General features: G+C 59.1%; 54 protein-coding genes and 1 riboswitch (1 of these 55 running past the window's edge). Of the genes, 27 read left to right on the plus strand and 27 right to left on the minus strand.

Annotation, left to right across the window (positions count from 1 at the left end; translation table 11 throughout):
• The coding region (locus LK493_RS03845; protein ID WP_227790179.1) for a hypothetical protein at positions 1–263 on the plus strand (263 nt) is incomplete at its 5' end.
• 128 nt (positions 264–391) lie between these two features.
• Complete coding sequence (locus tag LK493_RS03850; protein WP_227790180.1) at positions 392–1,345, plus strand: tRNA dihydrouridine synthase; 954 nt, start codon at positions 392–394, stop codon at positions 1,343–1,345.
• Positions 1,346–1,487: 142 nt separating this feature from the next.
• Here the strand turns inward: LK493_RS03850 and LK493_RS03855 are convergent, their stop codons facing one another.
• The 3 genes from LK493_RS03855 to LK493_RS03865 all read right to left on the minus strand — a co-directional run bounded on the left by LK493_RS03855 (position 1,488) and on the right by LK493_RS03865 (position 3,714).
• Positions 1,488–1,754 carry a ribbon-helix-helix protein, CopG family gene (locus LK493_RS03855; RefSeq protein WP_195192539.1) on the minus strand — a complete coding sequence of 89 codons (267 nt, stop codon included), beginning with the start codon at positions 1,752–1,754 and terminating at the stop codon, positions 1,488–1,490.
• Between the two features lie 835 nt (positions 1,755–2,589).
• Positions 2,590–2,835 carry a glutaredoxin family protein gene (locus LK493_RS03860; protein WP_227790181.1) on the minus strand — a complete coding sequence of 82 codons (246 nt, stop codon included), beginning with the start codon at positions 2,833–2,835 and terminating at the stop codon, positions 2,590–2,592.
• A gap of 51 nt (positions 2,836–2,886) precedes the next feature.
• Positions 2,887–3,714, minus strand: coding sequence for a TipAS antibiotic-recognition domain-containing protein (locus LK493_RS03865; RefSeq protein WP_227790182.1), 828 nt, complete (start codon positions 3,712–3,714; stop codon positions 2,887–2,889).
• A gap of 141 nt (positions 3,715–3,855) precedes the next feature.
• Between LK493_RS03865 and tsaA the strand changes: the two genes are divergently transcribed.
• The 4 genes from tsaA (at position 3,856) to LK493_RS03885 (ending at position 9,124) form a co-directional block, all read left to right on the plus strand.
• A complete protein-coding gene (gene tsaA, locus LK493_RS03870) occupies positions 3,856–4,593 on the plus strand; it encodes a tRNA (N6-threonylcarbamoyladenosine(37)-N6)-methyltransferase TrmO (protein WP_227790183.1) in 738 nt (245 codons plus the stop codon).
• 112 nt (positions 4,594–4,705) lie between these two features.
• Positions 4,706–5,920, plus strand: a complete 1,215-nt coding sequence (locus LK493_RS03875; protein ID WP_227790184.1) for a MalY/PatB family protein — start codon at positions 4,706–4,708, stop codon at positions 5,918–5,920.
• Between the two features lie 144 nt (positions 5,921–6,064).
• Positions 6,065–6,934, plus strand: a complete 870-nt coding sequence (locus LK493_RS03880; RefSeq protein ID WP_227790185.1) for a substrate-binding periplasmic protein — start codon at positions 6,065–6,067, stop codon at positions 6,932–6,934.
• A gap of 3 nt (positions 6,935–6,937) precedes the next feature.
• Positions 6,938–9,124: a hybrid sensor histidine kinase/response regulator gene (locus tag LK493_RS03885; protein WP_227790186.1), complete on the plus strand. Its 2,187-nt coding sequence runs from the start codon at positions 6,938–6,940 to the stop codon at positions 9,122–9,124.
• A 69-nt stretch (positions 9,125–9,193) separates the two neighbouring features.
• Here LK493_RS03885 and LK493_RS03890 read toward each other — a convergent pair whose 3' ends face one another.
• Together LK493_RS03890 and LK493_RS03895 are read right to left on the minus strand one after the other, a co-directional pair.
• Positions 9,194–9,673 (minus strand): pyridoxamine 5'-phosphate oxidase family protein, encoded by a 480-nt coding sequence (locus LK493_RS03890; RefSeq protein ID WP_227790187.1) that lies wholly within the window; start codon positions 9,671–9,673, stop codon positions 9,194–9,196.
• A 42-nt stretch (positions 9,674–9,715) separates the two neighbouring features.
• Positions 9,716–12,520 carry an ATP-binding protein gene (locus LK493_RS03895; protein WP_227790188.1) on the minus strand — a complete coding sequence of 935 codons (2,805 nt, stop codon included), beginning with the start codon at positions 12,518–12,520 and terminating at the stop codon, positions 9,716–9,718.
• Positions 12,521–12,718: 198 nt separating this feature from the next.
• On the opposite strand from LK493_RS03895, the gene LK493_RS03900 reads away from it, so the two are divergent.
• From LK493_RS03900 to LK493_RS03915, 4 genes are all read left to right on the plus strand, one after another.
• Positions 12,719–13,144 carry a potassium channel family protein gene (locus tag LK493_RS03900; RefSeq protein ID WP_227790189.1) on the plus strand — a complete coding sequence of 142 codons (426 nt, stop codon included), beginning with the start codon at positions 12,719–12,721 and terminating at the stop codon, positions 13,142–13,144.
• A 36-nt stretch (positions 13,145–13,180) separates the two neighbouring features.
• Positions 13,181–13,714 carry an LOG family protein gene (locus LK493_RS03905; protein WP_227790190.1) on the plus strand — a complete coding sequence of 178 codons (534 nt, stop codon included), beginning with the start codon at positions 13,181–13,183 and terminating at the stop codon, positions 13,712–13,714.
• A gap of 125 nt (positions 13,715–13,839) precedes the next feature.
• Positions 13,840–15,129 carry a chloride channel protein gene (locus LK493_RS03910; RefSeq protein WP_227790191.1) on the plus strand — a complete coding sequence of 430 codons (1,290 nt, stop codon included), beginning with the start codon at positions 13,840–13,842 and terminating at the stop codon, positions 15,127–15,129.
• A gap of 35 nt (positions 15,130–15,164) precedes the next feature.
• Positions 15,165–15,956 carry an EFR1 family ferrodoxin gene (locus tag LK493_RS03915; RefSeq protein ID WP_227790192.1) on the plus strand — a complete coding sequence of 264 codons (792 nt, stop codon included), beginning with the start codon at positions 15,165–15,167 and terminating at the stop codon, positions 15,954–15,956.
• 15 nt (positions 15,957–15,971) lie between these two features.
• Here the strand turns inward: LK493_RS03915 and LK493_RS10280 are convergent, their stop codons facing one another.
• From LK493_RS10280 to LK493_RS03935, 4 genes are all read right to left on the minus strand, one after another.
• Complete coding sequence (locus LK493_RS10280) at positions 15,972–16,847, minus strand: EamA family transporter (protein ID WP_227790193.1); 876 nt, start codon at positions 16,845–16,847, stop codon at positions 15,972–15,974.
• Between the two features lie 449 nt (positions 16,848–17,296).
• The gene (locus tag LK493_RS03925) at positions 17,297–17,995 is read right to left on the minus strand and encodes an ABC-2 transporter permease (protein ID WP_227790194.1); all 699 of its coding nucleotides are present in this window, start codon (positions 17,993–17,995) and stop codon (positions 17,297–17,299) included.
• Positions 17,992–18,873 carry an ABC transporter ATP-binding protein gene (locus tag LK493_RS03930; protein ID WP_227790195.1) on the minus strand — a complete coding sequence of 294 codons (882 nt, stop codon included), beginning with the start codon at positions 18,871–18,873 and terminating at the stop codon, positions 17,992–17,994. Before LK493_RS03930 ends, LK493_RS03925 begins: the two co-directional genes overlap by 4 nt.
• 23 nt (positions 18,874–18,896) lie before the next feature.
• The gene (locus LK493_RS03935) at positions 18,897–19,277 is read right to left on the minus strand and encodes a GntR family transcriptional regulator (RefSeq protein ID WP_227790196.1); all 381 of its coding nucleotides are present in this window, start codon (positions 19,275–19,277) and stop codon (positions 18,897–18,899) included.
• Positions 19,278–19,492: 215 nt separating this feature from the next.
• Between LK493_RS03935 and LK493_RS03940 the strand changes: the two genes are divergently transcribed.
• The 3 genes from LK493_RS03940 to LK493_RS03950 all read left to right on the plus strand — a co-directional run bounded on the left by LK493_RS03940 (position 19,493) and on the right by LK493_RS03950 (position 22,675).
• The gene (locus LK493_RS03940) at positions 19,493–21,106 is read left to right on the plus strand and encodes a peptide chain release factor 3 (protein WP_055252215.1); all 1,614 of its coding nucleotides are present in this window, start codon (positions 19,493–19,495) and stop codon (positions 21,104–21,106) included.
• Between the two features lie 156 nt (positions 21,107–21,262).
• Entirely contained in the window at positions 21,263–21,985 is a 723-nt protein-coding gene (locus tag LK493_RS03945) for a VUT family protein (RefSeq protein ID WP_022093974.1), read from the plus strand.
• 9 nt (positions 21,986–21,994) lie between these two features.
• Positions 21,995–22,675 carry an SDR family NAD(P)-dependent oxidoreductase gene (locus LK493_RS03950; protein WP_227790197.1) on the plus strand — a complete coding sequence of 227 codons (681 nt, stop codon included), beginning with the start codon at positions 21,995–21,997 and terminating at the stop codon, positions 22,673–22,675.
• Between the two features lie 50 nt (positions 22,676–22,725).
• Here LK493_RS03950 and LK493_RS03955 read toward each other — a convergent pair whose 3' ends face one another.
• Both LK493_RS03955 and LK493_RS03960 read right to left on the minus strand, forming a co-directional pair.
• Positions 22,726–23,451: a uracil-DNA glycosylase gene (locus tag LK493_RS03955; RefSeq protein ID WP_227790198.1), complete on the minus strand. Its 726-nt coding sequence runs from the start codon at positions 23,449–23,451 to the stop codon at positions 22,726–22,728.
• Between the two features lie 88 nt (positions 23,452–23,539).
• Positions 23,540–24,442, minus strand: a complete 903-nt coding sequence (locus LK493_RS03960) for a DMT family transporter (RefSeq protein ID WP_227790199.1) — start codon at positions 24,440–24,442, stop codon at positions 23,540–23,542.
• Positions 24,443–24,600: 158 nt separating this feature from the next.
• Here LK493_RS03960 and LK493_RS03965 point away from each other — a divergent pair, with 158 nt between their 5' ends.
• Entirely contained in the window at positions 24,601–25,467 is an 867-nt protein-coding gene (locus LK493_RS03965; RefSeq protein ID WP_227790200.1) for a LysR family transcriptional regulator, read from the plus strand.
• A 27-nt stretch (positions 25,468–25,494) separates the two neighbouring features.
• On the opposite strand, the gene LK493_RS03970 is transcribed toward LK493_RS03965, so the two are convergent.
• Entirely contained in the window at positions 25,495–26,877 is a 1,383-nt protein-coding gene (locus LK493_RS03970) for an MATE family efflux transporter (protein ID WP_227790201.1), read from the minus strand.
• A gap of 178 nt (positions 26,878–27,055) precedes the next feature.
• Here LK493_RS03970 and LK493_RS03975 point away from each other — a divergent pair, with 178 nt between their 5' ends.
• Positions 27,056–27,871, plus strand: a complete 816-nt coding sequence (locus LK493_RS03975) for a putative RNA methyltransferase (protein WP_196025953.1) — start codon at positions 27,056–27,058, stop codon at positions 27,869–27,871.
• Between the two features lie 138 nt (positions 27,872–28,009).
• On the opposite strand, the gene LK493_RS03980 is transcribed toward LK493_RS03975, so the two are convergent.
• Entirely contained in the window at positions 28,010–28,414 is a 405-nt protein-coding gene (locus tag LK493_RS03980; protein ID WP_227790202.1) for a hypothetical protein, read from the minus strand.
• A gap of 439 nt (positions 28,415–28,853) precedes the next feature.
• On the opposite strand from LK493_RS03980, the gene LK493_RS03985 reads away from it, so the two are divergent.
• The gene (locus LK493_RS03985; RefSeq protein ID WP_227790203.1) at positions 28,854–29,558 is read left to right on the plus strand and encodes a class I SAM-dependent methyltransferase; all 705 of its coding nucleotides are present in this window, start codon (positions 28,854–28,856) and stop codon (positions 29,556–29,558) included.
• Positions 29,559–29,606: 48 nt separating this feature from the next.
• Here the strand turns inward: LK493_RS03985 and LK493_RS03990 are convergent, their stop codons facing one another.
• Complete coding sequence (locus LK493_RS03990) at positions 29,607–29,903, minus strand: hypothetical protein (RefSeq protein WP_055310006.1); 297 nt, start codon at positions 29,901–29,903, stop codon at positions 29,607–29,609.
• A gap of 77 nt (positions 29,904–29,980) precedes the next feature.
• On the opposite strand from LK493_RS03990, the gene LK493_RS03995 reads away from it, so the two are divergent.
• A complete protein-coding gene (locus LK493_RS03995; protein ID WP_227790204.1) occupies positions 29,981–30,469 on the plus strand; it encodes a GNAT family N-acetyltransferase in 489 nt (162 codons plus the stop codon).
• 120 nt (positions 30,470–30,589) lie between these two features.
• Here the strand turns inward: LK493_RS03995 and mscL are convergent, their stop codons facing one another.
• Positions 30,590–31,015, minus strand: a complete 426-nt coding sequence (gene mscL / locus LK493_RS04000; protein ID WP_227790205.1) for a large conductance mechanosensitive channel protein MscL — start codon at positions 31,013–31,015, stop codon at positions 30,590–30,592.
• 245 nt (positions 31,016–31,260) lie between these two features.
• On the opposite strand from mscL, the gene LK493_RS04005 reads away from it, so the two are divergent.
• From LK493_RS04005 to LK493_RS04015, 3 genes are all read left to right on the plus strand, one after another.
• Positions 31,261–33,264, plus strand: a complete 2,004-nt coding sequence (locus LK493_RS04005; protein ID WP_227790206.1) for a GTP-binding protein — start codon at positions 31,261–31,263, stop codon at positions 33,262–33,264.
• Positions 33,265–33,357: 93 nt separating this feature from the next.
• Positions 33,358–34,476 (plus strand): AAA family ATPase, encoded by a 1,119-nt coding sequence (locus tag LK493_RS04010; RefSeq protein ID WP_227790207.1) that lies wholly within the window; start codon positions 33,358–33,360, stop codon positions 34,474–34,476.
• Entirely contained in the window at positions 34,469–36,982 is a 2,514-nt protein-coding gene (locus LK493_RS04015) for an excinuclease ABC subunit UvrA (RefSeq protein ID WP_408583392.1), read from the plus strand. Before LK493_RS04010 ends, LK493_RS04015 begins: the two co-directional genes overlap by 8 nt.
• Positions 36,983–37,022: 40 nt before the next feature.
• Here the strand turns inward: LK493_RS04015 and LK493_RS04020 are convergent, their stop codons facing one another.
• From LK493_RS04020 to LK493_RS04050, 7 genes are all read right to left on the minus strand, one after another.
• On the minus strand, positions 37,023–38,123 hold the full coding sequence (locus LK493_RS04020; protein WP_227790209.1) for an AAA family ATPase: 1,101 nt from the start codon (positions 38,121–38,123) through the stop codon (positions 37,023–37,025).
• A 144-nt stretch (positions 38,124–38,267) separates the two neighbouring features.
• Positions 38,268–38,867 carry a tRNA (cytidine(34)-2'-O)-methyltransferase gene (locus LK493_RS04025; protein WP_227790210.1) on the minus strand — a complete coding sequence of 200 codons (600 nt, stop codon included), beginning with the start codon at positions 38,865–38,867 and terminating at the stop codon, positions 38,268–38,270.
• Positions 38,868–38,962: 95 nt separating this feature from the next.
• On the minus strand, positions 38,963–40,093 hold the full coding sequence (locus LK493_RS04030) for a GTP-binding protein (RefSeq protein ID WP_138341106.1): 1,131 nt from the start codon (positions 40,091–40,093) through the stop codon (positions 38,963–38,965).
• 86 nt (positions 40,094–40,179) lie between these two features.
• Complete coding sequence (locus LK493_RS04035; protein ID WP_227790211.1) at positions 40,180–40,521, minus strand: arsenate reductase family protein; 342 nt, start codon at positions 40,519–40,521, stop codon at positions 40,180–40,182.
• Between the two features lie 17 nt (positions 40,522–40,538).
• A complete protein-coding gene (locus tag LK493_RS04040) occupies positions 40,539–41,162 on the minus strand; it encodes a flavodoxin family protein (RefSeq protein WP_227790212.1) in 624 nt (207 codons plus the stop codon).
• Positions 41,163–41,273: 111 nt separating this feature from the next.
• Positions 41,274–42,803, minus strand: a complete 1,530-nt coding sequence (locus tag LK493_RS04045; RefSeq protein ID WP_227790213.1) for a diguanylate cyclase domain-containing protein — start codon at positions 42,801–42,803, stop codon at positions 41,274–41,276.
• Between the two features lie 127 nt (positions 42,804–42,930).
• Positions 42,931–45,648 carry a bifunctional diguanylate cyclase/phosphodiesterase gene (locus tag LK493_RS04050; protein WP_227790214.1) on the minus strand — a complete coding sequence of 906 codons (2,718 nt, stop codon included), beginning with the start codon at positions 45,646–45,648 and terminating at the stop codon, positions 42,931–42,933.
• Between the two features lie 323 nt (positions 45,649–45,971).
• Between LK493_RS04050 and LK493_RS04055 the strand changes: the two genes are divergently transcribed.
• Positions 45,972–46,841, plus strand: coding sequence for a patatin-like phospholipase family protein (locus tag LK493_RS04055; RefSeq protein WP_227790215.1), 870 nt, complete (start codon positions 45,972–45,974; stop codon positions 46,839–46,841).
• A 95-nt stretch (positions 46,842–46,936) separates the two neighbouring features.
• Here the strand turns inward: LK493_RS04055 and LK493_RS04060 are convergent, their stop codons facing one another.
• Genes LK493_RS04060 through thiM form a run of 3 tightly spaced genes read right to left on the minus strand, consistent with a single transcriptional unit; the run spans position 46,937 to position 48,813 of the window.
• The gene (locus tag LK493_RS04060) at positions 46,937–47,632 is read right to left on the minus strand and encodes a thiamine phosphate synthase (protein WP_227790216.1); all 696 of its coding nucleotides are present in this window, start codon (positions 47,630–47,632) and stop codon (positions 46,937–46,939) included.
• Positions 47,629–47,970 (minus strand): thiamine-binding protein, encoded by a 342-nt coding sequence (locus LK493_RS04065; RefSeq protein WP_227790217.1) that lies wholly within the window; start codon positions 47,968–47,970, stop codon positions 47,629–47,631. The genes LK493_RS04060 and LK493_RS04065 overlap by 4 nt, the downstream gene beginning before the upstream one ends.
• Positions 47,971–47,973: 3 nt before the next feature.
• Entirely contained in the window at positions 47,974–48,813 is an 840-nt protein-coding gene (thiM, locus tag LK493_RS04070) for a hydroxyethylthiazole kinase (RefSeq protein ID WP_227790218.1), read from the minus strand.
• Between the two features lie 51 nt (positions 48,814–48,864).
• Positions 48,865–48,975: riboswitch (TPP riboswitch) on the minus strand.
• Between the two features lie 163 nt (positions 48,976–49,138).
• Between thiM and LK493_RS04075 the strand changes: the two genes are divergently transcribed.
• From LK493_RS04075 to LK493_RS04090, 4 genes are all read left to right on the plus strand, one after another.
• Positions 49,139–50,047, plus strand: a complete 909-nt coding sequence (locus LK493_RS04075) for an HAD-IIB family hydrolase (RefSeq protein ID WP_227790219.1) — start codon at positions 49,139–49,141, stop codon at positions 50,045–50,047.
• Positions 50,048–50,057: 10 nt separating this feature from the next.
• Positions 50,058–50,954 carry a LysR family transcriptional regulator gene (locus tag LK493_RS04080; RefSeq protein WP_055286633.1) on the plus strand — a complete coding sequence of 299 codons (897 nt, stop codon included), beginning with the start codon at positions 50,058–50,060 and terminating at the stop codon, positions 50,952–50,954.
• 155 nt (positions 50,955–51,109) lie between these two features.
• On the plus strand, positions 51,110–52,243 hold the full coding sequence (locus LK493_RS04085) for a 5-methyltetrahydropteroyltriglutamate--homocysteine S-methyltransferase (protein WP_227790220.1): 1,134 nt from the start codon (positions 51,110–51,112) through the stop codon (positions 52,241–52,243).
• A 123-nt stretch (positions 52,244–52,366) separates the two neighbouring features.
• On the plus strand, positions 52,367–53,701 hold the full coding sequence (locus LK493_RS04090; protein ID WP_227790221.1) for a uracil-xanthine permease family protein: 1,335 nt from the start codon (positions 52,367–52,369) through the stop codon (positions 53,699–53,701).
• Between the two features lie 60 nt (positions 53,702–53,761).
• Here the strand turns inward: LK493_RS04090 and LK493_RS04095 are convergent, their stop codons facing one another.
• Positions 53,762–54,427: an alpha/beta hydrolase gene (locus LK493_RS04095; RefSeq protein ID WP_195443823.1), complete on the minus strand. Its 666-nt coding sequence runs from the start codon at positions 54,425–54,427 to the stop codon at positions 53,762–53,764.
• Positions 54,428–54,564: 137 nt separating this feature from the next.
• Positions 54,565–55,875, minus strand: a complete 1,311-nt coding sequence (locus LK493_RS04100; RefSeq protein WP_227790222.1) for an NCS2 family permease — start codon at positions 55,873–55,875, stop codon at positions 54,565–54,567.
• A 193-nt stretch (positions 55,876–56,068) separates the two neighbouring features.
• On the opposite strand from LK493_RS04100, the gene LK493_RS04105 reads away from it, so the two are divergent.
• Complete coding sequence (locus LK493_RS04105) at positions 56,069–56,488, plus strand: peptide deformylase (protein WP_035137017.1); 420 nt, start codon at positions 56,069–56,071, stop codon at positions 56,486–56,488.
• A gap of 244 nt (positions 56,489–56,732) precedes the next feature.
• Positions 56,733–56,921, plus strand: the beginning of a protein-coding gene (gene bsh, locus LK493_RS04110) for a choloylglycine hydrolase (protein ID WP_227790223.1). 777 nt of this gene lie beyond the right edge of the window; only the first 189 of its 966 coding nucleotides appear in the window; the start codon lies at positions 56,733–56,735; the stop codon falls past the right edge of the window.

A 56,921-nucleotide genomic window follows, 5' to 3' on the forward strand; every position in this document is an offset into this window, starting at 1 on the left:
GACAGGTCGGATTTGAGGACGGCCGAAGAGGCGTCAGCAGGTCAGTGGGTCATCGCCCCGGCTTTCAGCATCAGGGTAGCGCTGCGACGCGGAAATCGCGCGCCGTTGCCGCGCCCCGCAGTGCCCGCTTCCCCCGAGAACAATTATCAGTGCAGGATTTGAGTGATAAAACCGCAGGAATTGGCCTTCCCAAAGTGTCGATGCATCGAGGGTCCGATTTCACCCGTTCACTTCGCGGAAAAGCATTCACCTTCGTTGCGTAAGGCGACGGATGGAAGGGTGATTATCGTCAAGCAGCTACCTCTGCCTTGTGAATCATCTGAAGCACAAGGCATAATGCATGTGACAAGGGGGCAGTCCCTTTGCCGCATTGATCTGAGAGTAGATGTTGATGATTCTATCGTTGGCCCCTATGGAGGGGATTACCGGGCATGTGTTCCGTCGCGTGCATGCGGAGTGCTTCGGTGCGCTCGATTGCTATTACACGCCGTTCTTGCCGCCGCCGCGGGTGGGAAACCGCTTTGGCGGCAAGGCGTTTAAGGAGATCGATTCTGCCAACAACCAGGGGCTCAACGTGGTGCCCCAGCTCATGTCCAAGAACGCGGACGAGTTTGTATGGGCGGCACAGGTGCTCGCCGACATGGGCTACCGCGAGGTCAATCTCAACCTGGGTTGCCCCTCGGGGACGGTTGTCGCCAAGGGCAAGGGTTCGGGTTTCTTGCGCAATCTCGACGAGCTCGAGGTGTTCTTGAGTGATGTGTGCGAGCGGTCGCCGTTGCCGGTATCGGTAAAGACCAGGCTGGGGCTGGAGAGCGACGACGAATACGAGCGCGTGCTCGATCTGTATTGCCGCATGCCGCTGGCAGAGCTGATTGTGCACCCGCGCGTGCAAAAGGACCGCTATACGGGCTCGCCGCGCAAGGAGTTCTATGGCGAAACGCTAGAGCGTGCGCCGTTTCCGGTCGCCTATAACGGTGACATTTTTGATCTTGAGGATATGGATGCGCTGGTGGAGGCCTATCCCGGCACGCGCCATGTAATGCTGGGGCGCGGCCTCCTCGCGAACCCCGCGCTGGCTCGCATGGTCAAGGGCGGCCCTGCTGCCACGGCTGCTGAGCTGCAGCGCTTCCACGACACGCTGTTTGCGGCCTATGCAGAAGAGATTGGCGGTAACGCGGTCTTTCGTATGAAGGAGTGGTGGTTCTACGCCAAGTGCGCTTTCGCCGACCCCGCTACCGTTCACAAGCTCGTACGCAAGACTAAAAAGGTCGACGAATATCGCGCCGCCGTCGAGCGCGTCTTTCGCGAGCAGCCACTTGCACTCATAGCTCGCTTCCACGGCTAGTTGGTCGTTGGGGACGTTCTTTAACGACTAGTCATTTAAGAACGTCCCAATGACTAGCCACAAAAAGCTGTACGTCAGCATCCAAAGATGTCGAAAAATGTCGACTTTGGATGCTGACGTACATGTTTGGGTCGGCGGGGGACTAGGCAATCATTGCATCGAGCGTGATGAGCTCCCTGAGTCGCTCTGTGCGTGTTTGCCCATGGCGCTTTGCCTTCTCGTCAAACGCTTCAAGAACCGATTCACCCACACGTGCCGATAAAACAACGCTTGGCTCATCGGAGATCGACGGCCTTCCCAGCTTGATGGTGCGGCCCTTCGGCCACTCATCTTTTTCGTATGCCTCCGCGGCTTTCTCCAACTCTCCGGGAGCAAACCCCATCATCTTTTCGAGCTGCTTAGCGTCCATAGCGCCTCCTATCGATCGACATAATGTCGAGCGCCGGTTCTCGGATTCTCTTTTTGTATACAATTTTGTAGACAAAAATACAAGCAGTTTATCGGGCTAATTAGCTTGTTTTGACCCGCCTGTTCGATAGGAAATGAGCATTGACGGCTTCGCTACTCCTTTGCTTTTCAGCTTGGAATTTGGATGCTCATTGAACTTCCGGAGGGGAGCGCTTTATTAAGTTATCGAGATTCTGGGCAGGAACTCTCACTGGTCTTCGGTAATGGGACCAGCTTAATTCGCGACACAGTGTGTCGCGAATGGGAGTAGTCGTTAGGTGTCCTTCAATGGCTACTCATATAAGAACGTCCAAGTGCCGGATTTTGTCATTTAGTGTCGTTCTCAGCGACTATTCTGGAGGGTCGTGGTCAAAAAAGGGCAAATATGAGTACTGTTGCCATTATGGTTGCATTTATTTTGCTATAAATAGTAGCTCCTGATGAGATTTGTTCCCATTAGGAGCTACTTTTATTGAACATATGAGGAGAAATAACGTCGTCTGCGGACGAGTGGAACGTTGAATGGTTCCTGAAGTGATCAAAATCGCTGCTACTAAACAGGTAGCAGTACTCATATTTGCCTTTTTTTTGACCACAGCCCTCTCGGAAACCTTTCCAGAGGCGTCAAACAGCCATAATCCAAAGGTCGCCTCAAACAATTAGCCGGCTAAGAGCGTCCATGACTACCCAAAAGCTGTACACCAGCATCCAAAGATGTCGAAAAATGTCGACTTTGGATGCTGGTGTACATGTTTGGGCCGTATGGGCTGGGTCCCTGGACGGACAGAGTGTGCGCACTAGAGCAGATTCTCCTGCACCCATGCGATGATGTCGCTTGACTCGTAGAGCGGCTTGCCGTCGATGAACAAGCAGGGAACCTGGCGTTTTCCGCCGACGGCGATGAGTGTCTGCTCGGCTTCGGTATCGGTCGAGATATTGCGTTCGGGAATGGTCACGCTGCTATCGGCCAAAAAGCGCTTGACCTTTATGCAATACGGACAGCCGGTCATAACGTAGAGCACGAGCTCGTGATCAGTAGCCATGGGTCTCCAATCGGTTGAGGTTTCGATTGAAATACCCAAAGCCGCCGCGGTCTATGCACGCGCCAAAGACGACTCGATGACCTGGACCAGAAACGCCGTAGCTCCGGTGCCGCAGGGCTTGTCGTAGTAGTCGATAAAGCGCTGGTCGGCAAGATAGCCGTGGGCGAGGCCCAGGTACGCTTCGTTCTGGGGTTCGCGTCCCCAGTTGAGACCAATCCAACGACGATGCATCGCGACAAGCTTGCGAGCCTCGCTTCCATTCGCATCGCCATCGCCCATGGCAATCGAGAGTTGGCCCAGAATAGCGCGTTCAAGTTCCTTCATGTCGTTCCATGTCTCGGGGTCCATGTCCAGCAGTGCTTCGTTTGCTGCGTCGATCGCCTCGTCGCCGTAGCGCTTCCGGGCTTCGTCGCCGTAGCGCTCCTCGTTTTCCTGCACGGTGCGCCAGCGCTCCAGTTGCGGCAGGACGGCGCCCATGAGCGAGACGGCTTCGTCGAGCGACATGCCGGTGTTTTGCGCCAGCCGTGGGGCACAGTCCTCGATCATCGCCTCCATCGTGGTCTCGTAGGTGTACTTGCCGTGGTCGTAGCACCACTTGCAGTAATGGTCGGTCGCGGTGCCCGCAGCATCGGTGCCGCAGTCGTCGGGCGTGAGTATCATGCCGCAGCTCTGGCAATAGTGCTCAGGCATTTCGAGCAGGTGGGACAGCGGTTCTCCGGTTACGGCGGCGATGAGCTTCATCATGTCGATGCCCGGTGTGACCTCGCCACGCTCCCAACGGCTGACGGCTTGGCGTGTGACGAAGAGCTTGGCGGCGAGCTGCTCCTGGGTAAGGCGATGGGCGCGACGGACGGCGATGAGCTTTTCTGCAAAGGCCATAGCGGCTCCTTTCTGCTGGTTGATGGCTTAAGCATACGCGGCAGCAGGTGCCCTTCCAAGCAACCGTTGGTTGCACGACGGAGGACTGCGGCGAAGAATTGCGCGCAACGCCCCACACCTCCATGCCGTACAATGACCGGCATGGAACCTATTGCACACATACATACCGACCTGCCGCAGAAGTTCGGCATTCCGCGCAACAGCTTTTTGGCGCCTCATCTGCAGGGACGCATCGTTTTTGAGCCGGAATTTGCCTCCAATGCAGCGGTTGAGGGTCTGGACTCCTTCTCTCACCTATGGCTGCTGTGGCGTTTTGAAAACGGCACACCCGGCGGCACGGCTAAGGACATAGCCGCCGATGCCAAGACGCGGGACAGGTCCGGAACCAACGCAAAATGGTCGAAAACCGTGCGCCCGCCGCGTCTGGGCGGAGCCGAACGTGTGGGAGTGTTTGCCACGCGCAGTCCGTTTCGCCCTAATCCCATCGGGCTCACCTGCGTCAAGCTTGATCGCGTGGAGCTTACCGACGATGGCCCCATCATCCATGTGTTGGGGGCCGACCTGCGCGATGGCACGCCCATCTACGATATCAAGCCTTACATTCCATTTGCCGACTGTCACCCGGATGCGACGGGCGGCTGGATTGAGGATGCTCCGTGGCAAGAGATCGATGTTGAGTTCCCGCAAGCGCTGCAGGATATGGTCCCGCCCGCAAAGCTCCCCGGCTTGGTCGAGGTCCTTCGCCAAGATCCACGCCGCGCAGGCAGCAAGCACGAGCCAAACCGCGTTTATCACTTGGCTTACGCCGGGCTCGACATATCGTTTGCGGTCGATGAAACCCAGCTAACCGTAGTTGCCGTCAACGACGCGCAAGACTAACCAGCCATTCGTCCGTACCCGTCAAATTAAGCGCCAAACCCCGCGCCAAAACCGCCCACGCTGGTGGACAATAACGCCTACCAAAACAATCAACTTTGCACGGGAGTTCAGCATGAAATACGACTTTAGCTCGCTTATCGACCGCCACGGCATGGACTCCATCGCCGTTGACTCCTGGGGCGAGATCCCCGGCATGGCTCCGAACGCACCCGACGAGGGCTTCGACCGCATTCCCATGTGGGTGGCCGACATGAATTTTGCCACGGTGCCCACGGTTCAGGAGTACATCATCAAGCGCGCTCAGCACCCCATGTTTGGCTACTTCAATCCGCGTCCCGAGTACTTCGATCGCATCATCGAATGGCAGAGGCGCCGCAATGGTGTTGAGGGCTTGGCACCGGAGCATATCGGCTACGAAAACGGCGTGCTGGGCGGTGTCGTGTCGACGTTGCGCGCGTATGTCCAGCCGGGCGATGCGGTGCTGGTCCATAGCCCCACCTACATCGGCTTTACCAAATCCATCGAAGCCGTGGGCTATCGTATTGTCCACAGCCCGCTTAAGCTCGACGATCAAGGCGTGTGGCGTATGGACTTTGAGGACATGGAGCACAAGCTCGCCCAAAACCACATCCATGCCGCGGTGTTCTGCTCGCCGCACAATCCCTGCGGCCGCGTATGGGAGCGCGACGAGATCGAGCACGCCATGGACATCTATCGCCAGCACGATTGCGTGGTGATCTCGGACGAGATTTGGTCCGATATCATCCTGCCGGGGCACAAGCATATCCCGACGCAGTCGGTGAGCGAGGATGCCCGCATGCGTACGGTTGCCCTCTACGCGCCCAGCAAGACGTTTAACCTGGCGGGTCTGGTCGGCAGCTATCACATCATCTACAACGAGACGCTGCGCGACCGCGTGTGCGCCGTGTCCGACAAGACTCACTACAACGAGATGAACGTCCTCTCCATGCATGCGCTTATCGGTGCCTACCAGCCGCAAGGCTACGAGTGGGTTGACGAGCTCAACCAGGTGCTTGCCGGCAATATCGAGTACTTCTGCAATTACGTGGACGAGCATTTTGAGGGCGTGTCTTATTCGCGTCCGCAGGGCACGTACATGGTGTTTCTGGACTGCACTGAGTGGTGTCGCGAGCATGGCCGCGATATTCAGTGGTTGCTCGACGAGGGCGCGCGCGTGGGCGTGGGGTATCAGGACGGCCGCCCGTTCCACGGACCCTGCCACATTCGCGTGAATCTGGCGCTGCCGCTTTCGCGCGTAAGGGAAGCGTGCGACCGCTTGGACCGCTACGTTTTTAATGCACGGTAAGCGAGCACTGCATGCGGGGCCTTCTGTCAAGTCGGCTAGAAGGTCCCACATGGTAAAGCGTCTGTAACAATTGGGCACTCGTGTGGTTTTGTTTGCTATTATCTTTAACCATTTCAGTCTGTAAACAGGATCGTCTGGAGCTTGATGAAAAGACCCCGTCGCTCGGTTGCCATTTCGTTGTTTGCTGCGCTTGCAGTGGCGAGTGCCTTTGTCATAGCGATAGCTGGCTGTTCCGGGTCGAATGACGGAGCCTCGACGTCTGCATTAGAAGGTCTGGACGCCTCGCAAGTCAAAGACGACGACCTTAAGACGCTCAACGTCGGAAGCGACCTCTATCCACCGTTTGTGTATACCGACGAGTACGGCGATATCGTTGGCCTGGATGTCGAGATATTGACCGAGGCTTTGGCTCGCATTGGTTACAAGCCAAAATACCAGCTGATTGACTGGGAAAAGAAGAAGGAGCTGCTGGCGAGCGGCGAACTCGATTGTGTCATGGGCAGCTTTAGTATGACGGGTCGCGAAAACGAATATCGTTGGGCCGGCCCGTACCTTGCGAGCCGCCAGGTGGTCGCGGTCGATCCCCAGAGCGATATCTACACGCTTGCCGATCTTGAGGATAAGATCGTGGCGGTTCAGTCCACCACCAAGCCCGAGGACATTTTGCTCAATCGCATAAATGAAAACGTTCCGCAGATCAAGGAACTCTACAGCTTTTCGGACGGTTCATACCTGAACCCGGCGCTCGTCGAGGGCCTGGTCGACGCTATCGCCGCGCATGAGTCCTCGTTCCTCACCTACGAAAAAGACTATGGTGTGACATATCGCATTTTGGATGAGCCGCTGCTAGAGGTCGGTTTGGGCACCGCTTTCGATATCAACGATACGCGTGGCATCGACGTCAAGCTCACTCATGCCTACCAAGAAATGCTTGCCGATGGCACCATGGAACGCCTGGTGTCAAAGTACTTCGATGATCCTTCGCCATTTTTGAATATGGAGGGCCTGTCATGATCGATGCGCCCGACCACGCTGCTCAGGAGCGGGGCAATCGTTCGGCAGGGGGCACGGCTCCTTGTCGCTCTGCTGGGGATAGCGCTCTCGGTTGTTGCCGGCATGATGAGCTACGGTTACACGACGGCCCAAGCCGAGCAGCGCTTTGCCGACGTTGTCGATTACGTGGCGACGCAGAGCCTTTCCTACGATGCATTTAACAGCGCCTATACGACCAAAAACCTGATTCGCGTTATGGAGATTGCCGGAGAGGCGGCTCGTGATATGGAGCGCGACGGTTCGGTGGATAACGCCATGCTGGAGCAATATGCCGATCAGTTCAACGTGAGCGCGCTGATCGTGACGGACGCATCGGGCAATTTGGTGTCCGAGTCCTCGACGGGCGATGTGGACTACGGGTCGCTCGCTACGTATCTCAAAGAATCACCCGTGCTTGAGGTGGCAACTCATCCGCTTAAGTCCTATACCGCCCGCATCACGCTTGCGGATGATTCGGTCGCAGACATTGGCTGCGTGACTCGGCAGGATGGCGAGGGCATCGTTATCGCGGTAAGGCATCAGAGCGCGAAGGCGGTTGTAAGCAATACACTCAAACTGCAGAGCTTGCTTGATGGCTATGAAACCATCGATAGCGGCAATATCGTGATCGAAAGCGACGGCAAGGTCGTTGTGACCAATGCCGTTGAACCCACCGTATTGGGCGTGTTCGATCTGCCTGTGACGGATGTCTTCATTGTCGACGGTATTAAGGATCGATGCCTGGCTGGTAAGGTCAGATTGGTTAACGCCGACGGCGAGTGGTATTTGGGCACATTTGGAAAAGCGCACAAATTCTATGTGTACACCTATGCCTCGGCGCAGCGCTACTTTGAGGTCGCCGCGGCTGTTGCCGCCGGCGTGCTGGTGCTCTACGGCGGTGTTATAGCCGTTGTTGTGACGGTGCGTCGCCGCGCTGATCGCCGACGTTTGACGGACTTGCTGCAGCAGGAGCGCGGCTATGGCGACAAACTGGCAAAGGCAGCGCGTGAGGCCTCGTCTGCCAACTCGGCAAAGACGGAGTTTCTGCGTCGCATGAGCCACGATCTGCGCACGCCCATCAACGGCATTCGCGGCATGGTCGAGGTTGGCGATGCCAATGCGGACGATCTGCAAAAGCAGACTGAGTGCCGCTCAAAGATCTGGACGGCATCGGGACTGCTGCTCGACCTTGCCAACGAGGCGCTCGATATGAGTCGCCTGGAGAGCGGGCAGGTCGACCTGAACCTCGTACCCATAAATTTGGTGGCCCTCAACTGTGAAGTGCGCGATATTCTGGAGCGCCAGGCCGAGGAGCGTCTGGTGACAATTATCTCCGACCAGCAGACGCTTAATCATCCCTATGCGCGGGTGAGCGTGACGCACCTCAAGCGTTTGTTGCTCAATATTGCCGGCAATGCCGTCAAGTACAACCGCCAGGGCGGCTATGTCCGCCTGGTGTGCCGCGAGGTGGAGCCTGTAGATGGCGTCCCCGTCTATGAATACACGATCGCCGACAACGGTATTGGTATGAGCGAGGAGTTCCAACAGCACCTCTACGAGCCGTTTTGTCGCGAGGAGCAACAGGTGGAAGGCGCTTCATCGGGAACTGGCCTGGGCGCGCCTATCGCAAAACAGTTGGTCGAGCTTATGGGCGGAACCATGAACTTTACGAGTGTCTTGGGGCAGGGGACGACGTTTACCATCCGCCTACCGTTCGAGAAGTGCGACCGCTCCGAGATTCTTCAGGCAGTTCGCGTAGGTGCGGGCGATGGCGATGCGCTCCAGGGCCTGCGCGTTTTGCTCGTAGAGGATAACGATCTGAATGCCGAGATCGCGCAGTTTACGCTCAGCCGTGCCGGTGCCATCGTGACGCATGCTAAGGATGGCGAGTCTGCCGTCGAGATGTTTGCCGCGAGCGCGCCGTACGAGTACGACGCGGTGTTGATGGACATCATGATGCCCGGTATCGATGGCCTTGAGGCCACGCGTCAGATTCGAGCACTCGATCGCGAGGATGCCGCGACCACGCCGATTATCGCCGTGAGCGCCAACGCCTTTGCCGACGACCGTAGGCTTTCGCGTGAGGCGGGCATGAACGCGCACCTGAGCAAACCTGTGAGCTCGCAAGAGCTCGTCGAGGCGCTAGCGCACATCGCCGCCGATGCTTCATAAGCATATGGCCCGGTTCCAAGGTGGGTTGGAACTGGGCCATATTGTTATTGATGAGGCCTGCTGAGGGGCTTACTTTTCTTGAATCTGCTTGCCGCAAAGATGCTCAATCGAAATCTCGTAGAGCTGGACGCCCTTGATGTCTTTGGCGATTTCCTCTTCGACTTCTTCGGCAGAAGGGTAGTACTTAAGGGCGAGCTGGCGGACTTTGTCCTCGATAAACGCGGGGGTGTCATTCGCCAGGCGACAACGGCCAAAGACGACGGTGCTCATAACGTAGGGAGCCCAGTCACCGTCCTGGTACCACTCGTTGCCGTATACGGTAAAGCAGACCTTGTCATCGCGCTTGAGTGCGTCGACCTTGTGGCCAGCTTTGGCGCCATGGAAATAAATCTTGTCGTGCTCGGTGTCAAAGAAGTAGTTGACGGGAATGGCGTACGGGTAGCCATCGTCGCCGTTGACGGCAAAGACGCCGCGCTTGCAGGTAGCGAGCAGTTCGCGCGCTTCCTTGTCGGTGATGGCGCGTTTCTTTCGACGTAAGGGCCTAAACATCGTTGGCTTCCTTTCTGGTCGTGCGTGGTGGTTGAGCACAAACTATAGCGAAACGGATCCGTTTTTCTTGATGCGGGCGAGTATGTTTTTGAGCTTGTTAAAGTCGAGCGGTTTGGACAGATGGGCGTTCATGCCGGCATCGTGTGCCGCCTTGGCGTCCTCGGCAAAGGCATTGGCGGTGAGCGCGATGATGGGGATATCGGCTGCATCGACCTTCTCGCTCAGACGAATCGCGCGGGTTGCCTCATAGCCGTCCATGTCCGGCATCATAATGTCCATCAGGATCGCATCGAAGCTGCCGGCGGGATGCGACAGGTACAGATCGACGACCTCGTTGCCGTTGGCGGCGCGGGTGACCACGACGCCCTCGGATTCTAGCAGCGTCTGGGCAATCTCGGCATTCAATTCGTTGTCTTCGGCGAGCAGCACGTTCATGTCGGTGAGCGAGCAGTCGGGCGCACTCTCAACCGTATTCGCCCGCGCCTGGGGATTCTCGTCGATATCGAGCGGAATCTCCACGTAGAACGAGGTGCCCACATGGAGCTCACTGGTGACTTCGATGGTGCCGCCCATCAGTTCAATAAGCGACTTGACGATTGGCATGCCCATGCCGGTTCCTTGGAACTTGCTGCGCGCATCGTCACCTTCTTGGGCAAACGGCTCATAGATATGCTTTAAAAACTCGGGAGTCATGCCAATGCCGGTATCCGAAACGCTAAAGCAAAAGAGCGCGCGCCCGTCATCGAGTGGCCTGGTCTTTGAACTAAAGGTGACGGAGCCGCCGTGCTTGTTGTACTTAATGCTGTTGTCTAACAGGTTGATCATGATCTGTCGGATATGGGTGGGACTGCCGATCATGTATGGCCCCGTGGCGTACGGCAGACTATTGTCCTGCATGGTGATGCCGTTACTGGACGCGCGGAGCTTGCACAGAACCAGCGTATTGTCACAGAGTTCTTTGAGGTTAAAAGGCGCATGCTCCAGTGTTAGCTTGCGGTCTTCGATTTTGCCCATCTCGAGGATGTCGTTGATCAGCGAGAGCAGGTGATTGGCGGCAACGCGCGCCTTGGCACGGCTCTCGCGGGCGACCTTGATATCGCCTTCCTTCAATTCCTCAATCTCGATAAGGCCCAGGATACCGTTGAGCGGCGTACGGATGTCGTGGCTCATGCGCGTGAGGAATGCCGTCTTAGCGGCGTTGGCAGCGTCGGCTTTTTTGCGCTCGGTTCGAGCGCGCACGAGCGCCCAGATGAGCAGGACGATGCCGACCGACAACATACCGATGAGGGTAGCGGCAATGGCGGTGCGGTTGCGAAAAAGGAATTGAAGCGTGTCTGATTCCTGGGTCGTGTACGACGTGGAGGAGTAATTGCTTGCGGAGAGCGATTCTCCGGCATTGATGATGCCCTTGTTGATGATTCCCAGCAGCTCGGGCTTTCCGTGCGAAATCCAGCACGAGAGCTCACAGGTGTCAGGGAGCTCGACCGTCTCGTAGTCCTTGAGATCATGACGGTCGCCGATGGTTTTTATGCGTGAGCTGGGAGCGACGATGCAGTGCGCCATTCCCTTCCTGAGGGCGTCGAACGCTTCATCGTCGGATTGGTATTCGGTCACGGTCGCTGTGGGGAACAGACTTTCAAGTGCATTTTTGTTGACAAACGATGATTTGGTACAGGCGATGTTCTGAAGGTCTTTGTTCAGGTCGCTGCCGGTGTGGATGGCGGTGAGGGATATGGTCCCCAACGATACCGACTGCACAACGCCTGATTGCTCGGCAAACCAGTAATCTCGGTATACCGGCAGCGCAACGTCTATGCTTCCCTTTGACAGGGCCTTTGACATCATCTTGTAGCTATCAAAGGCGACGGTTTTGACCGTAATGCCAAATTTATCGTGCAACGTCGTCGCAAGCGATGCGAGCGAGCCTTCCATTTCGCCGTTTTCGTCTTCGTTGCAGTAGGGGAGTCTGCCCGTAATGTAGCCGAGCGCGATGGTGTTGTCATTTGTTTTGAGCCAGGAACGTTCGGGGCCGTTGAGCGATGATGAACCGCTGTTTTGGGCCGAGTAGTTAGATTTGACTTCGTCGATATAGCGTGGGTTGACGCGGGCGATTGCCGACATGGCGGCATTGATGTCGTCCATCAGGTCGGGGCGGCTTTTGGGGACGGCAAAATAGTAGTCGCTCGAACCAATGTAGAACATGGGGGAGGCGCTGGGCGACGAGGTCGTGTCGTTCATGATGATGGCATCGACCTCGTTGTTTGCGAACGCGTCAAAGAGGGCACCGCCAGTGTTGATTTCTTTATAGGTGCAGGTAATGCCTTCGTTGGCGAGCCACTGTTGGCCAACGAAGGTTTGCATAACGCCGGGGTTGCAGCCGATGGTAAGGCCTTGGAGCGCTTGGGGGTCACCCTTGGCCAGATCGTCGCGATCGGGCTTGGCGTAGATGAAGTAGCGCTCGGTGCCCTCGGGGTTCGAGGAAAAGAGCAGCTTTTGGGCACGTTCCTCGGAGTAGGAGATGTTGGGCATGAGGTCGATCTCGCCCGCCTCGAGCATGTCCAAAAGCTCGGTGAAGGTGCCGGAGACGTATTCGTACCGCCAGCCGGGCGTGTAGTACGACAGGGTCTGGAGGTACTCGTAACCCCATCCAGAGAGACGCTCGCCGGGGGTGCCGTCCTGGAAGCCCTCGTTGTTGACGAGCCAGCCGACGCGGACCGTCTTGACTGGCTGACTAGAGTCATCGGCAAAAGCCTGAACAGGCGCGATTGAACTCAGCACGGCAAGCGCGGCAAGCACAATGGTCAGGGCGCGACATATAACTGAACGAAGGGCAGTGGCAGCTCTCACATGCAATCCTAACGAATCGAGACATTACCGCATAAGGATACCAGCTCAGCCTGCCCAGTTGGCAGCTGTACCGCTAAACGCTCCCGCCCGGCAGCTGGGGACAGTCCCTTTCTGCCGGCGCAAAAGGAACGTCCCTAGCTGCCGGTTGTGGGACAATACCGGGCGAACGTGATTGGGCGTCTGGGAAAAGGGGTCGCGATGAACAAGTTGAGGACGCTTGCCGATGTGCTGCGACAGGCTGGCTTTGCGCGCATCACGGGTCTGTTTTTTATCTTTTACCTGCTGTGCTCGACGGCTGTCTGGCTGTCCGAGCCCACGACCCTCACGTTTGGCGATGGCCTGTGGTTTAGCTTTGAGACGGTCTCGACCATCGGCTTTGGCGACATTCCGGCCGAAACGCCGGTTGCCCGCGCCATTACCGTCGTCTTGAGCGTTATTAGCATCTTCTACATCGCCATGCTCACGGGCGTGGCGGTGAACTACTGCAATACGCTCATCAAGATGCGTCAAAAGGACACCATGGCGCGCTTTATGGATGATCTGGAGCATTTGGAAGAGCTCGATCGCGACGAGCTTGCCGATCTTTCGCGTCGCGTGCGCGAGTATCGTCGACGCCAGCGCTAGAACGGGCGCCGTGCGTCACGATGAGGGGGACTGAATATGAATATCACCGTGTATCTGGGTGCCAGTGTCGGTAACGACCCAGCATTTCTGTCTGCGGTACAGGAGCTGGGCAACTGGATTGGCGCCAACGGACACGCGTTGGTATACGGCGGGTCCAAATCGGGCCTGATGGGTGCGCTCGCCGATAGCGTACTCGAGGCAGGCGGACATGTGACGGGTGTGGAGCCGAGCTTTTTTATCGAGGCCGAGTTTCAACATGACGGTATCGACGACCTCATCGTGACGAGTGATATGGCCGAGCGCAAAGCCAAGATGATTGAGCTCGGCGATGCGTTCATCGCCTTTCCCGGTGGGACGGGCACGCTCGAGGAGATTGCCGAGGTCATGTCCGCGGTGTCGTTGGGGCACCTGAGTGCTCCGTGCATCCTGTATAACCTGGACGGTTACTACAACGACCTCAAGGCGCTGCTCGGGCACATGATTGATAAAGGGCTTTCGAGCCCGAGGCGCCAGCACGGCATCTACTTTGCCGACGATTTGCGCGAGATTGTCTCGATTATCAACGGATGAGTCTTAAGCCTGTCCCGCTATGGCTCCCAATGGTGCCGTTTGCGGCGCAGACGGTTGGCTCGTTCGGGCAACGCTCGCTCTACAATAAAACATAACTATGTCGACTTTGACCGCGGGAGGACCCGATGGATAACCTTGCCAAACCCACAAACCGCGCGCTGTTTTTAGTTAGCGTTGCTGTGACCGGTGCGTTCGCAGGTGCCGCGGTCTGGCTGTTCTTTTTTGCGATGGAGCACGGTATCGACTATCTGTGGACCGAGATTCCGCACGCGCTGGGCGTCGCTTCGCCCGAGCTTGCCAGCGGCCCGTTTGGCTTTTTGCCGTACCCGTTTTTTGTCTGCTTGCTGGGCGGTCTGTTAATTGGTCTGTACGAGAAGATGACAGGCACCAAGACCGATGACCTCAACCAGGTGATGGCTAAGGTTAAGCAAGACGGGCGCTACCCGTACGACAACCTGGGCAAGCTTTCGCTCGCGGCATTGCTGCCGCTGCTGTTTGGCGGAAGTATTGGACCGGAGGCCGGCCTGACCGGCGTTATCGCGGGTCTGTGCAGCTGGGTTGGCGACCGCATGCGCCGCTTTGGCGCCGAATTTAGGGAGCTTACGCTGCTGGGTACCCAGGCCGCGTTGACGGCGCTCTTTACCGCGCCCGTCTTTGGCTTTGTGGCACCGCTTGCCGGTAGCGCCGACGGCGACGAGGGCTCTGCGTCCGACGAGATCACCATCAGGCTGCCCAAGGCACAAAAGACCGTGGTTTACGGCATCGCGATTGCCGGCGGCCTGGGCACCTACCTGCTGCTCGGCCAGCTCATGGGCGGCGGCATGGGCATGCCCAGGTTCGAGGCTGCCGTGGTGGGCAACTTGGAGCTTACCTGGCTCGTCCCTCTGTCGTTGATCGGAACAATCTGCGGCTGGCTGTACTTTGTCTCTGAGCACACGAGCGAAGCGCTTGCCCATGCAATAGGGGAGCGTCCTGTCGTCAAGGCCATGCTAGCCGGTCTGGCGCTCGCCATCTGCGGCACGGTCCTGCCCTACACCATGTTTGCCGGCGAGACTCAGGCCGACGTGCTCATGGAAACCTACCTGACCATTCCCGCTGGCGTGCTTATCGCGACCGGTCTTGTTAAGGCCATGCTGACGCCCGCCCTCATCAACCTTGGTTGGCGCGGCGGCCACTTCTTCCCGGTTATCTTCTCGGGCGTAAGCCTGGGCTATGGCCTTGCCATCCTCGCCGGCGCCGATCCGGTCTTTTGCGTCGCCGTCTGCACGGCATCGACGATGGGCGCCGTTATGCGTCAGCCCGTCATGGTCGTGGGCCTGCTGCTCATGTGCTTCCCGCTCAAGGGTATCGTCTGCATGATCATCGCCGCCGTTATCGCCGCCGGCATTCCGCTGCCCAAGCCGCTGCGCAAGTAGCGCGGTTTTTCACGAGTCAATTCCAGGGGTACGAGATGATCCTGTACTTTAGCGCGACAGGGAACAGCGAGCATGTGGCGCGTCGCATTGCAGCGGCGACAAGCGACAAAGTTATGTCGATTGAGCGCTTTGATGCCGAGATCCTTCACCTTGCTGTGATGGAAGGCCCCTGTCGGCTGGGGTTTGTCGCCCCGGTATACGCCTGGGGCTTGCCGACGCCAATGATCGAGTTTTTGAAGACTGTCGACCTATCGGTTGCTGCCGGCACAATGGGCGGCGAGCGCCCCTATACGTTCTATGTCTCGACATATGGTTCGACGACCGGGCAATCGGCCAAGTTCGCCCGCGATCTGCTACACGAGCGTGGGCTCGAGTTAGATGCGGCGATGAGCGTCAAGATGCCCGATACCTGGACGCCTGTTTTCGACCTGTCTGACCCTCAAAAGGTTGAGGGCATCAATAGAGCTGCCGAGGCGCAGATTGATGCCGTGATCGAGGCGGTGCGGGCACGCCGCACGGGCAACATGATGCGCCATCGCGTGCCTCTGTTTGCATCGTGCGCGTATCACGCAATTGGGCTGCCGCGCATGCAACAGACGAGCAAGTTTGCCGTCGATGCCGATCGCTGCATCGGCTGCGGCCTGTGTGCCAAGCGCTGCCCCATGGCGGCGATTGAGATGCGCGACGGCCTTCCCGTCTGGACAAAGCCGGAGTGCGCAGCCTGCCTTCGTTGCCTGCACTGTTGTCCCAAATTTGCCATCTCGCACGGTAAGCGCACGGCATCCCACGGTCAGTACAGGCATCCCAAGCCAGGTGTGAGGATGTAGCGGCTGCTGGCCGCGCTACTTCCAAACTGCGAGCGCGGCGGTGCCCAGTACGATGAGGGCGAGACCGATGACGCTGCGTCGTGAGAGTTTTTCGTTGAATGTCAGGCGCGCAAATAGTACTGATACGACAATCGATAGTTTGTCGATCTGCACCACGACGCTCACCTGGCCTGTGGCGATGGCGTAGTAATAGAGCAGCCACGATGCTCCGGTCGCGATGCCCGATGTTGCGAGAAATACGAGTTCGCGCCGGTCAGCGTGCGCGACCTGATCCAGTTTTCCCTTGGCTGCCACGATCGCCCATGCCATAACCAGTACCACGCAGGTGCGGATTGCCGTGGCCAGGTTTGACTCGACGCCTTCGATGCCAACCTTGGCAAGGATGGACGTGAGCGCCGCGAACACGGCGGCGCCGAGGGCGTAAGCGAGCCAGGTCCGGTCTTGCTGCTGCTCGGGTCCGGCAGACTGCTTCTTCTCGATCATTAAAAACGTGCCGAGGGTGATGACAGCGGTTCCCACGAGCTTAACCGCAAGGTTGCTCGTCTCGCCAAAAAGCACGATGGCGATCAGCGCGGCGAGTACGGTGCTCATCTTGTCGACCGGTACGACCTTATTGACGTCTCCGATGCCCAGCGCCTTAAAGTAACAGATCCACGAAGCGCCGGTAGCGAGTCCCGAGAGGACGAGAAAGAGCCAAGATCTGGGTTCGATGCTGCCGATGGTTCCAATGGATCCAGAAATGCCCGCCATTGCCCAGGCGAAAACGAGCACCACGCAGGTGCGAATGGCCGTCGCGACATCGGAGTCGGTCTGCTTGATGCCGCATTTGGCCAGGACAGATGTGACGCCGGCAAAGAAAGCCGACACAAATGCTGCTGCGACCCACGACACGGGTGAAATGCCTCCCCAAAGAACGACCGCGCCAGATTTACGGCGCTCGTCCGATGATACCGCCCCGCCATGAAGCTTTGGTATCGCTGTGGTGAGACAGGGGCCATAGTTCGAGAGGGCATTTGGTTAAGGCTCGAATCGAAGGTGAATGGTTTTCCGCGAAGTGAACGAGTAAATCTGGACCCCTGGAACATACACACTTTTTCGAACAAAACTGCAGGATTCTTAGACAAAAACCGCAGGAATTGAGTCCTTAAAAATGTCGATGCTACAGGGCACTGTTTTTACTCGTTCACTTCTCGGAAAAGTATTCACCTTCGATATGCTGACGGTGTCTTTTTGGTTGCCAAGAACTAGACGGCCTGCTGTGAAGGGCGGTGGTGACGCTATGCCGCCTCGTTACATTGAAAAAATAAGCGGGGTACCACCTAAGCTTTTTTAGCCGTCGATTACAGATCGCGTGCTCGATAAACCTTGGTGCTGACAGCGCAGCTGATTACACATAGTGCGAGCGCCAGTACTGCAGTTCCTGCACACAGACAGTCAAGGACGGCGGGATCGGGATTCGCCCCGGCAATCGACATGAGCCAGTTGCTGATGGGGTTGGAGGAGCTCAACGTGGCAATGGCAAGGCACCAGAGCAGGGCAAACAGGCCAACGGATAGGCGCAGCGCCTCCATATGTCCAAAACGAAAGAATAACGGCTGTGCCAAAAACACCATCATGAGGGAGATGAGCATCGAGGCTGCCGAGGCTATTGCGATCTCAAAGACGGTCTGTCCCGTCGAGGTCACGTCCGCGCTGTTGAAGAACGGAAGGGCGATGATGTTCAAAAGCACGGCGGCGCAGGCCATGATGGCCGAGAAGACAACGATGCACAGGTAGCGTACGCAAATTATGTCTTTGCGCGTGAGAGGCAGCGTTGCCCGATAACGCTCCCATCCGTTTTGATTGTCGAAGCCGGCCAGCGAGCTCATGACCATGATGGGCGACATGGCGCTGACCGCGCAGGCGCCGGCGCTCATACCGGAATCGCCGTCCGATGCGTTGGCAAGGGTTAGCACGACGAAGATGAACAGGCCGACGCCCGCAATGCTCGGGATGAGCGTGCGAGCGATGGCGAGCTCGGACATAAAGGCGCGTTTCATTTTGAAGCCCCTTTCAGCGTGAGGCGAAGATAGTCGTCAATGGTTGCCCGATCGCAGGGAATCTCGGGAAAGGCCTCGAGCGTTTCGCGACGGTTGGGCACGAGCACGTCCACGCTATAGGCGTGGCGGGCGGCATGGGCACCTTCGACGCAAGCCATAAGCTCGGCGGCCTGCGCTTGGGTGCAGTGGGCGATGCCGGCGCGGTCGGTAATGTCCTCGCGCGGCAGGTCAAACACAATCGAGCCGTTATCGATGCAGATGACGCGGTCGGCGGCGCGATCGAGGTCGGACGTAATGTGGCTCGAGAGCAGCACGCTGTGCTGACCGTCGGCGACAAAAGCAAGCAGCTCATCGAGCAGTTCCTCGCGCGCCATGGGATCGAGGCCCGCGGTGGCTTCGTCCAAAAGGAGTAGCTTGGCATTATGGCTGAGTGCACAGGCAAGCTGCAGTTTCATGCCCATGCCGCGGGAGAGGTCCTTGACCTTTGTCTTGGGATCGAGGCCAAATCGGTCGATGAATCCGGCGAACGTTTTGCAGTCCCACGTGGGGTACGCCGGGCCTACGAGTGCCTCGATCTGGCCCACCTTGAGCGTTGAAGGGAAGGGGCACGTGTCCAGCACGAGGCCGACACGGGCACGTAGACAACGCTGTGTCTCATCGGGCGCGTCGGCGCCACAGCGCTGCCCAAACAGGCGCACCTCGCCGGCATCGAGCTTTATAAGCCCGAGCGCGGCTCGAATCGTCGTTGTTTTGCCAGCACCGTTGGCACCAACAAAGCCGACGATCTGGCCAGGCTCCACGGCAAGCGTGACGTCGCGCAGTGAAAAGCGGTCGCTTACAGTGCGTGAGATGCCTTTGAGTTCAAGCAAGTTTTGCATGGTATAGCCTTTCTTGCAGATGGCTACTGCATGGTTTCGGGGGCTACCAGGTCGAGCATCTCGTGCAGCTTGTCGCGCGTGACACCCAGGGTTTCGGCTTGGCTCGCCGCTTTCGTAAGCAGCTCTTCGATATGGCAGAGCTGGTTTTCGCGCAAGAGCTCCTGGTTGCCGTCGGCAACAAAGCAGCCCTTGCCCTGCACGGTACAGATAAACCCGAGCTGCTCCAGATCGGCGTAGGCGCGCTTGGTGGTGATGACGCTCACGCCTAGGTCGCTCGCGAGTGCGCGGATGCTGGGGAGTTTGGCTCCCGCAGTAAGTGCGCCCGATAAGATCTGAGCTTTGACCTGCGAGGTTATCTGCTCGTAGATGGGCTTATCGCTCGAATTGGATAGGATGATGTCCACAGCGGCTCCTTAGCTGTTGGGCTACACGTGTATATAACCGGTAAGCACAGTATATATACACTATGCACAGTTACGCAAGAGGTAAATACCGATTGGCCCGGCTACCCAGGCCCCAACTGATGAATTTGTCCTGATAGGCGCCCTAGAGCGGGATTTCGCGGCTACAATAATACGGTTACAACGACGTAATGCACTCAATGCAAGAAAGGATCCGCATGGCAAGCCTGTCGGATGAAATCTCGTCGCGCCGCACATTCGCGATCATCAGCCACCCGGACGCCGGTAAGACCACACTTACCGAGAAGCTGCTGCTCTATACCGGCAGCATCCAGACTGCCGGCTCGGTCAAGGGCAAGAGCTCGGCCAAGCATGCCGTCTCGGACTGGATGGACATCGAGAAGGAGCGCGGTATTTCCGTTACCTCCTCGGTGCTGCAGTTCACCTACAACGGCGCCTGCGTCAACATCCTCGATACCCCCGGCCACCAGGACTTCTCGGAGGATACCTACCGTACCCTTATGGCCGCCGATGCTGCGGTCATGGTCATCGACGGCGCTAAGGGCGTCGAGGCCCAGACCAAGAAGCTCTTTAAGGTCTGCACGCTGCGCCACATTCCCATCTTCACCTTTGTGAACAAGCTCGACCACGAGGCTCGCGATCCGTTTGAGCTCATGGAAGAGATCGAGAATGTTCTGGGCATCAATACGTATCCCATGAACTGGCCGATCGGCAGCGGCCGCAACTTCCGCGGCGTGTTCGACCGTCAGACTCGTCGCGTCATTGCCTTTGAGGGCGACGGCCACGCCAACGCCACCAAGAAGGTCGCCGAGGTCGAGGCCGAGCTGGGCGACCCTGCCATGGATGAGCTCATCGGCGAGGAGAACCATAAGAACCTGATGGACGACATCGAGCTGCTCGATGGCGCCGGCGACGAGCTCGACTTGGATGCCGTGGCCTGCGGCAAGCTGAGCCCGGCGTTCTTTGGCTCGGCGCTCACCAACTTTGGCGTGGAGCCCTTCCTCAAGGAGTTCCTGCGCCTGGCCCCGACGCCGCGTGCCTATACCGATACGCTCACCAGCGAGCCGGTCGATCCCTGCCGCGACGACTTTAGCGGCTTTGTGTTTAAGATCCAGGCCAACATGGACAAGAACCACCGTGATCGCATCGCCTTTGTGCGCATTTGCTCGGGCAAGTTCGAGCGCGGCATGGATGCCTTCCACGTGCAGGGCAACCGCAAACTCAAGCTTGCCACGGGCACGTCGATGATGGCCGACGATCGCGCCATCGTGGACGAGGCGTACGCAGGCGATATCGTGGGCCTGTTCGATCCGGGTATCTTTAGCATCGGCGACACTGTGTGCTCTGGCAAGCGCCACGTGCAGTATCCGCAGATCCCGACGTTTGCCCCCGAGATGTTCGCTCGCATTACGCAGGTCGACACGCTCAAGCGCAAGCAGTTCGTCAAGGGCATGGAGGAGCTTGCCCAGGAGGGTGCCATCCAGATCTTCCGCGAACTGGGTGCCGGCATGGAGAGCGTCATTGTGGGCGTGGTCGGCGTGCTGCAGTTTGAGGTGCTCGAGCGCCGCCTCAAGGCCGAGTACCGTGTTGAGGTTCGTCGCCAGCCACTGCCCTATACGGACATCCGCTGGATCCAAAACGACCCCGACACCATCGATATCCCGGGCCTTTCGCTCACGCGCGACACACTGCGCGTCGAGGACATGCGCGGCGGTAAGCTGCTGCTGTTCACGAGCCCGTGGAACGTGGATTGGGCAACTGACCACAACCCCGACCTTATCCTGTCGGAGTTTGGCAACGTGGCCTTTTAACGCATCGGCGCGGTGGCCCTGCGGGGCTGCCGCGCCGTTTGTTTGCCTTATGCCGCGCGAGCGGCTATCATACCCCCCGTCGTCTCAAGACCGGGGCGTCCGAGCAGTTCGGGTCCGATATCCTACTCGTTAAACCTAAAACCAAAGGAGTACATAATGATCAAGAAGGTCATGGAGGACTACAAGGTCCTGCTGCGGAGCATTCCCGCGGCAACGGTTTCGCTGTTTTTCGTGAGCGTTATCATGATGAACCTGCTGGCCAACAAAGAGCTTATCAGCCTGCCGTATCTGGCACTCGACTGCGGCTTTGTGGTGAGCTGGGTTTCGTTTTTGTGCCAGGACATGATCTGCAAGCGCTTTGGCGCCAAGGCATCCATCAAAATCTCTATCCTCGCGCTGCTGGTCAACCTGGCCGTGAGCCTGTGCTTTTGGGCATGCTCGCTCACGCCCGGTATGTGGGGCGCCTACTACGACACCGGCATGATCGAGGTCAACACCGCCCTTAACGCCACCATCGGCGGCACCTGGTACGTGGTGCTGGGCTCTTCGCTGGCAATGCTCGTTTCTGCCGTGGTTAACTCCACGCTCAACCAGTCGCTCGGCCGCATGCTCAAAAAGAATAACTTTGCGAGCTTCGCCTTCCGCTCCTATGTGTCCACGGGTGTTGGCCAGTTTATCGACAACTTGGTCTTTGCCATTGTGGTGAGCCACACGTTCTTTGGTTGGACCTGGGTGCAGGTCCTTATGTGCTCGCTGACCGGCGCTGTTGCCGAGCTGCTGTGCGAGGTTTTCCTGAGCCCCGTGGGCTACAAGGTCGTGCGCGGCTGGGAGCGCGAGAATGTGGGCTCCGAGTACCTCGAGCGCCACGCAACCGCCTAAGGAGCAAGTATGCGGGTTTTGATCACGGGTGCTTCGGGCGGCATTGGAGCCGCATGCGTGCAGCGCTTTTTGGACGAGGGCCACGAGGTCGTGGGCTTTGATTTGCTACCGGCGGCGATCAAACACGAGCGCTACCGCCATCTGATCGTTGATGTTCGCAAGCCGGACGCGTTTCCAGACGATCTTGAACCCCAGGTGATCGTGAACGTTGCCGGTACGCAGGATTCGGCTGACGACATCGCCGCCAACCTGTATGGCATCATCAACGTGACCGAGCGCTACGCCTTTGCGGGGGAGGGGCTTGCCGCCAAGCCGGCGCCGGCTATCAAATCCGTGGTCAATGTGGGGTCGGCGAGCGGGCATACGGGATCGGAGTTTCCTGCCTATGCTGCCAGCAAGGGCGGCGTTATCGCCTACACCAAGAACCTTGCAAACCGCCTGGCACCGCAGGCCATTGCCAACAGTGTGGACCCGGGCGGCGTTATCACGCCGCTCAACCGTTGCGTGATGGAAGACGAACACCTGTGGAACCAGATTATGGAGCTCACGCCGCTTAAGCGCTGGGCCACCGCCCAAGAGATCGCCGAGTGGATCTACTTTGTGGGCGTGACCAACCGGTTTATGACCGGACAGAGTCTGTTGATCGATGGCGGCGAGGCCGGTCGCACACAATTTATTTGGCCCGAATAGGAAACGCGCCCGATGGAAAGCCGTCGGGCGCGTTTTTGATGTATCGATTTTTAGCCGATGCAAGTCCAGTTGACGGGGGTCGAGCCGTGCTGTTCGAGTAGCCGATTGGCGGCAGAGAAGGGGCGCGACCCCATAAAAGCGGGGAGTTCTGCCGTGGCACGGTTGGCCGAAAGCGGCGAGGGGTGCGTAGAGGCCAGGCAGAACTTGCCGGTTGCCTTGCCCGCGCCGGTAGCGGCGAGCTTGCCTTCGACCATCTGCTGGGCAAAGCGGCCCCATGCCAAAAAGACTACCGGCTGGGGCAGCTGACAGCAGCGTTCGATAACGTAGTCGGTGAGCGTGCTCCAGCCCAGTTTGGCGTGCGAGTTGGCGGCATGCTCGCGCACGGTGAGCGTGGTGTTGAGGAGCAGGACGCCCTGCTGTGCCCATGGGGTTAGGTCTCCCGTGGCGGGAATGGGGCAACCCAGATCGGCTTTGAGTTCCTTGAAAATGTTGCGCAGGCTCGGCGGCAACTTGGTTTGCGTCGCGGGGACCGAGAACGACAGTCCCATTGCCTGGTTGGGTCCGTGATAGGGGTCTTGACCCAAGATGACAACCTTGACCTGGTCGGCCGGCGTGTAGGCGAGGGCATTGAGAATGTCGTCTTGTGCCGGGTAGATGGTCTGCTCGGCACGCAAAAGGGCGATGCGCTCGAGCAGCTGGTTCGTAGTGTCACGTACCGGCTGCGGCGCATCGCCCAACCAAGTTGCTATGTTGCGATCGCGAGTTGCGGTGTCCATGGGGCTCCTTTATGCCAGATGCTCTGTTGGCATCTATTGTAAAGGCGCACCGGTTGCCTTTATGCCGCGGCTGTATGAAGAGTGGGGTCTACGAAACGTGCTCGGGCGCTCCTGCCATGCGAGCCTGTCCATGTGCGCGGAGGCGCGGAAGCTCGACGGTTGCCGCCATGACGCCGGTGAGGATGAGGGCGGCGCCAAAGAAGGCGATGGGGCTCAGGACCTCGCCAACCAAGAAGAACGAGAAGACGGCAGAGCAGACCGGCTCGAGCGAGAAGGCGAAGCCGGTGGTCTCGGCGGGCACGTGGGGCTGCACGAGCGTCTGGGTGATAAAGCCATAGGCAGAGCAGATGAGTGCGAGCGCGACGACGACCACGATCTCGCTGGGCGTACTGGGAAGCATGAAGCCGCCAAAGGCGCATGCGGCAATGCCCGAGAACAGGCCGCCAAAGCCCAGCTGCCAAACGCCCAGAGCCAGCGGGTCGACATCTTCGACAAAGCGCTTGGCTACGATAATGTGGCTGGCATAGATAAAGGCGGAGAGCAGCATGATGAGCGCGCCCGGGTTCAGGCTGGTGAAGTCGGCGCCCGAGAGCAGCAGCATGCCGCAGGTGACGATAGCCGTGCCGACGAGCACCTTGCGCTCGGGGGCGCGACGCAGCAGGGCGGCGTTGGCAAACGGCACGATCACGACCGTCAGGCTCTGCAAAAAGCCGGCAGTGGAGGCAGAGGTGAGGCTGGAGCCCAGGCACATGCAGGTGAGCTCGGTTGCCATAATGGCGCCGATGATAGCGGCGCGAACCATAAGGTCGCGGTTGATACGGAAAGCGCGCTTGTGGAAGAGCAGCAGGCAGGCCACAAAGGCGATGATGCAGCGCAGCGCAACGATGCTCGTGGCGTTCATGCTGTCCATGCCGATCTTCATGAGGGGGTACGAAAAGCCCCATGCGACGGGAACGGAAAATGAGAGCGCGATTGCTTTTTTGCGATCCATGGGGCTCCTTTTGTTACAGAACGGTTTCGTAAAAAGGATTCTGCTCTCAGATGTGGATGTAGTAAAGCGAATGTATCTTCAGTATGATTAAGAAATGCTAATGTTGGCAGAAAAAGCCCTGGCAAAACGTTTTACGTCTGCATTGATGGGGAGGCACAATGGCATCGCGGTATCAGATTGTTTGTATGGTGGTCGATCGCGGCAGTCTTAAGGGCGCGGCCGATGAGCTGGGCTATACGCAAAGTGCGGTGAGCCAGGCCGTCAAGGCGCTCGAGCGCGAGTTAGGCACCACGCTTATCGAGCGCGGCAAGCAGGGCGTTTCGCTTACGCGCGACGGCAAGCAGTATCTGCCGTACCTGCGCCAGATCGTGACCGCCGAGGCCGAGCTCGAGGGCAAGCGCCAGGAGCTGCTGGGGCTTTCGTCGACCGATATTCGTATTGCGACGTTTACCAACGTGAGTCGAACCGTGTTGCCGCGTGTGATCCGCGACTTTGGGGCGCTGCACCCGGGCGTACGCTTTACCCTCAAGCAGGGTGATTACACGCGCAACGCCCAGTGGGTGCACGATGGCGTGGTTGATTTTTGTTTTACGGCACGCGGTTTTACCGCAGGGCTCGAGAAGCGCGTGGTCTATCACGACGAGTTGGTGGCGCTGTTGCCTGTCGGGCATCCGCTGATGGCAAAGGAAAAGGTGACGCTCGCCGATTTGGCGTCCGAGCCGTTTGTGCTGCTGGATGAGGGCGAGCAGAGCCTGGTGCTCGATGCATTTGCGGCGCATGGCCTGTCGCCGCACGTGACGAGTGAGGTCACCGACGACTACACCATCATGGCGATGGTGGAGGAGGGCCTAGGCGTGAGCATGCTCTACCGTCGTACTGTGGAGGGCATGCGAGCCGAAATTCGTGTGCGGCCCATCGTGCATGCTCCCTCGCGCGACGTGGTGGCCGCCTGGCGCAGCTGGGACACCATGCCTATCGCCACGAGGCGGTTTATCGACTATATGAGCTCGCATATTGTCAATTAATGACTGGCGTGACGTTGAGTGCGGTGTTTAGCGGGCTGTCGCTCTGGCTTGGGTGGCGCGATAGGTGCGTGCCGGGTGGCAAAGTAGCACCGCCACGACCATAAAGAACGCCGTGGTGCCCAGGCTGATGGGGTAGACCATCATAATGTTCACAAAGGTGCGGAAGTGCGGGAACACGCAGAACACCCAATAGAAGCGGATGCCGCAGACGCAGATCATGGTGATGAGGGCGGGCGTGAGTGAAATACCAAAGCCGCGCAGGTAGCCTGACATGTTTTCGTAGAACATGCTAAAGGCGTACGCCGGGAAGATCGAACACACGCGGATATAGCCGATCGAGACGATGTTGGGATCGCTGTTGAACAGCGATAGGATTTCGCGCCCGAGGCCGACAATAACGATAATCGTGGTGAGGGCAACGATACCGCCTTCGACCAGGCAGACCTTGAGCGTCTTGGTGCAGCGGTCGATCTGGCGGGCACCGTGGTTTTGTCCCACAAAGGTGGTGCAGGCCTGGCTAAAGCTGTTGAGCAGGTTGTAGCACACGTACTCCAGGCTCATGGCGGCGCTCGATGCCGCCATGACCTCGGTGCCCAGGCTGTTGATGGCAGACTGGATGATGATGTTGGCGACGGCAAAGACGGCGCTTTGGATGCCGGCGGGCAGGCCGATCTTGACGATGCGCTTGAGGGCGACGGGGTCGATAGCCAGGTCGCGTAGGGTGACGCGGACGACGGAGTCGGTCTTGAGCAGGCGGATAAAGAGTGTAGCGGCACTGACGGTGTAGGCGATGGCGGTGGCGATGGCGACGCCCGCGACGCCCCAGTGGAGTACGGGGACAAAGATGAGATCCAGGCCAATGTTGAGGACGGTGGACACGGCAAGCGCCTGCAGCGGCATGCGAGTGATGCCGACGGAGCGGAAGATCGCGGCCTCAAAGTTGTAGAGCAAGATCGAGGGCATGCTAAGCAAAAAGACGCGCAGGTAGAGCGAAGCGAGCGGCATGGTTTCGGCGGGAACGTTGAGCGCGGCGAGCATGGGCTCGGCAAAGATCTCGCCCAGTGCGATGACGACAAAGCCCACGAGCGCCATTAAAATCGAGGTATGGACGGCGCGTTTGACCATGTTTTGGTCGTTGCGGCCGATAGCGTTGGCGATGACCACGTTGGAGCCAAGCGACATGCCAATAAACAGGTTGAGCATAAGACTGGTAAGCGGAACATTGGAGCCGACCGCCGCCATGGCGAGGGTTCCCTGGTCGCCCGAGAAGTTGCCGATGATGACCGTGGCGATGAGGTTCGACAGCTGCTCCAAGATGCTCGTGGCGGCCACGGGGAAGGCGAACAGGGGAATATTTCGCCACAGCGAGCCGGTGGTCATGTCAATGTGCTTAGATACGGTATCAGCCATGCGCTCTCAATCTCTAACATGCTATATCGTGCTTATTTGCGCAGACGATGATACTCCTAATTGGCTAGTCGTTGGGGACGTTCTTAAACGACTAGTCATTCAAGAACGTCCCCAATGACTAGGTGGGGAAGGCGTGCGACAATGGTGTGCGTTGTGTTGTTCGCGCTAAGGAGTTGCCATGTTGTTGTGTCCCGTTTGCCATGAGCCGTTGGTGGACAATGAACGCGGTGCTGCATGCGCGAGCGGACACCGGTTTGACCGTGCGCGCGAGGGCTATCTATATCTGCTGCGCTCGTCCAAGAGCGGCGACTCCATGGGCGATCCCAAGTCGCAGGCACGCAGCCGTCGTGACTTTCTGAACCGCGGATACTACGCACCGTTGCGCGATGCGATGGTCGAGCTGGTGCGCAAGCAGGTGTCTGGGCGTGCTGCGTCTACGAGCGGCCCCATGACGCTGCTCGATATTTGCTGCGGCGAGGGCTATTACACGAGTGCCATGGGCGCGGTGCCGGGCGTGGGCGCTTACGGGTTCGACTTGGGCAAAGAGATGGTGCGCCTGGCCGCCAAGCGCGGCGATGCGACCTATTTCGTGGCCAACATGAAGGACATCCCCGTGGCGGACGGCGCCTTCGATATGGTGACCGAGCTCTTCGCTCCCTTTAACGAGCGTGAGTTTGCCCGCGTGCTGGCGCCAGAGGGCTCACTCTATACCGTGGTGCCGGGTGCCCGTCATTTGTTTGGGCTCAAGGAGGTGCTCTACGACACGCCATATCTTAATGACGAGAAGCTGCCGCAGACCACCGAGCTCGAGTTGGTCGGAACGCAGCGGGTGTCTGCGAATATTACGCTTCAGACCCAGGCGGACATCGAGGCGGTGTTCCAGATGACGCCGTACTACTACCGCACGCGCCCCGCCGACAAAGAGCGCCTGGCAAACCTCGATACCCTTCAGACTGACATCGACTTCATCATCGCCGAGTACCGCCACAGCTAACAACCTGCCAAAAAGGGACAGGTTTATTTTGGTAGGTTTTATCTGGGCAAACGTAAAGGGCCGACCGCGTTGCTACGCGATCGGCCCTTTTTATTGGCGTATATACCAGAGTCGCTGAGCGATTGACACGGATGCGGCTTAGCTCAAACGGTCCATGCCCTCTTTCTTGACGCGGTTGGCGAGTACAAAGTAGATAATGCTGACAATCAAGCCGGTAAAATCGGGGATGCTTGAGCCAGTCCCACCCAAGAGGGGCAGGGAGAGGAGCAGACTGATGACCGAACATGCTAGGCAGACGATGGACCAGATCCAGACAACGCCAGCCTTGGCGGGATTATTTGCCGCGCGGATACCAAAGACAGCGGTCACAATTTCGACGACGCCCAATACGATGACGACGACGCAAGAGACGATCATGGCACCCGTGATATCGCCTGCCGCGCTGCCCGCAAAGAGCGCTGTAGCACCCATGCCTGCACTTAGAATGCCGACGACAAAGAAGAAGAACGATAGGATTTTGAGTAATTTGCAGGCGTTGCTCATGGCTGGTCCTTTCGATACGAGCACGCCAACTTGGCGCACCCAATGTACTGCACATATGGTGAAGCACATTGTAGTTCAACGCAGCGATGCATGCGCCTGAAAGCGCTTTGAGCCCGCGCGACCCAACCCAACCTTTCAAAAAGGAAAGCTGGACGTAAGCCAAATCGATGGCAGCGTATGCGCGGCGCTGCGATGATGGGTCCATGGTAAGAGCTGGTCTCAAGGAGGAGCCATGATGTACGGAGCAGGGCAAGTGCATGAGCCGCGGTCGTTGGGAAGGCGCATGGGTGATTCTGTGATCGCTGCCGTGTGCACGGGATTGATGGCGGTGCTTTGCATTGGGATGCTGTGGGCCATGTCGCATGTGGGACAATAGCGGACGGTTGGGTGCCGACATAAACGGCGCTCGCGTATTCGTTTTGCTTGTTAAGGAGTACCCATGGGCGTCGTCGATCCCTTTTCTGTTGCTCGGTCCGCGGGGCTTGAGCTAATCGGGAAGTCCGAGGGCCTCACGCTCACCGACGGCACGATGGAGCTGCGTGCCGATTTCACCCGCATGCATCCGCGGCTCAAGCAGGGCCGTCTGCGGCAAGAGCTGCTGGTAAAGGCTGCGCGCGCAAAAGGCGTCGAGTGCCCATGGGCGATTGATGCCACGGCAGGCTTTGGCGAGGATTCGCTGCTGTTGGCGGCCGCGGGCTTTACCGTCGATCTGTATGAGCAGGATTGCGTGATCGCGGCACTCCTCAAGGATGCTTTGGATCGCGCGGCAGATGATCCGGCGCTTGCGACAGCCGTGGCGCGCATGCGCTTACATGCGGGCGAGGACAGTATTACCGGCCTTCGCCATACAGCTGAGCTGATCGGGCAGGGCGAGCTCGCGGCTCCCGACGTGGTGTATCTGGACCCCATGTTTCCCGAGCGCACCAAGAGCGCGGCGGTTAAAAAGAAGTTCCAACTTTTGCATCATCTGGAACAGCCGTGCGCCGATGAGGAGACGCTGGTCGAAGCTGCGCTTGCGGTGCATCCGCGCAAGGTGGTTATCAAGCGACCGGTGAAGGGGCCGCTGCTTGCCGGCGTTAAGCCGAGCTATCAACTTGCGGGCAAGGCAGTTCGTTACGATGTTTTAGTGCCGCCGCGCCCGTAACTTGCGTGCGATTACCGGCGCTTCGCTAGCGCCGTGCCGATGCGGTGCCTATTTCCAAGGGTGCGATGTCAGGTGCCAGCCGCCGCAGTATTCGCATTTGTAGCAGGCCAAACCACGCCGCCCGCGGTTTTCGCAGTCGGCCATAACTGCCTCGGCCTCGGCGCGCGTGTCGTAACGGTTTTTGCGCTCGCACGACTTGTAGCGCCAAGCCTCATCGCGCTCGGCGTCCAAGGCGTCGCGACGCTCGTCCTCGCGCGCAAACAGGTCGCTCATATCGCCGCCGGTGGCAGCGCCCAAAAACTCGCTTTTGGCCTTTGACCAGGCGGCTCGCTTTTTGCTTCCCATCTGCTTCGCGCCCTTCTCAAAACGTTGGTATCATTGCTCAGTCAAAGTGATACCAATAAACGTGAGGTCGCCGCGTGATGATCAGAAAAACCCTCGATACCGACATTCCCGCTGTCATGGCTATCTATGACGCGGCCCGCGCCTTTATGCGCGCGCATGGCAACGCCACGCAGTGGCCCGAGGGCACGCCTTCTGCCGAGCAGCTGGCTGCCGATATCGCCGCCGGTGACAGCTATGTGTGCGAAGTCGACGGTCGCGTGGTGGCGACGTTTGCCTTTTTACCGGGCCCGGACGAGTGCTATGACGTAATTGAGGACGGTCAATGGCGTAGCGACACTCCGTACGCCGTGCTGCACCGTGTGGCATCCGACGGCACCGTGCACGGTATCGCGGCTGCGATGTTCGCCTTTGCCAAAGAGCGTGCCGATCACCTGCGCATCGACACGCATCAGGACAACCTGCCCATGCAGGGAGCCATCGCCAAGGCCGGGTTTAAGCGCGCCGGTATCGTATATGTGTCGGACGGTACGCCGCGCGTCGCGTTCGATTGGCTGCGCGAGGCGTAAAAGCCGGGCCTCACGGCAACAATTCACTCGAACGACAAATGGCCCCAAACGGGGCCAAATTTAGTTAATTGCGGCGCCTGGGGTGCTTGCCGTGTGGTTGATAGTGCTGTGTCTACGCGACTATTCCCTGGGCAGCTCACTTCCGCAGTGACAACACTTGGTCGCGCCTTCGTGCACCTCTTCCAGACAATACGGGCAGACGGGCGCCGGTGCGGCTTCCTCGGTGGTGGCACCGGCGAGCCTGTCGCCAATCTCCTGTGCCTTGTTGAAGGCCTTGACGATGGCAAAGACGATCGCCGCCACAATCAAAAAGTTGATGCATGCACCGATAAAGGCGCCAAAGTCGATATTGGTGCCCGGCACCACCAACCCCGAGATCTCGGTGGCGCTACCGCCGGCAATCACGGAGATAAGCGGGTTGATGATGTTGTCGGTAAGCGAGGTCACGATGGCAGTGAATGCGCCGCCGATAATCACGCCGACGGCCATGTCTATCACGTTGCCGCGATTAATGAATTCCTTGAACTCGTTGAGCAATGCCTTCATGGTGGCTCCTCGCTGTTGTGAGGCTCGCGTTGTTACTGTCCCAGATGAACCAGGGCAGACAAAAAGGGGAGGTGCCGGCTTTCGCAAGGCGCGAACCTACGAAAATCGCCGCGCGGCAACGCAGGGCGATGAGCTCGGTCGGGGGATAGGGCCCGCTTCGCCCGCCGGCCCGTAAATTGTATCATCCAGTGTGGAACGAGGGTGCCCGTTGCCGCGTGCGATGGGCTTGCAATAAGAGGAGAGCCATGTCGAAGCAAGCGGTCGTTGGAATCTTGGCACATGTCGATGCCGGCAAGACCACGCTGGCCGAGGCCATGTTGTTCAACGCGGGCCGCATTCGCAAGCGCGGACGCGCGGACAATGGCGATTCGCACCTGGACACTGACGCGATTGAGCGCGAGCGCGGTATCACGATCTTCTCGTCGCAGGCCGTGCTCGATCACGGCGATACCCATGTCATGCTCGTGGATGCGCCGGGGCATGTCGATTTTTCAGCCGAGGCGGAGCGCACGCTGCGCGCACTCGACTACGCGATTTTGGTTGTGGGTGCCAACGATGGCGTGCAGGGACACACCGAAACCCTGTGGCGCCTGCTTGCGCGCTATGACATTCCGACGTTCATCTATATCAACAAAATCGATTTGGAGAATCCCGGCCGCGATGTTTTGCTGGCACAGCTTGGGCAGCGTCTTTCCGAGGGCTGCCTGGATGCTAACGAACTGCTGGCGGGCGGCGCCGTTCAGGAGGACGCTGCTGCGTTGGACGAGGCGGCGCTCGAGGAGTTTTTTGAAGCGGGCGAGCTTTCTGTCGCAACGCTGTCGCGCATGGTTGCCGAGCGCAAGCTCTTTCCCTGCTTTGCCGGCTCGGCGCTCAGGGACCAGGGCGTGGACGAACTGCTGGATGGCATATGTGCGCTGATGCGCGAACAGGCGTGGCTCCCGGAGTTTGCCGCGCGCGTCTATCGTGTCAGCCGCGGGGATCGCGGCGAGCGTTTGGCTTGGGTTAAAGTGACCGGCGGCACGCTGCACGCAAAACAGATGATTGGCGGACGTTCCGGTGCCGAGGCATGGGAGCAAAAGATCGATCAGGTGCGCATCTATAACGGCGAGAAATACGAGCTTGCACAGAAAGTTGCCGCTGGCGGCATCTGCGCCGTGACGGGTCTTGCACACGTTCGCCCAGGGGACGCCCTGGGCGCGGAGCCCGCGGGCGATGCGCCCGTCATTGCGCCTGTCCTCACCTATACGGTGCTTCCGGGCGAACACGATGTCCATGCGGTGTTCAAAGCACTGACTGAGTTGGCGGACGAAGATCCCATGCTCGGCGTAAGCTGGAATACGCATCTCGAGCAGATTCACCTGCAGCTGATGGGCGCCGTGCAACTCGAGGTCGTGCAGCGGGTGTTGGCCGATCGCTTCGGTCTTTCGATTGATTTTGAGTCTGGCGGCATTCTCTATAAGGAGACTATTTCGCAGCCGGTCGAGGGCGTGGGCCACTTTGAGCCACTGCGCCACTATGCCGAGGTACATCTGCGCCTGGAGCCATTGCCGGCGGGTTCGGGCGTGCAGTTTGGCACCGTTACCTCGACCGACGAGCTCGATCTTAACTGGCAGCGTCTGGCGCTCACCAACGCCATGGAGCGCGATCACCTGGGCGTGCTGACCGGCTCTCCCATCACCGATGTGCGCATTACGCTCACGGGCGGCCGTGCGCATGCCAAACACACCGAGGGCGGCGATTTTCGCCAGGCTACGTACCGCGCGATTCGCCAGGGTTTGATGCAGGCGCGTGAGGCCGGCGCGGCGGTGCTGTTGGAGCCGTGGTACCGCTTTGAGCTCGAGGTGCCGGGGGAGTGCGTGGGCCGGGCGCTCTCGGATGCCACACGCATGGGTGCCGAGTACGAGCCGCCGACGATGGCGGGAGACCGGGCGAAGATTGTGGGTCGCGTGCCGGCATCCGAGGTACAGGATTATGCGCTGGAGGTGGCCGCCTACACGAGCGGTCGCGGGCATCTGTACCTGGAGTTCGCCGGCTATGCGCCTTGTCATGATGCCGAGCGCGTGATCGAGGCAGCCGCCTACGAGCCCGAGGCCGATCTGCCCAACACGCCCGACTCGGTCTTTTGCTCTCACGGCGCCGGTTACACGGTCAAATGGTACGACGTGCCCGCCGCGGCGCACGTTAAGATCGATCCCGCCACCTTCCGCCCCTGGCGAGCAGCAGACGCCGAGTTTTTCGGCCACATGTGACAAAGGGACAGCTCCTTTGTCACATGCTATTGGTATAACTCGGTATAAGTTGGTATAACTATTACCAGGGTTTGCCAATCCGAGGAGGCCGACATGAATCCAAATCCCTTTAAGCCAACGGCAGGCAAGCGGCCTCCGATACTCATTGGTCGCGAACCGGTCATCGAAGATTTTCAGGAAGGGCTCGATAATGGCGCCGGAGCGCCGGGCAGGCTCATGCTCATTACGGGGAACCGCGGCTGCGGCAAGACAGTTCTCCTGCGGGAGCTGCAACGTCTAGCCAATGAGCGCGGATGGGCGGTTGTCTCCGATTCCGCTTCGCTTGGCTTATGCGACCGCTTGGCCGATGCGCTTCGCTCGAATAAACCCGTTGTGACGTCAATGGAGTTTGCTCCGTCGTTTGGCCGGATGTCGGTCGAGGCGGCGCGAGCAAAGGGCGAGACGTTGCGCGGGCTGGTCAACGAGCGCCTCAAGAGGCTCGGTCCAGGCCAGGGCATACTGTTTGCGATTGACGAGGCTCAATCTGCGTCTATCGAGGAACTGGCGGCTCTTGCCGTTCTCTATCAGCAGGTGCTCGGAGATCAAGATGCCACGGGCCTGCCCGATAGCGACCAGCGCGGTCTTGCGCTGGTGTTCGCTGGATTGCCCAGTATGGTTGATGACTTGCTCGAAGAGCCGAGCGTGACGTTTTTGCGCCGTGCCCAGCAGCGTACGCTGGGGGCGATTTCTTTGCCCAAGGTGCGCGATTCATATATCCAGACGGTCAAAGACGCTGGTCTTTACGTTGACGCGGAGACGGCGGACCTTGCGGCACGCAAGAGCATGGGGCATCCCTATATGGTTCAGCTGGTGGGCTATTACATGTGGCGCTCTGCTGTCCGACGCAACTCGCAGGTCATTGAAAGGTGCGATGTCGAGGATGGCCATGCGGATGCCGTCTCCGAGTTCTACGAAGCGGTCGATGCGCCCCTGTATTATGGATTGCGCAGCCCGCAACGCCTCTTTATCGAGGCCATGGCGGTTGACGAGGGTAAACCGACGCGTATGGCGGATATCATTGAGCGCTGCGACCGTACTCAGAGTTGGGCGAGCAAATATCGCGCAAGCCTGATTCGCGAGCGCGTCATCGAGGCTGCCGGATACGGTCTCGTCCGGTTTACCGTGCCCATGCTGGGCGAGTACATTCGCGATCGAGTTTTATGGCATGAGTAGGGTGATAAAGGTGACGGAACAGAAGATGAGCCCGCAGGCTATCGAGGTGCGTGGCGCGCGTGTCCATAACCTTAAGGACATCGATATTGATATCCCGCTGGGAAAGCTCGTGGGTATTGCCGGCGTGTCGGGTTCGGGCAAGAGTTCGCTGGCACTGGGGGTTCTTTATGCCGAGGGCTCGCGTCGCTACTTGGAAGCACTTAGCACCTATACTCGACGTCGCCTGACGCAGGCCGAACACGCCCAGGTGGACAAGGTGCTGCACGTGCCGGCGGCGCTCGCGCTGCACCAGCGTCCGAGCGTGCCGGGCGTGCGCTCCACCTTTGGCACCATGACCGAGCTCAACAACAGCCTGCGTCTGCTCTTTAGCCGTTGCGCCCATCACGTGTGCCCGCATTGCGGGGCGCGTGTGGAGCCAAGCCTCAACGTAGCGGCTGGCCTGTCGCTCACGTGTCCGACGTGCGGCCGCGAGTTCTACGCTCCGAGCGCCGAGGACCTTGCCTTTAACAGTGGCGGTGCATGCCCCACCTGTGGCGGCACCGGTGTCATGCGCGAGGTGGACGAGGCGAGCCTGGTGCCCGACGAGTCAAAGACTATCAACGAGGGTGCGGTCCTTCCCTGGGGCACGCTCATGTGGGATCTGATGAAGCAGGTGGCAGGCGAGATGGGCGTGCGTACCGACGTGCCGTTTAACCAGCTCACGCCTCAAGAGCGCGACATCGTGTTTCATGGTCCGGCGGTTAAAAAGCACATTCTCTACGTTCCCAAAAACGGCGAGGGCGCCACGCCGCTCGACTTTACCTATTACAACGCCGTCTATACCGTTGAGAATGCGCTCGCCAAGGTTAAGGACGATAAGGGCCTCAAACGCGTTGCACGCTTTTTGCGCGAGGGGCCATGCCGCGACTGTGGCGGCACGCGTCTCTCCGAGGCTGCGCGCCAGCCCCAGGTGCGCGGTATCAATTTGGCGCAGGCGGCGGCCATGACGCTGGGCGAGGCGATTGAGTGGGTGCGCGGGGTGCCTGCATCCTTGCCGCCCGAGATGCGGCCCATGGCAACGGATATCTGCGATTCATTTTTGGGTGCGGCCCGCCGCCTGGTCGATTTGGGTCTCGATTATCTTTCGCTCGATCGCGCCGGTGCCACGCTCTCCACGGGCGAACGCCAGCGCGTGCAACTCGCCCGCGTGGTGCGCAACCGATCGACGGGCGTGCTCTATGTGCTGGACGAGCCCTCGATTGGCTTGCATCCTGCCAATGTCGACGGCCTGGTAGGCGTGATGCGCGATCTGGTAGGTGACGGCAACACCGTGGTTGTTGTCGACCACGATACGCGCGTACTGACGGAAGCCGACTATCTGGTCGAGATGGGCCCCGTTGCCGGAGCAGGCGGCGGCAGTGTAATCGCCGCTGGTACGGTAGACGAGGTCGAGCAATCGCAGGGCAGCCGCATCGCACCGTTTTTGCGCGCAGACCCCAAGCGCTTGCGTCCACAGGTGGCTGACGACGAAATGTTCGACCAGGGCCACATCCGCATGGCAACCGATACCATCCATACCGTCAAGCCGCTCGAAGTCGATATTCCGCGCGGCCGCTTGGTCGCGGTGACGGGCGTTTCGGGTTCGGGCAAGACGACGTTGGTGCTCGAGACACTCATTCCGGCACTCAAGGCGCAGGCAGCTGGCGAGCGCCTGCCAAGCCATGTGCGCTGGGTCGACGCCGAGAGCATCGCACGCGCCAACCTGATTGACGCCACGCCCATCGGTGCCAACGTGCGCTCGACGGTAGCGACCTATGCCGACATCCATGATGAGCTGCGCCGCGCCTTCGCCCGTACGCCCGAGGCCAAGGCAGCCGGCTACAAGGCGGGTGCCTTTAGCTACAACACTGGTGCCTTGCGCTGCCCTACGTGCGATGGCACGGGCTCGATATCGCTCGACGTGCAGTTTTTGCCCGATGTCGAGATCGTCTGCCCGGCATGTCGCGGTTCGCGTTATGCGGACGCGGCTTCGCGTATCCATCGCGAGGGCAAGGACGGGAGCCTGCTTACGTTGCCGCAGCTCATGGACATGAGTGTGGACGAGGCCATCGACGCCACGGTGGGGCTCAAGAAGGTTCAGGCGCGCTTGCAGACCTTACATGACCTGGGCTTGGGCTATCTCACACTTGGCGAGCCCACACCGGCGCTCTCGGGCGGCGAGGCGCAGCGTCTTAAGCTCGCGAGCGAGATGGGCCGCGTGCAGGATGATGCCGTATTCGTATTTGATGAGCCCACGATTGGCCTGCATCCGCTCGATGTTCAGGTGCTGTTGAACGTGTTTGACGGTCTCGTTGCCAAGGGCGCCACGGTTATCGTGATCGAACACGATCTCGACCTTATCCGTAACGCCGATTACGTGATCGACATGGGCCCGGGCGGTGGCGACGCGGGCGGGCAAATCGTCTGCGCCGGCACGCCGAGCGACATCGCGGCCTGTTCCAAGAGCATTACCGGTCGCTACCTATAGACAATGAGGCAAAGGGACAGCCCCTTTGCCTCATTGATGCCTATTTCACGCATTGAGCGGCGAGATAGTCGCGGAAGAATGGCAATTCAAAAGCGACGATTCCGCGCCCGCGTTCTCCAATGATGCCGGCATCTATCATGCGGCGTCGGTAGCGGGAGACCTGCTGCGGCGAACGCTTAAGGCGCTCGACAAGGTCAGCGGTGGTGGACTCTTCTTCGTCATCGAGCATGGCGATGAGGAATCGCTTGTCCTCTGCAGTGAGTTCCCGATAGGTTGCCGCGAGGATTCGGTCGTCCATCTCGTCGCGCGCGATTTTGATTCCCAGGTCAAAGTCGCGTGACGAGATTTCCTTCGAATCGCTTGTGAGATCCCAGGCACGGTAGCCTACGAGTTGCAATAGGAAGGGAAAACCAGAGATCGAGCGAACGGCTCTATCGATTCCCTCAGCATCTGCCAGGCGATCGTTTTCCTGGATTGTGCGAATCAAGGCCTCGCGTACGTCATAGTCGGCAATGCGACCCAGATGATATTGTTGGGCGCGGCGAAGGAACGAGACCGTCTTGTGGTTCAGCAGCGTCGATACGTTGTTGGGAAGTCCCGCCATGAGTAGGGCGACGCGTTTCCCATCGGTCACAAAGTGCTGATACGTCGCTGCGAGCTGAATCATCTCGTCGAGTGTCGGGTCCACCTCGTCAACCGTGACGAGCAGACCGGTGCCCGCCTCGTTGAGCTGGTCAATGATGTCGCTCATGCGATAACGCCAGGTTGAGGCATCGTGAACGCGATCGACCTCGATGCTGCCGAGCGGTGCAATTCCGAGACCGGTGACTTCGAAGCGGTTGGACGAGTCGATGAGATGGGCTGCGGCGCGTTTCGCCCCGAACTCGATTTCCTCAAGCATTCCCGGGAGCGCGGTCGTCTTTACGGCTATCCAGCCGTGGGATTCCGCCCTAGTCGCGAGCGACGACATGAGAGCGGTTTTACCGGTTCCACGCGCGCCTGAGAAGATCGAGGTCAATTCTGGGCGCCTGCGCTGGCTCAAGAAGGCACGGTCCAAATCCCGAATAATCTGTTGTCTGCCAGCGAGATGGGCAGGAACCTCGCCAAAGCTAGGGGTAAACGGGTTTTCGAGGTATTCCACGTAGCTCTCCTTTCACAGCGCCGTTTAACTTCATTTTACTTTAGTTAATTCTGATTAAAAATGATGGTTCGTTATTTCGAGCATCAATCAGGCGCGTGCGCCATCGGCGTGGCGCTTGAATGTGACAAAGGGACTGTCCCTTTGTCACATTCCCGGAAAGCCTGTTTGGCGCAGGGCTTCGTAGAGGACGATGGCGGCGCTGTTGGAAAGGTTGAGTGCGCTGATGCGGTAGTCGTCCGGGTTGACGAAGTTGCCGCAGATATCCTGTTGAAGGATGGCCTCGTGGCTGTCCTCGGTATGCCCGAGCGACTCCTCGTGGGCTTCCCAAGCCTCGGCGTTATCGAGTGAGTCGCAATCGCGCAGCATCGGGATGCGCTCGCAGCGCTCGGGCGCCGCGGCGAGCAGCTCCTCGGGAATGCCCGAGCTCTCGCTGCCAAAGACCAAGTAGTCGCCATCGCGGTAGGTGCTTTGCGCATAGGTGCGGCGTGCCTTTTTGGTTAGCAGATGCAGGCGCTCGTCGGCAGGGGAGAGGTCGTTGCGCGCAAGGAAATCCTCCCAGCCGGCATAGGACGTCACGTCCAAGTTTTGCCAGTAGCCCAGGCCGGCGCGACGTACCGTCTTGTCGTCGAGCGAAAACCCCAGCGGCTCCACCAGATGCAAATGGGCGCCGGTGACCACGCAGGTACGGCCGATATTGCCCGTATTGGCCGGAATCTCGGGCGCATACAGCACAATGTTGAACATGAATCTCCTTGGCTCAGAACGAAAAACCACCACGAAGGGCACCTTCGTGGTGGTTTGGCGGCTACGTAGGCGGAAAAATGCCCGCTTGGATAAACCTAGGCGCGGTGCCAGTCGGTCAGGCAAGCATCGAGGGAGGCGATGAGCGCATCCTTGTCCATGTGACGGCCGATGATGCACAGGCTCGTCATGCGGTCGCCCGTCTCGTCGTCCCAAATCTGCATGATCTCGGGGTTCTCGTCGATGATCTTCTGCTTCTCGCCCTCGGGCGCCGAGTCAACGAACAGGCCGTTCTCCATCAGGCGCATCTGGTGGCCGGCCTGCTCAAACATGTAGCACATGTCCGGATCGCCGGTCTGCCACAGCGGACCCTTGACGCGGATGACCTCGTCGGGCCACTCCTGCTCAACAAAATTGGTGAACTTCTGCAGGTCAAACGGCTTGCGGCGCGAGTACACAAAGGTCTCGATGTCGTACTCGAGCACCTCGGGGTCGTCGTGCTCCTCGGGATGCTCCATGGCCTCGATCCAGGCGGCGGAGTTGTAGGCGCGCATAAAGTCGAAGCGGTCGGTGTCGAGCAGCTCCTCCATGGGGACCTCGCCGTTTTGGGCCTCGACAATCACGGCGTCCTTCTGCAGGCTGCGCACGATGGCCTTGAGCTCGGCGATCTGCTCGGGCGTCACGGTATCGGTCTTGTTGAGGATCAGCGTGGAGCAGAATTCGATCTGCTGGATGAGCAGGCTTTCGATGTCGTCCTCGTCGATATCCTCGGCCAGCAGGTCGCGACCGCCGTTGAACTCGTCGTACATGCGGGCGCAGTCGACCACGGCCACGATGTTGTCGAGCGCGAGCTTGGGCTCGCCGCCCACCTTGGCCTCGTCGCAGAAGCTCGAGATGGTGTAGGCGATGGGGATAGGCTCGCAAATGCCCGATGCCTCGATGATGATGTAGTCGAAGTTGCCCGAATCGGCGATGCCCTGCAGCTGGTTGGCCAGGTCGTCCGAAAGCGTGCAGCAGATGCAGCCGTTGGTGAGCGGGATGAGGTCGTCGGTCTCGGAAAGGCCGCCGTCGGCGATAAGGCTGGCGTCGACATTGATCTCGCCGATATCGTTGACGATCACGGCGGCGCGGATGCCGCCGTCGTTAGCGAGGATGTGGTTGAGCAGCGTGGTCTTGCCGGCACCGAGGTATCCGGTAAGCATGATGATCTTCACGGGTTTGTTGGGCATGTGCCCTCCTTTGTTAGACATGGCTTACAGTTGAATCTTATGCCAAACGCCTGCTCTTATACCCACGCGCCGGCAAATAACACAAGCTACTCCCAGGATCCCCATACATCGGGGCAATAACCGACGGTGGCCTTTTTGCCGTTGCGCACGATGGGTTCGGCGAGAACCTGCTGGTTCTCGAGCAGCTTGTCAAAGCGCTGGCTGGGGGTGAGGTGCTGGATGAGTGCGAGCGTCTCCTCGTCCTTGGCTTTGGGGTTGAGCAGCTTGTCGATGCCGCCGACCGCCTGCATCACGCTCGTGAGCTCGCCCTTGCTCATCTCCTTTTCCTTAAGGTCGATAAACTGCACCTTAATGCGGCGCTCTTTAAAATAACGCTGTGCCTTCTTGGTGTCGAAGGACTTCTTGGTGCCAAAAATCTGCACGTTCATGTATTTGTTCCGCCGCTCTATCGAATGAAGTTGGTCGTTGCGCGATCTGCCTCGGGTGCGTTGATGCCGGCGGCCTGTCCGGCCTCGATGCAACGTAGGAGCCAGGCCATGTTTTTGCCGATGTTTCGCATGGTGGCAAGGCCCTCGGCGTCCCCATCGGCGTCGCCGGGCACACGGCCAAACACGTTGTTCCAGTAGGTGGAAGCAACCACGGGCATTTGCTTAATGGTGAAGTACTTGTTGAGCACATCGAAGGTGGTCGAGGTGCCGCCGCGACGGGCGACGGCGACCGCGGCGCCGGGTTTGTGCTCAAAGGCATGCCCGCCGGCATAGAAGGCGCGATCGAGGGCCGAAAGGATGCGTCCGCTGGGGTGCGCATAGTAGACGGGTGAGCCAAAGACAAAACCATCTGCCTGCTCGGCGGCAGCGATGAGCTCGTTCACCACGTCGTCGTCAAAGGTACAGCGACCGCCGAGCTTGCCGCACTGGCCGCAACCGATGCAATCGCGAATGGGCTTGGCGCCCAGCTGAAACACCTCGGTATCAACGCCTTCTGCATTAAGTTGCTCGGCGACCTCGGCGAGTGCGCGGGCGGTGTTGCCGTTTGCCTTGGGACTGCCATTGACCAAAAGAACCTTCATCACAAACTCCCTCTGCTGTCGGTGACTTCTGCGGAGGATTATCGCACGAGAGGGTAGATGGCATGGGGCGCGATGCGAAACGGCTTGTGTTTCACATCGCGCCCCATGACGCTAGTCCAGCTTGGTGCCTGGTACTTGCGGTGCCTCTTTAAGCAACGCTTTGAGCTCGTTCAAAATGGAAACGGGCTGTCGATCGACAGCGTCCAGATGAAGCGTGGCCACGCGAATGGGCGGCTGATATTCAAGCGAGCCGATGAGCACGGGAGAACCCAGGAATCGTTCGATTTCGTTTGCGAGCTCGTCGATTGCCTCGGGGCCGAGCTCATCGAAAAGCGCCACGAACATTGGTCCCGTCGAGCGGAACAGGCGACCCTTGCCGCGCGAACAATCCATGAGGCAGGCGGCGCTTTCGGCGAGCACGCGGTCGCCTGCATCGAATCCAAAGCGGGCATTGACTTCGGCGATATCGTCGACCTTAATGACAATAAAGCCTGCCTCGCGCGCCACGCGGCGCATTTCGCCAATGGCGTTGACCAGGGCGTGAATATCGCCCAGACCGGTTACGGAATCGGTCGTATCTGCCAGGCTTCGGTTGATGATAATGCCCACGTACATGTTAGGCTCGGTGTCGGTGCCGTCCAAGCGGTAGCCCGTGCAGTCGCAAAGCACGTATTTTCCGGTGGCATCCATTACGCGATACTGCATGTAGTGGAAGTGCCACGTGCCGTTTATCACCATGTCGAGCTCGGCGCGTACGTTGTCGCGGTCCTCGGGATGAACGCGGGCAAGCCACATATCGACCGAGTTAAAAGGGTGCTGGGAGGGCAGGTCAAAATCGCGCACGGCGTTGACCGACCATTGCGATTCTCCAGTATCGAGATTGAGGATAAACGGATAGCGCGTCTCGGAGCTCATGGAGATCGCTTGGAACACCCGGTCGTTGCAGGGAAGCTGGTCGACGATCGGGCGTTGCGGCGCGTCATTGTCTTTCGGCTGCTGTACGCGATGCATAAGCTTATAGCGATACATCTTGCGATCGGCATCCATCGTCATCTGGCGACGCGTGTCGCCGGCACGTGGATCGACGCGCGAGCAGCCAAAGCTAAAGCTGGCGATCATGGGCGCCTTGCCATCTGAGCTCGCCTCGATCAGCCCGGCACGTACCTGCTCCAAGCGCTGCTCGAGTTCAGTCTCGTTTGCGGAGAGCGAGATAAGCACAAACTCGTCTCCACCGATACGGAACAGCATCTCATCGTGCTCCATGGTTTCGGAGAGCGTGCGGCAGATGCTCAGAATATAGCGATTGCCTTCGGCGTGGCCAAACCTATCATTGCAATGCTTGAGATGGTCGATGTCAATATAGGCGCAGGTGAAAGGGTCGCCTTTGCGCCAGAGCTGCTCGACGTGACGGTCGAGTCCGCCGCGGTTGCCCAAGTTGGTGAGCGGGTCGATATAGGCGTTGCTCTCAAGCAGCCGGCGCTCTTGTTGCAGGATGGCATGCGTCTTTTGCAGTTGCTCGCCAACGGCGCGTAGCTCAGCAGGCAGCGCGGCAACATCGAGTTCGGCGGTCGAGATGCCATTCGCAAGTCGTTGGAGATAGGCAATAATCAATTGCTCACCCAGGCGATATGACTCGTTCATGATGGATAACCTCCTTGGGCGGAACAATGGTTTGTATCATATCCCCAATTCGGTTTGAATTGGGGATATAAGTTAGCTAATGGAGGCAAATTCCCCCTTCGGCGGTGGCGTTTTGCGCGCGAGCGTATCAGTTGTTATTGCCACCATCGAGCAATGCCTCAAAATCCTTCGCCGGCATGGGGCGGTAGTAGAGGAAGCCCTGAGCGTAGCGGGCGCCCATTTGTCGTAGCATGTTCGCCTGCTCATTTGTCTCGACGCCTTCGACCTCGACGGGTAGATGGAGCGACTGCGCCATTTCGAGCATCGATGAAATGATTTGCGTGCTGCGGCCTTGATCGCGGTCGGTGGGTACAAAGGTGCGGTCGAGCTTGATGACGTCGACGTTGACGTTCTTGAGCATCGCGAGCGTGGACTGGCCGGTGCCAAAATCGTCCATGTAGGTCGAGAAGCCGCGGGTGTGCAGGTCGGCTGTCAGCTTGTCCACGGCCTCGGGGTCTCCCGTATAAGCCGTCTCGGTGATCTCAATGCGCATGAGCTCGGGCGGTAGCTTGTATTGGGCGGCAAGCGCCCCCATATGTTCGGCAACGTCGCAGGCAAGGATATCCACGCGCGACACATTAAGCGAGACCGGAACCACACGAAGCCCTCGATCGATGCGCTCGCGCAGCCACGAGGCGACACCCTGCCAAATGTACTTGTCGAGCGTCACCACAAAGCCGCTTTCCTCGAGTGCGGGGATAAACGTTGCGGGCGAAATGAGAGAGCCGTCCTTGTCAATCCAGCGGGTGAGTGCTTCGGCGCCAATAATCTCACCGGTTTCCATATCGACCTGGGGCTGCAAGTGGTAGGTAATACGACCATCTGAGAGCGCGTACTGGAATTCGGTCAGCGTGCGGTGGAACGCGACTTCGCGCTCGTACTCCGCGGGGCAGAAAATGGCAATGCGCTCCTTAAAGTCGTTTTTTGCGCGCCGATTGGTAAACATGGCCTTCGCCTGCGCATCGATGGTGATCTCCTCATTGGAGTCGATGGGGTAAACGCCCATGGACGGCCAAAAACCTACGCCGTCGTTGTGCTTGGCTACAGCCTCGCGAACGCGGTTGTAGATTTGATGGACGGTGATGTGCTTAAAAGGGATGAGTACGCAAAAGTCATCTTGGCCCCAGTACCCTGCGACGCCCATATCGGCATTCTCGATGTCCTTGAGGACCGTGCCCACATCGGCGAGTACGCGGTCGCCCTCGGCCTGGCCGTGCCATTCATTAAACAGGCGCATGTGGCCCATGTCGACCGTGGCGATGCACCAGGTGCCGTCGCGCCTTGCCTCGAGAAATGCGTTGGCGCGCCGCATAAACTCGCTGGGTCGATAGAGGCCCGTGAGCATATCGATGCGTTCGGCGATTGCGCTTTTGCGTTCGACCTCGGGTATAGGGAGGCTGTCGTTGGGGACAAGCCCGCCAGCTGTGCGAAGGCGACGATCGAGTTCGCCCAAAACAGTCGATGCTTGGGAGTCCAGGCGTTCGTAAAAGGTTGGGACGACAAGACAGACGGGAGCAATGGTGTCGCCTGCGATTTGCACAGGAGCGAAAACGGCCTCTTTAAGGTGGCGGGTCAGTTGCTCGAATGCCTCGTGGTCCAAATCATTGCTGAGCACGACAAACTGGACGCTTCGTGAACGGTAGACCCGGCTCCTGCCGCGGGTGATCGACAGCATGCGGCCCGCGTATTCGGCAAGCATGCTGTCGACAGCCTCGGCCCCGTAGAGCTCGTTGAGCTTTGTCGTGCCACGAACGCGCACCGCTATAAGCCCTGTCTTGCAACGGTCGAGGCGGCAGGTATCGATGGCATTGACCAGCATGCGCTGCGTTCCGAGGCCTGTGGCGGCGTCGACGGTTTCGGCAAGTGAGTGGTTGACGAGCTCGCCGACATAGAGCGAGGGGACATTTCCGTCGCCGTCGATACGAAACCCGCGAGCACGGCAAAGGACGTAGTCGCCGACGGCGTTGCGCACACGATACTGCATGACGCGACGGTGCTTGGTACCGTTGTAGACTTGGTCGATGTCGTTGACGAAGGCCTCAAGGTCGTCGGGATGGACGCGCGTTTTCCAGTAATCGCGACAGTTGTCTATGTGCTCTGAGGGAAGGCCAAGATCGCGCAAGGCACCTTGTGACCAAAGGGTGCGATGTTTGTACAAGTTCTCGATAAAGAAATAACGACCTTCGTTGAGCATCGAAAAGGCGTCGAAAATACGATCGCTTATTTCGAAGTCGTCGGCGTGGACTTGCGTGATATTACGTCGATCGAGGTGCACGGCATGACGTAGCTTGTAGTCGTACATGCGATGGTCGGCATCGAGTGTCATACGGTTGGTGGCTTCGCCCAGGGCGGGGTCGGCATGCGACACTCCATAGCTAAACGAGTGGGGCATCTCGGAATCGTTGTTTTTGAGCAGGATCGTTCGGCAGTGTTCCAGACGTTCGGCGAGGTCGTCCTCGGTTGCAATCGTAGACAGGATGGCAAACTCGTCGCCGCCTATGCGAAACGCCGCTTCGCCCACCTTCATATACAGCTTAAGATAGAGACTTACCTGCAAGATATAGCGGTTGCCCTCGTCATGCCCAAAGACGTCGTTGCAGTGCTTGAGATTGTCGATATCGATGAACGCCATGGTAACGGGGGCGTCCTGCTCCCAGAGCTCCTCGAGGGAACGGGCAAAGCCGCCACGGTTGCCAAGCCCGGTAAGCTGGTCGGTAAAGGCAGTCCTGATCAGATCCTCCTGCCGTTCGAGAAGGTCGCGGACGGTCTTTTCGAGCGTTTCGGTGTAATTGCTGACAGTATCCATGTCGTAAGCGGCTTTCTGAGGTCGGGCGAATTGCGTCGGGCGAGCTCGTTGTGCACACGCGTTGTTGTTCGGCGCTTTGCGTGTATCCAGGCCCCCGCCTCGCTGCGTTGTTGGGTTACTTTGCCGGCTAATGTTCGCTGTTGATTACTGCTGAGTAGTATAAACAACAGTGCAGAATTATATATGGGTGCACATGCTGCGGGCGGCTATTATTCGACAAACGGTAGCGCGACGATGCGATGTCCGATAAAAATGCGACTGGGGTGGTATATGTTGACGGGTATACTTGTTCCGGTTTTAAACGCAGGAACGGAGATGGTCGCATGGCACAGCCGGATACGAAGCGCACGGTGGGGCTTGCGCTCGAGGGAGGCGGCTACCGCGGTATGTATACGGCGGGCGTGCTCGACGTTTGGATGGAGCACGGTTTGACCTGCGACCATATGGTGGGCGTTTCGGCGGGCGCGGCGTTTGGCTACAACTTTAAATCGCGGCAGATTGGGCGCGCCATTCGCTACAACAAGGCCTATTGTGCCGACAAGCGCTATGCGAGCGTGACAAGCTGGCTGCGAACCGGTGACATGTTCAATGCCGATTTTGCCTATCACGAGGTGCCCATTGAGCGCGATCCCATCGACTTGGAGGCGTATCGCGCCTGTCCCATGCGATTTACGTGCGTGTGTACCGATATCGAGACGGGCAAGGCTGTCTATCACGATTTGCCGTATGGCGACGAGCGCGATATCGAGTGGATCCGGGCGTCGTCTGCTATTCCTGTGGCGACGCGTCCCGTTGCTATTGACGGGCATAAGTATCTGGATGGTGGCGTGGCTGATTCTATCCCCAGCGCATGGCTGTTTGCGCAGGGGTATGACCGCAATATCGTGGTGCTCACGCAGCCGGCGGGCTTTGTGAAGCAGCCCAACAGTGTGATGTCCATGCTGCGGCGTGTGTTCCGTCACTATCCGGAGTTTGTCGCAGCGCTTGAGCATCGGCATGAGGTCTACAATGCCACGCTCGATGACCTGGCACGTCGCGAGGCTGCCGGCGAGGTCTTTGTGGTGCGGCCGAGCGAATCGGTGAAGGTGCCGTCGCTGTGCCGCGAACCGGATGAGCTCGAGCGCATCTACCAGGTCGGCCGCCACGATGCGGAGGCGACTTTGCCGGCGTTGGAAGCGTATCTGGCGGGGTAAGGTTCGCATACGGAAAGCGCATCCCGGAATGGACGTTCGAACCGGGATGCGCTTTCCGCTATTGAAGATATGAGGTTGCGAATCAGCTGCTCGGCCTATGCCTGCTGCCAGGTGTCGACAAGTTCCTTGGCTGCGGCGTGGGGGTCGTCGGCACTGCAGACGGCGCTCACCACAAAGAAGCCGTCGACGCCGGTTGCCTTAAGCTGCGGCAAGTCGGCCGTCTTAACGCCGCCGCCCACCACGATGGGCACGGGGCTTGCCATGTGGAGTGCGGCCAGGTCCTCAAAGCTCTTGGTGATGATAGAGCCATCGGCTGCGCGTCCGCAGTCGCGCTTGGTCTCGGTCTCGTGGAGCGGGCCGATGCCCAGGTAGTCGACTAGGCTCATGTCGGCGGTCTTGACGTACTCGAGCATCTCCTCGCAACGGGCGGAAAGGCCCACGATGGCGTCAGGGCCCAGCAGCTTGCGACAGACCTCGACGGGAATGTCGCTCTGACCCACGTGCACGCCGTCGACGGCAATACCCTGCTCGCGCGCGGCAAGCACACAGTCCAGACGGTCGTCGATCAGCAGGGCGACCTGACCGGTCTTGCCAGCCTGTGCGATTGCCTGCGCGGCGTCGCCGGTCAGCGCAATGATCTCGCGGGCGCTTGCCACCTTGGAGCGCACCTGGATGCAGGTAAAGCCGGCGTCGAGTGCCTGGGCCATCACATCGCCCACGGGGCGTCCGAGCGTATTTTCGGGGCCGAGCACCAGATAGGCCGAGATATCAAGGTTGTCGCGGATGCTCATCGTGCTTCCTCCTGCTTTTTGATCTGCGCTTCCATGCGCTCGAGCTTGCCGGTCATGGTGTCGGTAAATCCGGGTCGAATATCGGCTTTGAGCACGACTTCGGTGCGGATGCCCTTGCTCGCCAACACAAAGGTTGCGTCACGCACGACCTGCATGACCTCGTCCCAGTCGCCCTCGATCTCGGTGAACATCGAGGTGGTGCGGCTGAGAAGGCCGCTCTCGCGAATGACGCGCACGACCTCGGCGACCTCGGCGGACAGCTCATCGCCGGTGCCGCACGGGGCGATGGCCACGGCGACGAGTGTGTTCATTCCGGTAGCAGTTGCGGGCTCGGACATGGCCTATGCCTCCTCGAGGTCGAGCTGGTTGTTGGCGATGTCCTGGGCGGTTGCGCGGTAGAGCTCGTCGATAAAGGCGACCTTAAAGCTTGCCGGGGCGTCGGCGACAGCGGCGGCACGCGTGCCGGCAACGTTGTAGACCGCGGTGCCGCAGATGGCTGCCGTAAACGGGTCGGCGGCGCAGGCATACACGGCCAGCACGCCGCCCTGCGAGCAGCCGCAACCGGTGATCTTGGACATGAGCGGGCTGCCGCCGTGGGACTTGGCCACGGTTGTGCCGTCGGTAATCAGGTCGACTTCGCCCGAGACCACAACGGCGCCGCCGGTGTAGCGGGCGAGCGCCACGGCGGCATCGCGGGCAGCATCTACCGTGTCGGTGGTATCGACACCGCGCACGCGGCTCAGATCGGCCGCCTCGCCCTCAAGACCCCACAGACCGGCGAGCGCGATGATCTCGGAGGCGTTGCCGCGCACGATGGCGGGCTTGTACTGCTTGAGTTCGTTTACCAACTGGGTGCGCAGGCTACCGATGCCCAGGCCCACCGGATCGAGCACCCAGGGCTTGCCGGCGTCGTGTGCCGCCTTGGCCGCGCGGGGAATCGTCTGCTCGTAGATGGGGAAGAGCGTACCCATATTGAGATAGATGGCACCGCCGCCGGCAACGAGTGCCTCGCCCTCGTCGGGCAGATAGACCATGGCGGCCGATCCGCCCACGGCGAGCTGTGCGTTGGCGACAAAGTCAATCGTCACCGTGTTGGTGATGGAGCCGGCCATCGGATTGGTGGTGCGAATCTCCTCCACGGCCTTGACCATATGTTGCTTAAGCTGTTCCGAATCAATCACTGCACATGCCTCCTTGGCATAGAAAAGGGGCGCTGTGCATAGACAGCGCCCCTGTAAAGGCGGCATGCTCCCTACGCCAGCATTAACTGACAGGTTCAAAGGATTGGGCCCCATGCCCTCTCAGCCTTGTGGTTTGCACCGCCGGCACTCCCGCATCGAATCTGTTGTTCCCTATACTAGCGCACCTGCCAAAAAGGGACAGGTTTATTTTGGCAGGTAACAACTGGGACTTTGCGTTTTCCCAGATGAAACCTGCCGAAATAAACCTGTCCCTTTTTGGCAGGTCGGTACAATAGATGGGATTAAGAATGACCGAGGGGACTCTATGATTAAACTTGTGCTGACCGATATGGACGATACGCTGATTCCAGCCGGGCATGACGGCGCCAGCGACTACGCCATTGAGGGTATTCATGCCATGCAGGCGGCGGGTCTGCACTTTGGGCCGGTTTCGGGTCGTCAGCCGTCCGCGATGGGCTGGATGTTCAAAAACCGTTCCGAGTGTTTTTCGACCGGTGCGTTCTGTAACGGCCAGGTGATGTTTGTCGACGGCGAAGTAGTCGCTTCGCGCGCAATCGACAACGATGCTCTGATGCGTTTGGCTGACTATCTGGAGCAAGAGACCGACGATACATTTCTAAAAGTCTACAGCCTGGGCGATGACTTTTGGGGCAACGATGCCTATTGCGTGACGAGCAATCCCGAGCGTGTGCGTCGCGCTATGGGGTCGGGCGGCAATGCGTGGCTCAAAGGCGAAGAGGCCCCGTGTCGTCCCGTCGTCGATGGCGCGCCGGTGTTTAAGGCGAATATCTGGAGTGCCCGTTCGCGTGAGGAGCTCGCGGAGCTACGCGAGCGCGTTGCCGTTGAGGTGCCGGAACTCTCGCTTGTGTTTCCCAACAACCGAGTGCGCCTGTTCGACATCCTTCCGGATGGTTGGGACAAGGGCTGCGCTGCGCTGGAGCTGGCGCGCGCCTTGAGCCTGACGCCCGACGAGGTGGCCGTATTTGGCGATTCCGATAACGATCTGCCCATGATCGATGCCGTTCCCAACTCCGTTGCAGTCGCCAATGCTAACGAGGCCGTCACGGCTGCCGCGCGCTGGCATATCGGCGCCGCGGTGGATGATGCGGTCGCCGGAGTCCTGCATCAGATTGCCGCCTGCGCCGCGACGGGGGAGATGCCGCCGTTTATGCGCCTGCCGGGTACTGCCGACGCGAATCTCACTAACAGCTAAGGAGACAGCCATGAAGCTCCAGCAGCTCAGATATGTCGTCAAAGTTGCCGAATGCGGCAGCATTACCGAGGCCTCGCGCCGGCTCTTTGTGTCGCAGCCTTCGATTACCGCGTCGATTCGCGATCTCGAAAACGAGATGGGTGTGCACATCTTTGAGCGTACCAACAAGGGCGTCATTGTGTCCGAGGAAGGTGAGACCTTCTTGGGCTACGCGCGCCAGGTACTCGACCAGGCCGACCTGCTCGAGGGCAAGTACAAGGGCGCATCCGAGCAGGTGCCGCACTTTAGTGTGAGCTGCCAGCATTATTCCTTTGCCGTCAACGCGTTTGTCGACGTGATCCGCGAGTTCGATGCCGCGCGTTACGACTTCACCCTGCGCGAGGAGCAGACTCACGAGATTATCGAGGATGTCGCGCATATGAAAAGCGAACTGGGCATCCTGTACTTATCCGAGCATAACCGCGAGGTCATCGAGCGCATGCTGGTGGCCAACGAGCTCGTGTTCGAAGGACTCTTCTGCGCCACGCCGCATGTCTTCGTCTGCGCCGACCATCCGCTGGCGGACCGCTCCAGCGTGACGCTCGAGGATCTGGAAGACTACCCGTTCCTGTCCTACGAGCAGGGCAGCTACAACTCGTTTTACTATTCCGAGGAGCTGACCTCGACGTTCGAGCGTCGCAAAAATATCCGCGTGCGCGACCGTGCGACGTTGTTCAATTTGGCCATGGGCCTCAACGGCTACACGGTATGCTCGGGCGTGATCAGCCACGAGCTCAACGGCCCCGGCATTATCTCGATTCCGCTCGACGTGGACGAGTACATGGAGATTGGCATCATCACGCGCAAGAACACGACGCTTACGCGCTACGGTCGGGCCTATATCGACGCGATTCGTCAGCATATCTAGGCTGCTGTGCTCCGCACGGTTCAAGTCTCTTTATGACAGTCCAGACTGATATAGGAAACATCTATATCAAACTGTTATAAACGTATATTTTACGATGGTCATATGAGCGCTCATACTCTGTCCCAGTAAAGCAACCAATGCAAAGGGAGATATCTATGAGCACTTCGATTCAACCGAACGCGCCGTTTCGCGCCGATATCGTCGGCAGCTTTCTTCGTCCGCAGGCTGTAAAGGACGCCCGTGCCGCCTATGTCGCGGGTAAACTCGACGCTTCCGGCCTTAAGGCCGTCGAGGACGATGCCATTCGCGATTTGGTGGCCAAGCAGAAGGCCGCCGGCCTGCAGGTGATCACCGATGGCGAGTTCCGCCGCAGCTACTGGCACCTCGATTTTATGTGGGGCCTTAACGGCATTGAGCGCCGCACCTCACGCACGGGTTATATGTTCCATGATGAGGAGACGACGGCCGACACCGCCGTGGTTACTGGTCCCATTAGCGGCGAGAACCACCCGTTCGTCGAGCATTTTAAGTTCGTCAAGGCGCTTGAGGGGGAGGGCCAGGTCGCACGCCAGACCATTCCGGCGCCGATCCAGACGTTCTCTGAGGTCACGCTCGATCGCTGCGACGGCCAGCAGGAGAGCCTGCGCGCTGTCTATAAGACCGATGAGGAACTTGCCGACGCCATTGCGGCCGCTTATCGCACGGTGATCGCCGACCTGTACGCAGCAGGCTGCCGCAACATCCAATTTGATGACTGCACCTGGGGCATCTATTGCGATACCGACTTTGTGTCCAAGACCGGCATGAGCCCGGTTGACCTGCAAAAGGTGAGCGAGCTGGGCGTGGCGCTCAACAATGCCGCCATCGCGGGCAAGCCCGACGATCTGGTTATCAACACGCACGTGTGCCGCGGCAACTATCACTCCACGTATGCCTTCGAGGGTGGTTACGATCCCATTGCGCCGTACCTGTTCGCACATGAGAACGTTGACGCGTTCTACCTTGAGTTCGATACGCCACGCGCCGGTGGCTTTGAGCCGCTCAAGTACGTTGCTCCCGGCAAGAAGGTCGTGCTGGGTCTGGTGACCACCAAGGCGGCTGAGCTTGAGGACGAGGACGTTATCGTCGAACGTATCCACGAGGCCGCAAAGTATGTGCCGCTCGAGAACCTGTACCTGTCGCCCCAGTGCGGCTTTGCCAGCTGCGAGATTGGCAACAAGCTGACCGAGGACGAACAGTGGGCAAAGATCGCGCTGGTCAAGCGCATTGCCGAGCGCGTTTGGAAGTAACGCTACCGCTTGCAGGTGACGGCGCGCGCGAGACATGACGTATCACGTACAATGGTCCGGATCGTATCGTTCGGGCAGGTTATCCGATATGCCTGATCGCCCTTCCATCATGAAAGGACTTCCATGTCCCAATCCTCGACGCCCGTCGTCACCGATGCCATCTACGATGCATCATCGCTCGGCCGCCCGCGCATGTTCGTGTTGGGTTTGCAACACATGTTTGCGATGTTCGGAGCCACGGTGCTCGTGCCCGTGCTCACCGGCCTTTCCGTTTCGGCGACGCTTCTGTTCGCCGGCATCGGCACGCTGCTGTTTCATTTTCTATCGCGTGGTAAGGTGCCCGCGTTTCTGGGCTCGTCGTTTGCCTTTATCGCGGGTTATGCCGCCATTGCACCCAACGGCGAGGCCGAGCTTTTGCCCTACGCTTGCCTGGGCGTTGCCTGCGCCGGCCTGCTCTATCCGGTGCTGGCGGCGCTGTTCCGCGCATTTGGCGCCAAACGTGTCATGCGCTTCTTTCCGCCGGTGGTGACCGGCCCCATCGTCATTTCCATCGGCCTGATCCTAGCGAGCTCTGCCATTGCCAACTGTCAGACCAACTGGCTTGTCGCCGTTATCGCTGTGGCCGTGATCATCATCTGCAACATCTGGGGCCGCGGCATGGTCAAGATCGTGCCGATTCTGCTGGGCGTGGTGGTGAGCTATGCCGTTGCGGCTGCGTTGGGTGAGGTCGACTTCTCTGGCGTCGCAGCTGCCCCCTGGGTTGGCTTGCCCGTCGTGTGGGACAACACCGTGTTTGCGCTCTTTGGACCGCAGTTCGATAGCGGTCTTGCCACGACGGCCATCATCACCATCATGCCGCTGGCCTTTGCAACTATGATCGAGCATATCGGCGATATCTCCGCCATTGGCTCTACCTGCGAACGCAATTACATTGCCGATCCCGGTCTGCACCGTACCTTGCTCGGCGATGGCCTGGCGACCATCTTGGCATCGCTTTTTGGCGCCCCCGCCAATACGACGTATGGCGAGAACACCGGCGTGCTTGCCCTGACGCGCGTGTTCGACCCGCGCGTGATTCGCATTGCCGCCTGCTGCGCCATCGTGCTTTCGTTCTGCCCCAAGTTTGCTGCTGTGATCGCTGCTATGCCGGCGTGTGTAATCGGCGGCGTGTCGCTCGTGCTCTACGGCATGATCAGTGCCGTGGGCGTTCGCAACCTTATCGAGAATCAGGTTGATTTCCAGAACAACCGCAATGTGCTGGTTGCGGCTTTGGTGCTCGTGCTTTCGCTCGGCATTGCCTACAGTACCGCCGGTGCCATCGTGCTGGAGCTGGGCGGCGTGACGATTTCGCTTTCGGGCCTTGCCGTGGGCTCGCTGGTGGGCATTGTGCTCAACGCCATCCTGCCCGGTAATGACTTTGAGTTCGATACTTCCGAGCTTGAGGAGACTGCCGAATAGTAGCTGCGTTCAGCCAAATTAAAAATGGCGTCCATGCGTATGTACGCGTGGACGCCATTTTTAATGCGTCAGTATCCAGTGGATGCCGCGCGCCATGCGCAGGTCAGTTTGGGCAAAGTGATTGCCGGGGTTGAGCTCCAGCGTTGTTGGAATGTCACGCTCGATAAGCAGCTCTTCCATCGCGTGCGTATCGTCGAGTACGTGCCGCATCATGCGGTTGGGCGTCTTGGTTTCCTTTTTACCGAGCGACAGATAGGCGGCGTCGGGCGTAGCCGTCATCGTGCGCTCGCGCGCGTAGTCGATAAAGCCGGGGAACCATAACGACCCCGATGCACTCGCTGCGCGCTCAAAGACATCTGTTTGCCAAAGTGCCCACAGTGCAAAAAGACCCGCCAACGAGTAGCCGGCAACGCCGCGCCAGGCGGGCGGTTGCGGGAGCGATGATTCGGCCTGGGGGATTATCTGCTTCAACAACTCGTCAAGAAAACCAGCAGCCTGTCCACCAAAGGGCTCGGCATCTCGTATAGTTCCCTCACATTCCCAGGGGCTCAGCTCGCGATTCCAATCGAGCCCTCCAATGGCGACAAGGGTGAACGGCGGGCAATCGAGCTCTCGGCAGCGCTCGTAGACTTCACTACCGTCGCCCATAACCACGGGGAGGTAGATGACGGGCGCGCCTTCCGCACACTCTGAATAAACGGTTATCTGCTTATGATGCGCTTCCAAGGCAGGCTTCTCTCGGTGTTGTGATATTGACAGCCTTAATTGTCGCACGCTGACACGGGGGCAGACGCTAAAAGAAAGGCGCGGAGCCGCTCGATGCGATTCCGCGCCTTGTTGTTTTGCTTTAGCAGACTATGCCGTTACGCCACGAAGAAGTAGACAAGGAAGGCAAGGGCCGCGATCCACATGAGCGGCTTGATCTTGGAGGCCTCGCCCTTAAAGAGCGCGACGATCACGTAGGCGATAAAGCCCAGGCCGATGCCGGCAGAGATGGAGTAGGTGAAGGGCACGCCGGCGACAATCATGAACGCCGGGAAACCCTGCGACACGTCGGACCAGTCGATCTCGGAGGCCTCGCTCATCATGAGGTAGCCGACGTAGACCAGAGCACCGCAGGTGGCGGCGCTGGAAACGATGGTGACGATGGGGGAGAAGAACGCGGCGAGAATGAACAGCACGCCGGTGGTGACGGAGGTGAGGCCCGTGCGGCCACCGTCGGCGGCGCCGGAAGTGGACTCGACGAAGGTGGTGATGGAGGAGACACCCATGAAACCGCCCACAGCAGCGGCGGCGGAGTCGACGATCAGGATCTCCTTGATATTCTCGACGTTGCCGTCGTCGGTGAGGAACTCGCCCTGCTTGGCCACGGCCATCGCGGTGCCCATGGTGTCGAAGAAGTCACTCATGAGCAGCGAGAACGAGATGACGAGGAGCGCGGGGTCGGTAAGGACCTTGACGATGGCGGGCACGCCGCCGGCGTCGGCGATGGGGCCACCGATGCTCGAGAAGTCGAGCGGGGCGATGATACCGGTCGGAGCCTGGGTCACACCTAGGGGGATACCGGCGATGACGGCGACGACGATGCCGATGAGCAGCGAGCCGGGGACGTTGCGGCAGGCGAGGGCGACCGTCACCAGGATGGAGATGATGCCGACGATGAAGGTGGGGGAGGTGATGTCGCCCAGACCGACGAGTGTACCGGCGCCAGCGGTGATAATGCCGGCATCGCACAGGCCAATCATGGCGATGAACAGGCCCAGACCCACCGAGATGGCGTGACGCAGGACAACCGGGATGGCGTCCATGATGGCCTCGCGCAGGCCACAAAGCACGAGCAGCAAGATGACGATACCCTCGAGGAAGATGACGCTCATGGCCACGTGCCAGTCACCGCCGCAGACGGTGGTGGTGATTCCGGCGATCATCGCGTTGACGCCTAAGCCCGACGCGCAGGCGAGCGGGCGGTTGGCGAAGATGCCCATGCAGATGGTCATGATGCCGGCGCCCAGGCAGGTGGCGCAGGCGAGCGCTCCCGCATCGATGCCAGCGCCCGAGAGCACCGCGGGGTTGACGGCGATGATGTAGGCCATCGCCAGGAATGTTGTCAGTCCAGCGCGGAGTTCGGTCCCGATTGTGGACTTGCGCTCACTGACGTGAAAAAGTTCGTCCATGCATACCCTTTCCTTGTTCGGCCCCGAGTTTAGGCCGATTGACACGAACTCAACTACTATATCGCCTTTGAAAGGTTGATGTTCCTCGCATGTTGATGTTCGGCGCTTTGTAGCAGACGGACGGTATTTTTCGCATGAAAATGTGTGGGTACCGTATACTTAAGCAGTTACAACGACCCCTATGGAGGAACGTATGATTAAAGAGCTCTGCCACGACGAGGCTATTCTGTCCCAGCGTTGCGAGGTCGCGACCGTCGAGGACGAGTCGGTGGCACAGGACCTGATCGATACCATCAAGTCGCTCGACGATGCCGGCTGCCTTGCCGCCAACCAGATCGGCGTCACCAAGAAGGTCTGCGTCTATCTGGACGACGCCGGCGAGCCCCATGTGCTGTACAACCCCCGTCTGGTGTTTGGCCTGGGTGCCAGCAAGATGGAGGAGAGCTGCCTGACGCACGAGGAGGTCACCAAGTCCACGCGCTATATCAAGTGCAAGGTTGCCTTTGACCAGATTGTCGACGGCAAGATGAAGGAGTGCCGCCGCGACTACGCGGGCTTTGAGGCACAGATGATCCAGCATATGATCGATCACTGTCTTGGAAAGTTGGTCTAAGGGGACCAAAGCACCGCACCTTGCCGCTCAATCGTCGCTCGCGTACCTTAAGTACGCTTCGCTCCTCTTTCGTGGCAATCTGCGGCACTTTGACCCCTTAGACGACCTGCGGGGTTAACTTGGTTGAGTTTATCCTGTTTGAATAGTCCGGGCATGACATTGTTGTCATGTCCGGGCTTTTGTGTTTAGCGCCTTTTTGTTTGGAGACAATGAAATTAGCAAGAACGTAAAGCTAGGAGGCGCTATGTGTACGAGTATTCGATTTACCGATAATTCTGGCCACATGTATCTGGGCCGCAATCTCGACTGGAGCTTTGACTACGGCCAACAGGTTCGCGTGATGCCGCGCGGGTTTCACATTCCGTATTCGTTTATCGACGACGCGACAGCGGCGCACGCGGTGATCGGTATGTGCATCGATTACAAGAACTAC

Origin of the sequence: Collinsella aerofaciens (genome assembly GCF_020709435.1) — a bacterium.
GTDB classification, from domain to species: Bacteria; Actinomycetota; Coriobacteriia; order Coriobacteriales; family Coriobacteriaceae; genus Collinsella; species Collinsella aerofaciens_AU.

Bases quoted from the DNA above. Each gene is read 5' to 3' on its own strand.
- LK493_RS03850 (WP_227790180.1), top strand. From the start codon at position 392: ATGATTCTATCGTTGGCCCCTATGGAGGGGATTACCGGGCATGTGTTC.
- LK493_RS03855 (WP_195192539.1), bottom strand. From the start codon at position 1,754: ATGGACGCTAAGCAGCTCGAAAAGATGATGGGGTTTGCTCCCGGAGAG.
- LK493_RS03860 (WP_227790181.1), bottom strand. From the start codon at position 2,835: ATGGCTACTGATCACGAGCTCGTGCTCTACGTTATGACCGGCTGTCCG.
- LK493_RS03865 (WP_227790182.1), bottom strand. From the start codon at position 3,714: ATGGCCTTTGCAGAAAAGCTCATCGCCGTCCGTCGCGCCCATCGCCTT.
- tsaA (WP_227790183.1), top strand. From the start codon at position 3,856: ATGGAACCTATTGCACACATACATACCGACCTGCCGCAGAAGTTCGGC.
- LK493_RS03875 (WP_227790184.1), top strand. From the start codon at position 4,706: ATGAAATACGACTTTAGCTCGCTTATCGACCGCCACGGCATGGACTCC.
- LK493_RS03880 (WP_227790185.1), top strand. From the start codon at position 6,065: ATGAAAAGACCCCGTCGCTCGGTTGCCATTTCGTTGTTTGCTGCGCTT.
- LK493_RS03885 (WP_227790186.1), top strand. From the start codon at position 6,938: ATGCGCCCGACCACGCTGCTCAGGAGCGGGGCAATCGTTCGGCAGGGG.
- LK493_RS03890 (WP_227790187.1), bottom strand. From the start codon at position 9,673: ATGTTTAGGCCCTTACGTCGAAAGAAACGCGCCATCACCGACAAGGAA.
- LK493_RS03900 (WP_227790189.1), top strand. From the start codon at position 12,719: ATGAACAAGTTGAGGACGCTTGCCGATGTGCTGCGACAGGCTGGCTTT.
- LK493_RS03905 (WP_227790190.1), top strand. From the start codon at position 13,181: ATGAATATCACCGTGTATCTGGGTGCCAGTGTCGGTAACGACCCAGCA.
- LK493_RS03910 (WP_227790191.1), top strand. From the start codon at position 13,840: ATGGATAACCTTGCCAAACCCACAAACCGCGCGCTGTTTTTAGTTAGC.
- LK493_RS03915 (WP_227790192.1), top strand. From the start codon at position 15,165: ATGATCCTGTACTTTAGCGCGACAGGGAACAGCGAGCATGTGGCGCGT.
- LK493_RS03925 (WP_227790194.1), bottom strand. From the start codon at position 17,995: ATGAAACGCGCCTTTATGTCCGAGCTCGCCATCGCTCGCACGCTCATC.
- LK493_RS03930 (WP_227790195.1), bottom strand. From the start codon at position 18,873: ATGCAAAACTTGCTTGAACTCAAAGGCATCTCACGCACTGTAAGCGAC.
- LK493_RS03940 (WP_055252215.1), top strand. From the start codon at position 19,493: ATGGCAAGCCTGTCGGATGAAATCTCGTCGCGCCGCACATTCGCGATC.
- LK493_RS03945 (WP_022093974.1), top strand. From the start codon at position 21,263: ATGATCAAGAAGGTCATGGAGGACTACAAGGTCCTGCTGCGGAGCATT.
- LK493_RS03950 (WP_227790197.1), top strand. From the start codon at position 21,995: ATGCGGGTTTTGATCACGGGTGCTTCGGGCGGCATTGGAGCCGCATGC.
- LK493_RS03955 (WP_227790198.1), bottom strand. From the start codon at position 23,451: ATGGACACCGCAACTCGCGATCGCAACATAGCAACTTGGTTGGGCGAT.
- LK493_RS03960 (WP_227790199.1), bottom strand. From the start codon at position 24,442: ATGGATCGCAAAAAAGCAATCGCGCTCTCATTTTCCGTTCCCGTCGCA.
- LK493_RS03965 (WP_227790200.1), top strand. From the start codon at position 24,601: ATGGCATCGCGGTATCAGATTGTTTGTATGGTGGTCGATCGCGGCAGT.
- LK493_RS03970 (WP_227790201.1), bottom strand. From the start codon at position 26,877: ATGGCTGATACCGTATCTAAGCACATTGACATGACCACCGGCTCGCTG.
- LK493_RS03975 (WP_196025953.1), top strand. From the start codon at position 27,056: ATGTTGTTGTGTCCCGTTTGCCATGAGCCGTTGGTGGACAATGAACGC.
- LK493_RS03980 (WP_227790202.1), bottom strand. From the start codon at position 28,414: ATGAGCAACGCCTGCAAATTACTCAAAATCCTATCGTTCTTCTTCTTT.
- LK493_RS03985 (WP_227790203.1), top strand. From the start codon at position 28,854: ATGGGCGTCGTCGATCCCTTTTCTGTTGCTCGGTCCGCGGGGCTTGAG.
- LK493_RS03990 (WP_055310006.1), bottom strand. From the start codon at position 29,903: ATGGGAAGCAAAAAGCGAGCCGCCTGGTCAAAGGCCAAAAGCGAGTTT.
- LK493_RS03995 (WP_227790204.1), top strand. From the start codon at position 29,981: ATGATCAGAAAAACCCTCGATACCGACATTCCCGCTGTCATGGCTATC.
- mscL (WP_227790205.1), bottom strand. From the start codon at position 31,015: ATGAAGGCATTGCTCAACGAGTTCAAGGAATTCATTAATCGCGGCAAC.
- LK493_RS04005 (WP_227790206.1), top strand. From the start codon at position 31,261: ATGTCGAAGCAAGCGGTCGTTGGAATCTTGGCACATGTCGATGCCGGC.
- LK493_RS04010 (WP_227790207.1), top strand. From the start codon at position 33,358: ATGAATCCAAATCCCTTTAAGCCAACGGCAGGCAAGCGGCCTCCGATA.
- LK493_RS04015 (WP_408583392.1), top strand. From the start codon at position 34,469: ATGAGTAGGGTGATAAAGGTGACGGAACAGAAGATGAGCCCGCAGGCT.
- LK493_RS04025 (WP_227790210.1), bottom strand. From the start codon at position 38,867: ATGTTCAACATTGTGCTGTATGCGCCCGAGATTCCGGCCAATACGGGC.
- LK493_RS04030 (WP_138341106.1), bottom strand. From the start codon at position 40,093: ATGCCCAACAAACCCGTGAAGATCATCATGCTTACCGGATACCTCGGT.
- LK493_RS04035 (WP_227790211.1), bottom strand. From the start codon at position 40,521: ATGAACGTGCAGATTTTTGGCACCAAGAAGTCCTTCGACACCAAGAAG.
- LK493_RS04040 (WP_227790212.1), bottom strand. From the start codon at position 41,162: ATGAAGGTTCTTTTGGTCAATGGCAGTCCCAAGGCAAACGGCAACACC.
- LK493_RS04045 (WP_227790213.1), bottom strand. From the start codon at position 42,803: ATGAACGAGTCATATCGCCTGGGTGAGCAATTGATTATTGCCTATCTC.
- LK493_RS04050 (WP_227790214.1), bottom strand. From the start codon at position 45,648: ATGGATACTGTCAGCAATTACACCGAAACGCTCGAAAAGACCGTCCGC.
- LK493_RS04055 (WP_227790215.1), top strand. From the start codon at position 45,972: ATGGCACAGCCGGATACGAAGCGCACGGTGGGGCTTGCGCTCGAGGGA.
- LK493_RS04060 (WP_227790216.1), bottom strand. From the start codon at position 47,632: ATGAGCATCCGCGACAACCTTGATATCTCGGCCTATCTGGTGCTCGGC.
- LK493_RS04065 (WP_227790217.1), bottom strand. From the start codon at position 47,970: ATGTCCGAGCCCGCAACTGCTACCGGAATGAACACACTCGTCGCCGTG.
- LK493_RS04075 (WP_227790219.1), top strand. From the start codon at position 49,139: ATGATTAAACTTGTGCTGACCGATATGGACGATACGCTGATTCCAGCC.
- LK493_RS04080 (WP_055286633.1), top strand. From the start codon at position 50,058: ATGAAGCTCCAGCAGCTCAGATATGTCGTCAAAGTTGCCGAATGCGGC.
- LK493_RS04085 (WP_227790220.1), top strand. From the start codon at position 51,110: ATGAGCACTTCGATTCAACCGAACGCGCCGTTTCGCGCCGATATCGTC.
- LK493_RS04090 (WP_227790221.1), top strand. From the start codon at position 52,367: ATGTCCCAATCCTCGACGCCCGTCGTCACCGATGCCATCTACGATGCA.
- LK493_RS04100 (WP_227790222.1), bottom strand. From the start codon at position 55,875: ATGGACGAACTTTTTCACGTCAGTGAGCGCAAGTCCACAATCGGGACC.
- LK493_RS04105 (WP_035137017.1), top strand. From the start codon at position 56,069: ATGATTAAAGAGCTCTGCCACGACGAGGCTATTCTGTCCCAGCGTTGC.